54 protein-coding genes, 2 tRNA genes and 1 pseudogene (1 of these 57 only partly in view) are annotated in these 57,671 nt (G+C 59.9%); 34 read left to right on the top strand and 23 right to left on the bottom strand.

Annotated elements, in window-relative coordinates:
* Positions 1-477: the 5' end (the start) of a 1-deoxy-D-xylulose-5-phosphate synthase gene (locus bcor_RS05035; protein WP_148303969.1), read on the bottom strand. 1,419 nt of this gene lie to the left of the window's left edge; 477 of the gene's 1,896 nt are visible here — the first part of the coding sequence; it begins with the start codon at positions 475-477; its stop codon lies off the left edge, out of view.
* 256 nt (positions 478-733) lie between these two features.
* Here bcor_RS05035 and purE point away from each other — a divergent pair, with 256 nt between their 5' ends.
* The 3 genes from purE (at position 734) to bcor_RS05020 (ending at position 2,880) form a co-directional block, all read left to right on the top strand.
* Positions 734-1,240, top strand: coding sequence for a 5-(carboxyamino)imidazole ribonucleotide mutase (purE, locus tag bcor_RS05030; protein ID WP_033497775.1), 507 nt, complete (start codon positions 734-736; stop codon positions 1,238-1,240).
* On the top strand, positions 1,224-2,405 hold the full coding sequence (gene purK, locus bcor_RS05025; protein WP_033490469.1) for a 5-(carboxyamino)imidazole ribonucleotide synthase: 1,182 nt from the start codon (positions 1,224-1,226) through the stop codon (positions 2,403-2,405). Before purE ends, purK begins: the two co-directional genes overlap by 17 nt.
* A gap of 67 nt (positions 2,406-2,472) precedes the next feature.
* A complete protein-coding gene (locus bcor_RS05020) occupies positions 2,473-2,880 on the top strand; it encodes a Fur family transcriptional regulator (RefSeq protein WP_033490467.1) in 408 nt (135 codons plus the stop codon).
* A gap of 15 nt (positions 2,881-2,895) precedes the next feature.
* On the opposite strand, the gene bcor_RS05015 is transcribed toward bcor_RS05020, so the two are convergent.
* On the bottom strand, positions 2,896-5,568 hold the full coding sequence (locus bcor_RS05015; protein WP_238548543.1) for a bifunctional lysylphosphatidylglycerol flippase/synthetase MprF: 2,673 nt from the start codon (positions 5,566-5,568) through the stop codon (positions 2,896-2,898).
* Positions 5,547-6,983, bottom strand: a complete 1,437-nt coding sequence (locus bcor_RS05010) for an alpha/beta hydrolase (protein ID WP_081870363.1) — start codon at positions 6,981-6,983, stop codon at positions 5,547-5,549. Before bcor_RS05010 ends, bcor_RS05015 begins: the two co-directional genes overlap by 22 nt.
* 327 nt (positions 6,984-7,310) lie before the next feature.
* Between bcor_RS05010 and bcor_RS05005 the strand changes: the two genes are divergently transcribed.
* Together bcor_RS05005 and bcor_RS05000 are read left to right on the top strand one after the other, a co-directional pair.
* On the top strand, positions 7,311-8,219 hold the full coding sequence (locus bcor_RS05005; RefSeq protein WP_033497777.1) for a metal ABC transporter solute-binding protein, Zn/Mn family: 909 nt from the start codon (positions 7,311-7,313) through the stop codon (positions 8,217-8,219).
* Between the two features lie 217 nt (positions 8,220-8,436).
* Positions 8,437-10,643 (top strand): annotated as a pseudogene (locus bcor_RS05000) (sulfatase-like hydrolase/transferase).
* A 79-nt stretch (positions 10,644-10,722) separates the two neighbouring features.
* Here the strand turns inward: bcor_RS05000 and purD are convergent.
* The 6 genes from purD to purT form a co-directional block, all read right to left on the bottom strand.
* Entirely contained in the window at positions 10,723-11,997 is a 1,275-nt protein-coding gene (gene purD, locus bcor_RS04995) for a phosphoribosylamine--glycine ligase (RefSeq protein ID WP_033497781.1), read from the bottom strand.
* Between the two features lie 29 nt (positions 11,998-12,026).
* Positions 12,027-13,067, bottom strand: a complete 1,041-nt coding sequence (purM, locus tag bcor_RS04990) for a phosphoribosylformylglycinamidine cyclo-ligase (protein WP_033497783.1) — start codon at positions 13,065-13,067, stop codon at positions 12,027-12,029.
* On the bottom strand, positions 13,051-14,619 hold the full coding sequence (purF, locus tag bcor_RS04985) for an amidophosphoribosyltransferase (RefSeq protein ID WP_081870362.1): 1,569 nt from the start codon (positions 14,617-14,619) through the stop codon (positions 13,051-13,053). Before purF ends, purM begins: the two co-directional genes overlap by 17 nt.
* 53 nt (positions 14,620-14,672) lie before the next feature.
* Positions 14,673-18,491: a phosphoribosylformylglycinamidine synthase gene (locus tag bcor_RS04980; RefSeq protein ID WP_033497785.1), complete on the bottom strand. Its 3,819-nt coding sequence runs from the start codon at positions 18,489-18,491 to the stop codon at positions 14,673-14,675.
* Between the two features lie 84 nt (positions 18,492-18,575).
* A complete protein-coding gene (gene purC / locus bcor_RS04975) occupies positions 18,576-19,325 on the bottom strand; it encodes a phosphoribosylaminoimidazolesuccinocarboxamide synthase (RefSeq protein WP_033497787.1) in 750 nt (249 codons plus the stop codon).
* A 166-nt stretch (positions 19,326-19,491) separates the two neighbouring features.
* The gene (purT, locus tag bcor_RS04970) at positions 19,492-20,784 is read right to left on the bottom strand and encodes a formate-dependent phosphoribosylglycinamide formyltransferase (RefSeq protein WP_081870361.1); all 1,293 of its coding nucleotides are present in this window, start codon (positions 20,782-20,784) and stop codon (positions 19,492-19,494) included.
* A gap of 188 nt (positions 20,785-20,972) precedes the next feature.
* Between purT and bcor_RS04965 the strand changes: the two genes are divergently transcribed.
* From bcor_RS04965 to bcor_RS04950, 4 genes are read left to right on the top strand one after another with little or no spacing between them, the layout of a single operon-like run.
* Positions 20,973-22,025: a methionine ABC transporter ATP-binding protein gene (locus bcor_RS04965; protein ID WP_202961030.1), complete on the top strand. Its 1,053-nt coding sequence runs from the start codon at positions 20,973-20,975 to the stop codon at positions 22,023-22,025.
* Positions 22,022-22,702: a methionine ABC transporter permease gene (locus tag bcor_RS04960; protein WP_033497789.1), complete on the top strand. Its 681-nt coding sequence runs from the start codon at positions 22,022-22,024 to the stop codon at positions 22,700-22,702. The genes bcor_RS04965 and bcor_RS04960 overlap by 4 nt, the downstream gene beginning before the upstream one ends.
* A 24-nt stretch (positions 22,703-22,726) precedes the next feature.
* Positions 22,727-23,605 (top strand): MetQ/NlpA family ABC transporter substrate-binding protein, encoded by an 879-nt coding sequence (locus bcor_RS04955; protein WP_033497791.1) that lies wholly within the window; start codon positions 22,727-22,729, stop codon positions 23,603-23,605.
* Positions 23,606-23,650: 45 nt separating this feature from the next.
* Complete coding sequence (locus tag bcor_RS04950) at positions 23,651-24,514, top strand: MetQ/NlpA family ABC transporter substrate-binding protein (protein WP_033497793.1); 864 nt, start codon at positions 23,651-23,653, stop codon at positions 24,512-24,514.
* A gap of 88 nt (positions 24,515-24,602) precedes the next feature.
* Here the strand turns inward: bcor_RS04950 and bcor_RS04945 are convergent.
* The 10 genes from bcor_RS04945 to bcor_RS04895 form a co-directional block, all read right to left on the bottom strand.
* Positions 24,603-24,678 (bottom strand) — tRNA-Gly (locus bcor_RS04945).
* Between the two features lie 131 nt (positions 24,679-24,809).
* Positions 24,810-25,835 carry a threonine aldolase family protein gene (locus bcor_RS04940; protein ID WP_033497795.1) on the bottom strand — a complete coding sequence of 342 codons (1,026 nt, stop codon included), beginning with the start codon at positions 25,833-25,835 and terminating at the stop codon, positions 24,810-24,812.
* 296 nt (positions 25,836-26,131) lie between these two features.
* Positions 26,132-26,722 (bottom strand): hypothetical protein, encoded by a 591-nt coding sequence (locus bcor_RS07525; RefSeq protein WP_148303968.1) that lies wholly within the window; start codon positions 26,720-26,722, stop codon positions 26,132-26,134.
* Positions 26,719-26,874 carry a hypothetical protein gene (locus bcor_RS07555; RefSeq protein ID WP_158332634.1) on the bottom strand — a complete coding sequence of 52 codons (156 nt, stop codon included), beginning with the start codon at positions 26,872-26,874 and terminating at the stop codon, positions 26,719-26,721. The genes bcor_RS07525 and bcor_RS07555 overlap by 4 nt, the downstream gene beginning before the upstream one ends.
* A gap of 1,020 nt (positions 26,875-27,894) precedes the next feature.
* Positions 27,895-28,146: a hypothetical protein gene (locus tag bcor_RS04930; RefSeq protein WP_033497799.1), complete on the bottom strand. Its 252-nt coding sequence runs from the start codon at positions 28,144-28,146 to the stop codon at positions 27,895-27,897.
* A gap of 1,692 nt (positions 28,147-29,838) precedes the next feature.
* The gene (locus bcor_RS07420) at positions 29,839-31,869 is read right to left on the bottom strand and encodes a S8 family peptidase (RefSeq protein WP_158332633.1); all 2,031 of its coding nucleotides are present in this window, start codon (positions 31,867-31,869) and stop codon (positions 29,839-29,841) included.
* Positions 31,870-32,054: 185 nt separating this feature from the next.
* On the bottom strand, positions 32,055-33,158 hold the full coding sequence (locus bcor_RS07415; RefSeq protein ID WP_081870359.1) for an AAA family ATPase: 1,104 nt from the start codon (positions 33,156-33,158) through the stop codon (positions 32,055-32,057).
* A gap of 515 nt (positions 33,159-33,673) precedes the next feature.
* Entirely contained in the window at positions 33,674-33,946 is a 273-nt protein-coding gene (locus bcor_RS04905; protein ID WP_033497807.1) for a hypothetical protein, read from the bottom strand.
* A 218-nt stretch (positions 33,947-34,164) separates the two neighbouring features.
* Positions 34,165-34,617, bottom strand: a complete 453-nt coding sequence (locus bcor_RS04900) for a hypothetical protein (protein ID WP_238548540.1) — start codon at positions 34,615-34,617, stop codon at positions 34,165-34,167.
* The gene (locus bcor_RS04895) at positions 34,607-34,993 is read right to left on the bottom strand and encodes a helix-turn-helix domain-containing protein (protein ID WP_033497809.1); all 387 of its coding nucleotides are present in this window, start codon (positions 34,991-34,993) and stop codon (positions 34,607-34,609) included. The genes bcor_RS04900 and bcor_RS04895 overlap by 11 nt, the downstream gene beginning before the upstream one ends.
* A 177-nt stretch (positions 34,994-35,170) precedes the next feature.
* Between bcor_RS04895 and bcor_RS04890 the strand changes: the two genes are divergently transcribed.
* The 25 genes from bcor_RS04890 (at position 35,171) to bcor_RS07670 (ending at position 54,988) form a co-directional block, all read left to right on the top strand.
* Positions 35,171-35,362, top strand: coding sequence for a hypothetical protein (locus bcor_RS04890; RefSeq protein WP_232340120.1), 192 nt, complete (start codon positions 35,171-35,173; stop codon positions 35,360-35,362).
* A gap of 530 nt (positions 35,363-35,892) precedes the next feature.
* Positions 35,893-36,219 (top strand): hypothetical protein, encoded by a 327-nt coding sequence (locus tag bcor_RS07515; protein WP_148303967.1) that lies wholly within the window; start codon positions 35,893-35,895, stop codon positions 36,217-36,219.
* Positions 36,220-36,325: 106 nt separating this feature from the next.
* Positions 36,326-37,162 carry a PD-(D/E)XK nuclease family protein gene (locus tag bcor_RS04880; protein ID WP_038459208.1) on the top strand — a complete coding sequence of 279 codons (837 nt, stop codon included), beginning with the start codon at positions 36,326-36,328 and terminating at the stop codon, positions 37,160-37,162.
* Complete coding sequence (locus bcor_RS04875) at positions 37,159-37,833, top strand: hypothetical protein (RefSeq protein ID WP_033497962.1); 675 nt, start codon at positions 37,159-37,161, stop codon at positions 37,831-37,833. The genes bcor_RS04880 and bcor_RS04875 overlap by 4 nt, the downstream gene beginning before the upstream one ends.
* A 144-nt stretch (positions 37,834-37,977) precedes the next feature.
* Positions 37,978-38,259 carry a hypothetical protein gene (locus bcor_RS04870; RefSeq protein ID WP_033497964.1) on the top strand — a complete coding sequence of 94 codons (282 nt, stop codon included), beginning with the start codon at positions 37,978-37,980 and terminating at the stop codon, positions 38,257-38,259.
* A 210-nt stretch (positions 38,260-38,469) separates the two neighbouring features.
* Positions 38,470-39,024, top strand: coding sequence for a single-stranded DNA-binding protein (ssb, locus tag bcor_RS04865; protein WP_033497966.1), 555 nt, complete (start codon positions 38,470-38,472; stop codon positions 39,022-39,024).
* 643 nt (positions 39,025-39,667) lie between these two features.
* Positions 39,668-40,528 carry a hypothetical protein gene (locus bcor_RS07280; RefSeq protein WP_051875691.1) on the top strand — a complete coding sequence of 287 codons (861 nt, stop codon included), beginning with the start codon at positions 39,668-39,670 and terminating at the stop codon, positions 40,526-40,528.
* On the top strand, positions 40,522-40,779 hold the full coding sequence (locus bcor_RS04850; RefSeq protein WP_051875690.1) for a hypothetical protein: 258 nt from the start codon (positions 40,522-40,524) through the stop codon (positions 40,777-40,779). Before bcor_RS07280 ends, bcor_RS04850 begins: the two co-directional genes overlap by 7 nt.
* A gap of 4 nt (positions 40,780-40,783) precedes the next feature.
* Positions 40,784-41,029 (top strand): hypothetical protein, encoded by a 246-nt coding sequence (locus tag bcor_RS04845; RefSeq protein WP_038459204.1) that lies wholly within the window; start codon positions 40,784-40,786, stop codon positions 41,027-41,029.
* A gap of 122 nt (positions 41,030-41,151) precedes the next feature.
* Positions 41,152-41,316: a hypothetical protein gene (locus bcor_RS07550; protein ID WP_158332632.1), complete on the top strand. Its 165-nt coding sequence runs from the start codon at positions 41,152-41,154 to the stop codon at positions 41,314-41,316.
* On the top strand, positions 41,313-42,071 hold the full coding sequence (locus bcor_RS04840) for a hypothetical protein (protein ID WP_033497970.1): 759 nt from the start codon (positions 41,313-41,315) through the stop codon (positions 42,069-42,071). The genes bcor_RS07550 and bcor_RS04840 overlap by 4 nt, the downstream gene beginning before the upstream one ends.
* 543 nt (positions 42,072-42,614) lie before the next feature.
* On the top strand, positions 42,615-42,755 hold the full coding sequence (locus bcor_RS07545) for a hypothetical protein (RefSeq protein ID WP_158332631.1): 141 nt from the start codon (positions 42,615-42,617) through the stop codon (positions 42,753-42,755).
* Between the two features lie 154 nt (positions 42,756-42,909).
* The gene (locus tag bcor_RS04825; protein WP_051875689.1) at positions 42,910-43,533 is read left to right on the top strand and encodes a hypothetical protein; all 624 of its coding nucleotides are present in this window, start codon (positions 42,910-42,912) and stop codon (positions 43,531-43,533) included.
* Between the two features lie 24 nt (positions 43,534-43,557).
* The gene (locus bcor_RS04820; protein ID WP_148303966.1) at positions 43,558-43,941 is read left to right on the top strand and encodes a hypothetical protein; all 384 of its coding nucleotides are present in this window, start codon (positions 43,558-43,560) and stop codon (positions 43,939-43,941) included.
* A gap of 14 nt (positions 43,942-43,955) precedes the next feature.
* Positions 43,956-44,306 carry a hypothetical protein gene (locus bcor_RS07275; RefSeq protein WP_051875688.1) on the top strand — a complete coding sequence of 117 codons (351 nt, stop codon included), beginning with the start codon at positions 43,956-43,958 and terminating at the stop codon, positions 44,304-44,306.
* Between the two features lie 22 nt (positions 44,307-44,328).
* The gene (locus bcor_RS04810; RefSeq protein ID WP_033497976.1) at positions 44,329-47,838 is read left to right on the top strand and encodes a phage tail protein; all 3,510 of its coding nucleotides are present in this window, start codon (positions 44,329-44,331) and stop codon (positions 47,836-47,838) included.
* Entirely contained in the window at positions 47,835-48,710 is an 876-nt protein-coding gene (locus tag bcor_RS04805) for a phage tail family protein (RefSeq protein ID WP_148303965.1), read from the top strand. The genes bcor_RS04810 and bcor_RS04805 overlap by 4 nt, the downstream gene beginning before the upstream one ends.
* Positions 48,711-48,743: 33 nt before the next feature.
* Entirely contained in the window at positions 48,744-49,607 is an 864-nt protein-coding gene (locus bcor_RS04800) for a hypothetical protein (protein WP_051875687.1), read from the top strand.
* Positions 49,604-50,812: a hypothetical protein gene (locus tag bcor_RS04795; RefSeq protein WP_033497980.1), complete on the top strand. Its 1,209-nt coding sequence runs from the start codon at positions 49,604-49,606 to the stop codon at positions 50,810-50,812. The genes bcor_RS04800 and bcor_RS04795 overlap by 4 nt, the downstream gene beginning before the upstream one ends.
* A 42-nt stretch (positions 50,813-50,854) precedes the next feature.
* Complete coding sequence (locus tag bcor_RS04790) at positions 50,855-52,348, top strand: hypothetical protein (protein ID WP_033497982.1); 1,494 nt, start codon at positions 50,855-50,857, stop codon at positions 52,346-52,348.
* The gene (locus bcor_RS04785; RefSeq protein WP_051875686.1) at positions 52,345-52,662 is read left to right on the top strand and encodes a DUF2170 family protein; all 318 of its coding nucleotides are present in this window, start codon (positions 52,345-52,347) and stop codon (positions 52,660-52,662) included. Before bcor_RS04790 ends, bcor_RS04785 begins: the two co-directional genes overlap by 4 nt.
* A gap of 70 nt (positions 52,663-52,732) precedes the next feature.
* Positions 52,733-52,894 (top strand): hypothetical protein, encoded by a 162-nt coding sequence (locus bcor_RS07540; protein ID WP_156149488.1) that lies wholly within the window; start codon positions 52,733-52,735, stop codon positions 52,892-52,894.
* A 70-nt stretch (positions 52,895-52,964) separates the two neighbouring features.
* Positions 52,965-53,939: a peptidoglycan recognition protein family protein gene (locus tag bcor_RS07270; protein WP_051875685.1), complete on the top strand. Its 975-nt coding sequence runs from the start codon at positions 52,965-52,967 to the stop codon at positions 53,937-53,939.
* 16 nt (positions 53,940-53,955) lie between these two features.
* Positions 53,956-54,240 carry a holin gene (locus tag bcor_RS04775; protein ID WP_202961029.1) on the top strand — a complete coding sequence of 95 codons (285 nt, stop codon included), beginning with the start codon at positions 53,956-53,958 and terminating at the stop codon, positions 54,238-54,240.
* Positions 54,241-54,346: 106 nt separating this feature from the next.
* Positions 54,347-54,988, top strand: a complete 642-nt coding sequence (locus tag bcor_RS07670; protein ID WP_238548539.1) for an endolysin-like domain-containing protein — start codon at positions 54,347-54,349, stop codon at positions 54,986-54,988.
* A gap of 118 nt (positions 54,989-55,106) precedes the next feature.
* On the opposite strand, the gene bcor_RS04765 is transcribed toward bcor_RS07670, so the two are convergent.
* From bcor_RS04765 to bcor_RS04750, 4 genes are all read right to left on the bottom strand, one after another.
* On the bottom strand, positions 55,107-56,336 hold the full coding sequence (locus tag bcor_RS04765; protein ID WP_033497983.1) for an AbiH family protein: 1,230 nt from the start codon (positions 56,334-56,336) through the stop codon (positions 55,107-55,109).
* A 132-nt stretch (positions 56,337-56,468) separates the two neighbouring features.
* Positions 56,469-56,753: a hypothetical protein gene (locus bcor_RS04760; RefSeq protein WP_033497985.1), complete on the bottom strand. Its 285-nt coding sequence runs from the start codon at positions 56,751-56,753 to the stop codon at positions 56,469-56,471.
* Positions 56,754-56,879: 126 nt separating this feature from the next.
* Positions 56,880-56,955, bottom strand: a tRNA-His gene (locus bcor_RS04755).
* 159 nt (positions 56,956-57,114) lie between these two features.
* A complete protein-coding gene (locus tag bcor_RS04750) occupies positions 57,115-57,627 on the bottom strand; it encodes a DNA-deoxyinosine glycosylase (protein WP_081870357.1) in 513 nt (170 codons plus the stop codon).
* Positions 57,628-57,671 lie beyond the last annotated feature (44 nt).

Here is a 57,671-nt window from a genome sequence, read left to right as displayed (position 1 = left end):
GTTCAGGCCTTCAAAGGCCGGGCCGCTGCTCAGAGCGCCGTCGCCTATGAGGGCGATGACGTTTCCCGTGCCTCCCGCAAGGTCTCGGGTCTTGGCCAGGCCACAGGCCAGGGAGATGGAGGTTCCGGTGTGTCCAAGAACGAAGTCGTCGTATTCGCTTTCCTCCGGGGATGTGAAGCCGGAGACGCTGCCAAAGTGCTCAGGGTTGGTAAAGGCCTGCTTCCGACCGGTCAGGATCTTGTGGGTGTAGGCCTGGTGGGAGACGTCGAAGACCAGATGATCATGGGGCAGGTCAAAGACCCTGTGCAGGGCGATGGTGGCCTCCACGACGGCCAGATTGGATCCGAGGTGCCCCCCGTATCGTCTGCAGTAATCGATCAACAGGGTACGGATTTCCTGGGCCAGGCGGTCCAGCTCATCCCCGGTCAGGTTTTTCAGGTCCTGAGGGGAGTCGATTCCATCGAGAAGTGTACCCATGCCTGTCAGCTTTCCCATCCTTCCGGTCCGTAGACCACGACCAACACGATGCGGCAACGATTCTATCGGCTGGGTGATGCGATGTCTTCCAGAACCCCATATGTTCACGATGCCCGGCCCTAACATCCATCAGACTGACACGATTCGCATGGCAGGAGTTCCGGTTGGTCGATGAACTGGGTGATTCGGCCTGTTTTTCAACGGGAATCTCTCCGGGGATGGGTACTATCGAAACTGCCGAGCGAGGGAGATCCGAATGGTTGATACAGACGACGATAAGGCCCTGGTTGCAGTGGTGATGGGGTCATCCAGCGATTGGGAGACGATGCGGGAGGCCTGCGCGGTTCTGGACAGGTTCCAGGTCCCCTACATGAAGCAGGTCATTTCGGCTCACCGGACGCCGGGACTCATGGCCGACTTCGCCCATGAGGCTCGGTCCAAAGGCATCAGGGTCGTCATCGCCGGAGCGGGGGGTGCCGCCCACCTGCCTGGTATGTTGGCTGCCCAAACCACCCTGCCGGTCATTGGGGTACCCGTTCAGTCACGTGCTCTGAGTGGCGTGGATTCCCTTCTCTCCATTGTTCAGATGCCCTCCGGGATTCCTGTGGCCACCACCGCCATCGGCAAGGCGGGAGCCACCAATGCCGGCCTGCTGGCCGTCAGTATCCTGTCCACAACGGACCAGGGTTTGGCGGCGGACCTGGCGGATTATCGCGAAGGACTCGCCAAGAAGGTGGAGGAGTCGAATGCCGAGCTTGTCTGAGGAAACGGCGGGGCGTATCGATCATTTGGAACCCGGCGCGGTCATCGGCATCGTCGGGGGTGGTCAACTGGGGCGGATGATGGCTCTGAGCGCCAGGTATCGCGGATTCCGCATCGGCGTGCTGGACCCTATGCCCGACTGTCCGGTGGGGCAGGTGGCTGATTTTCAGATCACGGCCGACTATGACGATCGGGATGCAATCCGTCGGCTGGCGGAGCGTAGTGATGTCCTGACCTACGAGTTCGAGAATGTTGACGCCGAGGCCCTGGACGGGGTCCGGGACCAGGTGGCCATTCCCCAGGGGACCGAGCTTTTGCGGGTCACCCAGGACAGGGTCCACGAAAAGACCTTCGTCAACCGGCACGGGTTTGCAACAGCGCCCTGGAGACAGGTCGATGGGATGGACGACCTGGAGAAGGCCTTGGATGAGTTGGGTTACCCGACCGTGCTCAAGACGCGCACTGGTGGCTATGACGGCCACGGGCAGATGGTCCTGCGGTCGGCGGACGACCTGTGGCAGGTGGCCGAGCGGACCAGACAGGACACAGCAAGGGGGGTGGGGTTCCCGCCCTCTATTTTGGAGGGGTTCGTCGATTTCTCCTTTGAGGCCTCGGTCCTGGTGACCGGCAACGGAAGCCAATATGTGACCTTCCCGATGGTTCGCAATGACCACCGACACAACATCCTGCACATGACCCTGGCACCGGCCGGGGCCGGCCGGGAGATCGAGGAGGAGGCCGGACGACTGGCCCTGAGGCTGGCTGAAGGATTCAGGCTGGCCGGCACTCTGGCCATAGAACTCTTCGTGATGCCGGACGGAGGCCTGGTGGTCAACGAGATGGCCCCCCGTCCCCACAATTCCGGTCACTACACCATCGAGGCCTGCTCCCTGGATCAGTTCGATGCCCACATCCGAGGTATCGCCGGATGGCCCCTGGCTCAGCCACGTCTGCTCAGTCCTGCCGTTATGGTCAATATCCTGGGGCAGCATGTAAGGCCGGTCCTGGGGCAGCTTACAGATCATCCTGAGTGGAACCTGCACGACTATGGCAAGGCCGAGGTGCGGACCGACCGGAAGATGGGGCATCTGACCGTCCTCACCGATGATCCCCGGGCCACGGCTCGGGACCTGGAAGCCTCCGGCTGCTGGGATGACCTGCGCTGAGCCGAAACCACTTACCCCTTTAGTCGGGGTGCTGTAGGGTGGAATGGCTTAAGGAGGGCTCTGAACGATGACCACCAGTGCTTCCAGGAAGACCAGGCAGAAGGACGCCGTCTGGCAGGCCCTGCGCGCGCAGGATGATTTCGTTTCGGCCCAGGACCTGTATACGGTCCTGAACGATTCAGGGAGCCATATCGGTCTGGCCACTGTATATCGGCAACTCAGTGCCCTTCACCTTTCGGGGAACCTTGACTGTATAGAACACGGCGGAGTGCGTCTGTACCGGATCTGTGCAGCGCAACGCCGCCATCACCATCATCTGGTCTGTGAATCATGTGGAAGGACCGTCGAGATCACTCCCCCAGATGGGGGGTGGCTCGACTCGGTGGCGCAGGCATACGGGTTCACGGTCTCGTCCCATACCCTTGAGGTCTATGGCCTCTGCGGCGATTGTCAGGCGGCCCCGGTCGAGCAGTGAATCGGTGGTCTGGCCTCAGGCGGCCGGGTGGTCCGGTTGGTCGTTTTCCCTGTCGGTTTCTCCGGGTTGCCCGGTATCCGGCTCCTTGCTTCCGGCCCTCTCTTTGGAGGAGCTGCTGGGCATGATGGACTTCAAGGCATCCAGTGCCTGGGATGCCTTGAGATCGGGCAGATAGGCCTGGAGTACCGACAGCCCGATCTGTGCCAGCTGGGCGGGATCGGGGTAGCAGATGTAGACAGGATGCTCAGCCGGTTGGAACTTCTTCTTGAAGAAGAAGAGTGAGTGGAACCCGTAGGCAGGCTCCATCAAATCGGCCACCATGCCCAGAACGTGCTGGAGGAACTCGGTGTTGCCTGGTGCCTCGTCCTGGTCGGGGTCCATTCCGGCCAGTGGTGCAGCCGAGAGGCTCATGAATTCGACGGTGCCCTGGTCGCGCAGCCTTTCGGCCATGCGGGCTATGAGGAACTCCATGATTCCGTTGGGGCTGTCGGTCCGGTGCCGCATGAAATCCAAGGTCCATCCGATGATCTGCCCCTGCCGGTAGGTGGGCATCCAGCTGGTCACCCCGAGGACCGTTCCCTCGGCGTCGATCGCATAGAGGATGGCCATGCGGGGGTCTCGGAGCTCGTCCAGACCGCCCAGGGTGAACTTCATCTCGGGCAAGGCCTTGAGCTCTGCCCACTGTTCGGATATATCCACGATCTGGGACTGGACATCCCAGGGTGCGTCGTTGAAGGTGGTCAGCACGTCGGTGATATTGTCCCGCTTGGCCTTGTTGATGGCGGTGCGGATATCCTGCCATTTCTTTCCTCGGGTCTGCCACTGGCTGGGGGTGACGACCATCTCCGAGCCCACTTTCAGGGTGGACCAGCCCCGGAGGGCCAGCTGGTCCCGCTGGGGCTTGTGGACGCTGTAGAAGACCGGGGACCAGGAGTGCTCGGAGCAGTACCGGGAGAAGTCATCCAGATCCGTCATGAATTCGTCCGGGTCGCCGAAGGGGCCGGTGGTGGTCAGGGCGATGCCGTGCATGACCCGGTAGGCGATTGCCGACCGGCCGGTGGGTGAGAACCAGTAGTTGTTGCCTTCCCAGGTGGTCATGAACGACATGCTTTCACCGCCGGTCTGGACCAGGGCGCCGGCCCGTAGGCGCTCGCTCTCATTCTGGATGACGGAGGAACGCATCCAGGCCAGGAGGACCACCAGGAAGACCATCCAGAAGATGAATCCGACCGCATCGCTGACCACCAGGCTGGTCAGCGTCCGGGGAACCATGAAGGGGCGGAACCGTCCGGCAATGCCGTTGGGGAGGTAGAGCTCAGGCAGTTCAGACATGACCGTGTTCAGGGTTGCCCTGGGCCGGAAGGACCAGGGGCTCGCCGTGGCGAAGGCGATGTACCCGACTGCCGTGGTCACGAATCCCACCAGGATCGCCACCCAGCCGATGCGGATACGGGAGGGTATGGTGCGCACCAGGAAGACATGCATGTTGCGGATGATGAAGAGGCAGAAAACCAGTGGGGGAAGGGCGATGACCAGGAGGGACGGGACGGCTCCGTGCCTGATGGCCTGGGGCAATCCGTCGCCGATGGTCATGGGGAAGACCAGATAGTAGAGCAGGGCGAGCACCACGGTCAGACCATTCAAAGCCAGGCTTGCGGCGGCCGCCACCCGCCGACCGTGGTAGATGCCCCAGGAAATGGCCAGCATGACCAGGGTCGGCATAAGCAGGGTCAGCAGGGCTCCACCGATGGTGTGGTTTGGCGTGAATCCATACTGGGCATAGCAGCTGGCCTGGTTGTCCCTGGACAGGCAGCGTGCCAGGCTGGTGCTGGTGGCATGGTTCGGACTCAGGAACATGCCCAGGGGGGTGAAGAACCCCGCCCTGACCTTGGATGAGACGGTTACCAGGGGGCCGAGCGCGAGGACCGTGGAAATGGCTCCGAGGAGGTGTCTGGTCTCATAGGCTCCGCTCTTGCCTGGCAGGTCGGCATCCTTGAGGGGGCCGTGCCAGATGTGGCCGACCATGTGGCCGATCAGGGCCGCGGCCAGGGTGCAGTAAACGCCTGGATTGCCGGTGTAGAGGACCAGGAGGATAAGGGCCGTGTATCCGATCAGCCCGATTCTTCTGCGCCAGAGGAAATCGCTGAAGGGGATGGAGGCCATCAGGGCGCCGATGACCAGTGCTATCGGATTCAAGGTCATGGGGATGCGGAGGAACCAGGACCAATGGTCTTCCAGGGCATTGATGCCCGCGCATATCAGTAGGCCAACCACAGCCCCGCCCACGGCGCTGATCAAGGAGGCCATGATTGTTCTGCGCCTGCCCAGGCGGGTTTCCGCAATGCAGAGCACGACCAGAACCAGGAGGGAATCGACAATCAGCTGCCCGGGATTGCTGGTGATGAAGAGGGTGATGAGGAGTCGTGCGAATTGGAGGGGGAGCCCTGGCGCATGGGACCCGGGCGGGGGCGCCAGGTGCTGGCGGGCAATCAGGTCGGCCAGGGGGGTTCCCATACGGGTGGAACGGGGTATGCCCAGGAACCATATGATCAGCCATGAAAAGAGATTGACGGCCACCAGGACCAGGGTGAAAGTCAGGGCAAGAACATGTCGCTTCATCCACCTGATTGCATCCTGGGCCAGAACGGCCCGGGCGGACTTCTCCATCATGTTCGGGCCTTGCTGCATTGTTTCCATGTTCGCTTCGATTCCTGTTCCTGCCGATGGTCTGTGGTGATTACTGCAACTGCAGTCTGGTGATATTGGGGATGGTCTTCGATGGCTCGGTCCATGGGGCCCATCCCCATACGTTCTCCCAGCCATTCCAAACCGGGGCTCCAGGCGGTCCTGACCGTATGCCAGTCGTGGCCCGATCCTTGGGCCACGACCGCCTCAACCGTCATTCCAGCGGATTTGGCGGCCTTGGCGATGGTCATCATGCTCTGCCGGGAGTGGGGGTCCTGGGAGCCGGCGGCCGTGAAGAGGGTCTGCTTGGACGGCGCTTTGGCGGCGATGGCCTTGGTCGGGACCTGGGCCAGGAACCTGGAACGGTCGCCGCCGAAGTAGTCCCGGATCATCTGTTCCTGCTTGCCCTGGGTGGGTTCCAGCTCCCCGTCGGCGGGAAGGATGTTCCCGTAGATTTCGGGGTGGCGTGGTCCGAGCTGGGTGGAGCAGGTGCCGCCCTGGGAGAATCCGCCGATGGTCCACATGGAAGGCTGGTTGGCGACTGGCAGGTGTTCCCTGATCCAGTTCGGTACGTCTCGGCTCATGTAGGTTTCCGCATTTCCGTAAACGGGGGAGTCCACGCAGAGGCTGTTGTGGGTGGAGGATCCGTTCTGGTCGGGGGAGACGACGATGGGTGCCAGTCCGTTGTGACGGGCGGCGTAAGAATCCATGAGCGATGGGATGCCCGCGGCGGTGAAGAGACGGTCGGGGCTGCCGGGCTGACCTGCCAGGAGGACGAAGACGGGCAGTGCGGGTGGTTTGGGACTCAAGGCAGCCGGTGGCAGATAGACATCGGCGGGGCGGGCGTGGAAGCTGGACTCTCTGCCGACGATTCTGACTGTATATGCCTGCCCCCGGGCTGGATGCGGTGGTGTCTCCCCCCTGGAGGCCAGGCCCTGCCAGTCCGCAACCGACATAACCGGCTGTTTGGGGGAGGACTCTTTCAGTTCCTGGTAGATGGGCACGCTGAAGATGGATCCGATGGTTGTGTATTCCCCGTATATGATGTCGATGCGCAAGGCTGCGGACAGAACCGTGAAAAGGATGGTCAGGGCGGCCAGGGCCCGTTTCCATCCATGATTGTGCATCAGGGCCATGGTCGCGAATCCGGCCGCAAGGCAGCCCAGACCAACGGTCAGGATGACCATCCAGCCCAGGGATACCCCGAAGACCATGAAGACATCGGAGACAAGCCAGGCCAGGAGGAGTCCAGTAGCGCCGCTGATGAGACCAACGGCCACTTGACGGAGCAGGTCCTTGGGGCGGCGGTCCAGGAGCGCCATGACAATCAGGGCCACCAGCGTCAAAGCGGTCAGGGTGAACAGGGTGGTGGGCAGTCCCCCTGATGTCAGACGAATCCGAGACAACCACTTGAGCATGGGTTCCTTCCAATCAAATCATCGTCCCGTTCGGTGTGTGGACCGTCCTGAACGGGGTGGAATTCCGTCTCTGCTGATGACTGTTTTACTCCTATTTGCCCCGCATTACGTTCCCCTGGCGCAAACTTCAATGCTATCCAGTTCTCTTCACGGGTAGCGCTACTCCGAACCTGGCCGAATCCTGTGGTGATACAGGCCGGGCCGTCGGCGTGTCGGCCCGGGGCACCGGGACTGTCCACAGGGTGGAGGATGCTACTCTTATTGATAATCAATCTCAGTAAAGTTATCCGGATGTAACAGGTCCGGAGAAGGAGCCCGTGAGCAACCATGCCCAAACGCAGTCTTCTCTCATCCCTCCCATCCATTGTGGCTGCCCTGGTCTGCCTGGCCCTTCTGGTTTCCACGGCAGCCTGTGGTGCCTCCGAGCAGGGTGGGCAGGGTTCCGGGCCGATTTCCGTGGTCACCAGCATCAACCAGTGGTCCTCCCTAGTCACACAGCTGGGCGGGGACCAGGTCGAGGTGAAGACCATCCTGAAGAACACCTCCACCGATGCCCACGACTATGAACCCACCACGGCCGATATCGCCATGATCAACAAGGCCGACCTGGTCATCGTCAACGGGGCCGGGCTGGATGGATGGGCCACCAAGGCCGCCAAGACCAATGGGACGGAGCTCGTTGACCTGGCGGCCCGATCAGGGCACCGGACGGGCGACAATCCGCATATCTGGTTCTCCTCCCAGGCCCGGTCCGATGCGGCCAAGGCCGTCACCCAGGCTTACAAGAAGCTGCGGCCCCAGGAATCCAAGCAGTTCGACAGCCTCAATAAGGCCTGGAACCGGAAACAGACCGAGCTCAAGGAGCGTATCGCCAAGGTGGGGGAGGAGACCAGGGGGAAGCGGTTCGCGGCCACCGAATCCGTGGCCAACTACCTGACCGAGGACCTGGGCATGGAGGATCTGACCCCGCAAGGGTACCTGAGGGCGGCGGCCAACGAGAGCGAGCCGTCTCCGGACGATATCCGTCAGTTCCAGGAACTTCTCAGAGAGTCCAAGGTGGACCTTCTGGTCTTCAATTCCCAGGAGTCCAACAGCATCACCGACCAGATCATGGGGGCGTCCATGGCCTCCAAGATTCCCGTTGTCCGGGTCAGCGAGCAGATGCCGTCCGAGTATCAGACCCTGGAGGATTGGATCGACGCCCTGATTGAGGAGTTTGCCACCGCCGCCGATTGAGTCCGGTGGTGCCCGACATGCCACCCTGGCCTCGCTGCCTGCGTGGAGGGGCCCCGGTGGAGGCGCGACGAACCGGCGCGGATCCGGAAAGGGGTTCGGGTGAAGCCTCTTTTGCCTGCGGATTGTCTCATCGGCTGTGAAGAATTGCCTGGTATGGTGTTTCCGATGATTCCATCATTGTGCAGATTGTGAATTGTATTGAGGTCAGGAGTTTCCCGTGAGTCAAACAGATGCCAGCTCTGAGTCCGTCCAGGATTCTCAGACCCGGCAGGAGCGCCCGCAATCAAGGTTGGATGCCTTGAAGGACCGTTTCTCCCCCAAGGCATGGGTCTATGCCTTGGTTTTCATATGCATGGACTTCATGACGGTGGGCATCCTGCAGTGGGGTGTCTCCCTGGACAGCTCCCGGGTGGAGCTCTCCAATCCCCTGATCGGGTTCTGGGGATTCATCTCGGCCATGTGGACCGATTGCCGTTTCGTGCTCATCCTCAACATGCTTGCCATCGGTCTGGTCTATGCCGCTCTGATTTTCCTGACCAACCGGTTCTGGGTCTCCTCCGGCATCATCGTGACCGTGGCTGCCGTCATTGCCGTCATCGAGCGACTCAAGGTCCAGTCCAGGTACGAGGTCATTCTTCCATCCGATCTGAATTTCCTCCATGCCGATGCCGGTAACCTGGTCTCCTTCATACCCTCCGGTGCCCTGATCAAGATTCTGGCCGGTCTGGTGGTGTTGGCCCTGCTGGTTCTGATCTGCTGGCTTCTTACCCACATGGACGCCGGGCGCGGTCGTTGGGTCCGTACCGGCAACAAGCCTCTGGGGGCATCGGTCCGCGTTGTCGGTGTTCTGGTTCCGACACTGGTGATTGCGATCTTCATGTCAACGGTCGGCACCTACGGCAGCCCTGCTTATCATGTCTCCCAGTGGATGGGCGACAAACCCTCCATGTGGGATTCGGTCTATGACGCCCAGCGCAACGGTGTCTTCGTCTCCTTCTCCCGGCAGCTCAAGCCCAAGGTCATGGAAATGCCTGCCGGATACAGCAAGGACACGATGGAGTCCGTGGCCAAGCGGTACAGGTCGGAAGCCGAGAAGATCAACCAGGACAGGTCGGCCTATACCGATGAGTCCACCCTGGTCTACATCCTCTCCGAGTCGTATTCGGACCCGACCAGGGTGCCCGGAGTCCTTCTGAATGAGGACCCCATGCCCAACATCCGCCAGATCAAGCGGGAGACGACCAGCGGCCTCATGCTCTCCTCCGGCTACGGCGGCGGTACGGCCAACCTGGAGTTCCAGGCCATGACCGGCCTGAGCATGGCCAACTTCGACCCCTCGCTGACCTCGCCTTATCAGCAGGTGATTCCCCACCTGCAGTGGATACCGACCGTCAACCGTGCCTGGGCCAAGCCTTCGCAGTCCCAGGCCTTCCACCCCTATGAGTCCTCCATGTACTCAAGGGCGGATAACTACAAGAAGTTCGGATTCTCGCATTTCTACTCCCTGACCGGCCCTGACTACATCGCCCACCAGGAGAGAATCGGCCGCAGCCAGTACGCCTCGGACAAGGCCTCCTATGACAGCGCCTTGGAGAAAATGGGCGATGATCAGGGCAATCAGTTCATCGAGATCATCACGATGCAGAATCACATGCCCTATAGCGACTGGTACGACGACAACCAGTTCTCGGTCTCCACGGATGACCCGTCAAGGCCTTTGGGTGATGACGAGATGAATTCGATCAGAACCTACGCCAAGGGGGTCAGTCTGTCCGACCAGGCCACCAAGGACTTCCTGGATGCTCTGGACAGGCAGGAAAAACCCGTAACCGTGGTCTTCTACGGTGACCATCTCCCCGGAATCTACGGCACGGCAAGCTGGGACAAGAACAACTCCCTGGCCCTCCACCTGACGGACTACTTCATCTGGTCCAACAAGGCCTCGGCCTCCTCTGGGCGACAGATACCGAACAGCCAGTACTCGTCGCCGAACTTCTTCCAGGCCCAGACGGCCGAGCACATGGACACCAAGGTATCGCCCTATACGGCCTTCCTGACCTGCCTGCATCAGCGGATCTCGGCCCTGGAACCGCCGGTGGCCAACCAGATTCAGGGATGGGACAGGATTCCCGAGGGGCAGACCAACTACCTGGATGACCAGGGCAATCCCATGGATGCCAGGGAGTTCGATAAGAGAACCAAGCAGTTGATGGAGGATTACCGCGGCTGATTCAGTACGACATAATGGCCGGGGAGCAGTACCTGAAGGAAACGGACTTCATGTCCACGCCCACCAGGGCATCGGATGCCAAGGCCGCGCGGAAAAAGGCCCAGGCCCAGGCCGCGAAGAAGACCAAGGCCACCAAGGCCGGGCAGCAGGTGGATGAAGACCAGGAGGGGAAGGACACCTCTTCCGGACAGTAGAATCAGGCTCCGGGAATACAGCAGGACCCGCCAACCCTCACGGGGAGGCGGGTCCTTGTTGTTCCTCGGGTACAGGACCTCAGAGCGCTTCCAATCCCCTATGCCCTATATCATGACGGTAGAAGAGGCCGGATGTGTCCAGGCCATCCAGGAGACCGTAGATTCTCTCCTGAGCCTGACGGAGGTCAGGGCCGCTTGCCCGGATTACGGCGGTTCTGCCGGAGGCGGCGGTCAGCCCGCCCTGGATGGACCCATCAACCCCGGCGTAATAGGCCTGAAGGTCTTCCTGCGGCTCAACCAAGGGTACCGGGGCACCCTTGTCGGGATGTCCGGGATACCCGTCGGCTGCCAGGACCACGCAGATTTCACTCACATCCCGGCGCCAGGTGAAGGTCGGTTCCCCTCCGTCCATCAGTGTCCTGATGCCGAGGGCCAGGTCGCTGGTGAGGAGGGGGAGCACGACCTCGGTCTCGGGGTCCCCCATCCTGGCGTTGAACTCGACCACCTTGGGGCCCTGGTCCGTGACCATCAGTCCCGTATAGAGGATGCCGGTGAAGGGTGCGCCCTCTTCGACCATCGCCTTGACCGTGGGCTTGACGATGGTCTCCAAGGCCATGTCGGCCAGGTCGTCACCGAACTGGGGAAGGGGGCTGTATGCACCCATTCCTCCCGTGTTGGGCCCCTTGTCATTGTCATAGGCAGGCTTATGGTCCTGAGCGAGGGGCATGGGCCAGACCTGCTCGCCCCGGACGAAGCACATCAGGGAGCATTCCTGGCCGCTCATGTAATCCTCGATGACCACCCTGGCCCCGGCCTGACCGAAACGCCTGTCGACGAACACCTGCTCCAGGGCATCCAGGGCCTGATCCAGGGTCATGGCCACGGTCACCCCCTTGCCGGCAGCCAGTCCGTCGGCCTTGACCACAATCGGTGCGCCATGCTCCCGTACGTACTGTTGTGCCGGTTCCAGGCTATCGAAAGTGGCATAGGCGGCGGTGGGAATCCCATGGCGCCTCATCAGGGCCTTGGCGAAGTCCTTGGATCCTTCAATCTGCGCGGCAGCCCGGGTGGGGCCGAAAGCGCGTATACCGGCCTCGGTCAGGTGGTCGACCAGGCCTTCGATCAGGGGCTGTTCGGGGCCAACGAAGACCCAATCGATGGAGTGCTGATGGATATAATCCACTACTGCCGCCGAGTCCGTCGTGTCCAGGTCGGCCAGATGGATGCCATCCAGGGCCATACCTGGATTGCCCGGGGCGCAGAAGACCTCGTTCACGGCCCGCCCGGCCAGGAGTGTGACCGCTATGGCATGTTCCCTGGCTCCCGAACCGATGACCAGAATCCTATCCGACATTCTCCGTCTCCTTTTCCGATTCCGACGATTCAGTCGCCTCGGGTCAGAACGACCCGCTCGCCCCGGTCCTCGACCACTTGGCCAATCAGGTAAAAGTCCTCGTGTTCCTGATTCAGGGCCGTCTGCAGGGCATCAAGCTTGTCCGGATCGACCACCAGGACCATGCCGATACCCATGTTGAAGATGTTGTACATCTCCATATGGTCCACCTGGCCGTAGCGTTCGATCATGTCGAAGATGGGCGGCACCGTCCAGGAATCGACCCTGAACTCGGCCGCCATACCTGCGGGCAGAATCCGGGGGACCTTCTCCACGAATCCGCCGCCGGTGATGTGGGCGACGCCATGAAGGAGGCCCTGCTCGAAAAGAGGTTTCAGTGCCGATACATAGATTCTGGTGGGTGTGAGGAGCTCCTCCGCCAGGGTCGGACCGCCCAGTTCCTCGGGTCGATCGCCCGGATTCAGACCACCCTGCTCGAAGAGCGCCTTGCGAATCAGGGAGAACCCGTTCGAGTGGGCGCCGGAGGAGGGCAGTCCCACCAGCACATCTCCTGGCCGGATGGCGCTGCCGTCAATGATTCGTTCCTTCTCGACCACACCCACCGTGAACCCGGCCAGGTCGTACTCGTCGGGCTGATACATGTCGGGCATCTCGGCGGTTTCGCCGCCTACCAGGGCGGCTCCGGCCTGCACGCACCCATCGGCGACGCCCTTGACCACCTGCTCCAGAAGGGCCGGGTCGTTGCGCCCGCAGGCGATGTAGTCCAGGAAGAAGAGCGGTTCGGCACCCTGGGCGATGATGTCATTGACGCACATGGCCACGCAATCGATTCCGATGGTGTCGTGCTTCCCCGCCGCCTTGGCCACCATGAGTTTGGTTCCGACCCCATCGGTGCCTGAGACCAGGACCGGTTGCCGGTATCCGAGGGAGGAGAGGTCGAAGAGGCCGCCGAATCCGCCAATCTGGCCGGCACCGGGCCTTGCCGTGCGGGCGGTATGGGCCTTAATTCGCTCAATCAGCTCATACCCGGCTTCGACCTTGACGCCTGCCTGCTCATATGCTCCTGGCATGGTTCTGCTCTCCTGTCTTTCCGGAAGGATTGGTGGTCATGGACGTCTGACGTATGGGCCGGCGGTTTCTGTCCACTGGCATGGTCAGCCCATAGGACCCCTTGGTTCCTGACAGCCCCTCCCTGTCCTGGGCGGTAAGGGAGGAGAGGAAGGAATCCTCGTAGTCGTCCAGGTCGGTCGGGTAGTCCCCGTTGAAGTAGGCCACGCAGAGTCCCTGATATGGACCCTCCTCATGCAGGCCTATGGACTCCACCAGCCCGTCCAGGCTCAGGTAGGCCAGAGAGTCCGCACCGATGAAGTCCCTGATTTCGTCAATCGACTTCTTGGCGGCGATCAGCTCGGAAGTGCGTTGTATGTCGATGCCGTAATAGCAGGGGTATCTCAGGGGAGGGGAGGCGATACGCATGTGGACTTCACTGGCCCCGGCCTCGCGCAGGAGCTGGACGATTCGGTGTGAGGTGGTTCCCCGGACGATGGAATCATCGATGACGACCACCCGTTTGCCGGCCACGACGCCGCGGACGGCTGCCAGCTTCATGCGTACACCCTGCTCCCGCAGTTCCTGGCTGGGCTGGATGAAGGTCCGGGCCACGTACTGGTTCTTGATCAACCCCATCTCATTCGGCAATCCCGAGGCCTCGGCGTACCCTGAGGCTGCAGAGAGGGACGAGTTGGGCACCCCGATGACCATGTCGGCGTCAACCGGGGATTCCAGGGCCAGTCTGGCCCCCATCCTCTTCCTGGCCGAGTGGACGTTGACCCCGTATATGTTGGAGTCCGGTCGGGCAAAGTAGATGAACTCCATGGAGCAGATGGCCAGTTGCGTGTGGTCGGTGTACGACTCGATACGGTAGCCCGAATCATCAACGCGGACGATTTCGCCGGGTCGGATGTCCCGGATGAGTCTGGCACCGACCACGTCGAGGGCGCAGGTTTCGGAAGCCAGGACATAGGCCCCGTTACTCAGCTGCCCCAGGGAGAGGGGGCGGAATCCGTTGGGATCCAGGGCCCCAATCATGCAGTCCCCGGTCATGAGGAGGTAGGCGAAGCCACCATGCACCTGGGCCAGGGCCTCTTTCAGGGCGGCCATGAAGTCGGAGTGGTGTGAGCGACGAATCAGGTGCATGAGCACCTCGGTGTCGGAGTTGGAACGGAAGATGGCCCCCTCGTCCTCCAGCTGCCTCTTGAGGCTCTGGCAGTTGGTCAGGTTCCCGTTGTGGGCCAGGGCCAGGTCCCCATCGCGGAACCGGAAGACGAAGGGTTGGATGTTGTCTATGGATGCGGACCCGGCGGTGGCGTAGCGCACATGTCCGATTGCCCTGTTCCCGGTCAGTTCGGAGATGCTGGCCTCGTCGGGGAAGACCTGGGTCAGGAGACCCAGGCCACGACGCCCTATCAGGTGACCCTGGTCGTTTGAGACGATGCCTGCTCCCTCCTGTCCGCGGTGCTGGAGTGCATGCAGGCCGAAGTAGGTCAACCTGGCTGCATCCGGGTGGTTCCAGACCCCGAAGATCCCGCACTCCTCGTGGACGTTTTCAAGTTCCAAGGACATGGGCTGTCTTCCTTCCTGAATCGGCCATATGTGCCGGGATTGATGTGTGTGGCCTAGTCGGCAAAGTAGGTCACCCCCGAGCGGAAGAGTGGTTGGAAGCACCTGTCCGGGATGTTCCTGTACAGGTCGGGGCCGCTGCGCTCCGTGTGGCCCATCTTTCCGAGGACTCTGCCGTCCGGACTGGTGATGCCCTCGATGGAGAGGCACGACCCGTTGGGGTTGATGTCCAGATCCATGGAGGGGTGTCCGTCGGCATCCACGTACTGGGCCGCCACCTGGTCCTGCTTTATCAGGTTGTGCAGGGTCGACTGGTCGGACACGAACCTTCCTTCGCCATGGCTGATGGCCATGGTATGGATGTCTCCCACCCTGCAGGCCGAGAGCCAGGGGGAGCGATTGGAACTGATTCGCGTGTTGACCAGCTTGCTCTGGTGGCGTCCGATGGTGTTGTAGGTCAGGGTGGGGGCCGTTGATTCTGCGGCGACGATATCGCCGTAGGGGACCAGTCCCAGCTTGATCAGGGCCTGGAAGCCGTTGCAGATGCCCAGCATAAGGCCGTCCCGGTTCTTCAGAAGGTCACGGACTGCATCGGCCACCCGGTCGGAGCGGAAGAAGGAGGCAATGAACTTGGCCGACCCGTCCGGCTCGTCGCCGCCGGAGAATCCGCCGGGAAGCATGACGATCTGGCTGGATCCGATGGCATCGGCCAGGGCCCGGCTGCTGGTGGAAACGTCTTCGGGGGTCAGGTTCCTGATGACCAGAGTCTCCACCTCGGCACCGGCCTCGATGAAGGCCTTGCGGGAATCGTACTCACAGTTGGTGCCGGGGAAGACCGGGATGACGACCCGGGGTTTTGCCCGGCTGCCCAAGGCGGGCCCGGTGGTGATGTCCTGGTCTTTGCCAACTGCCGGTTGCGCCACAGCGGCCTCGTGGGAGGCTCTATAAGGTCCAGTCTGGCCTATGACCTCCACCTTTTCGCCCCTGCCTCGATAGGGGAAGACGTCCTCCAGGCCTTCCGCCCAGATCTCTTCCAGTCCATCCAGGTCAAGATCATCATGCCCCAGAACCAGGTGATACTCCTCCTCGACCGTTCCCATCCTGGTCAGGGATGTGCCGGCAGGGCAGTCGGGCATCGGGGTGTTCCGGTCGAGCTCGAAGATGAAGCTGCCATATGCCGGGCGGAAGAGACGGTCTGCCTCCACGGAGGGGTCAAGGGTCAGTCCCAGCCGGTTGCCCAGGCACATTTCGAAGATGGACTGGGCCAGGCACCCGTATCCGGGCGTGGACGCAGCCCGGACCAGTCCACTGCCGGACAGGTCTTCCATCAGGTCCATCGCGGCCTTGAGACCGTTGGCCGAGGGAAGGAGTTCCTGGTCGGATGCGTCGGGGGTCAGGAGGTAGACCGGGTTGCCGGTCTGCTTGAACTCAGGTGAGACGACTGATTGGGCCTTTCCCAGGCTGACCGCAAAGCTGATCAGGGTTGGTGGAACGTCCAGGTCCTCAAAACTGCCGGACATGGAGTCCTTGCCCCCTATGGCTCCGACACCCAGGTCAAGCTGGGCCTGGAGTGCCCCCAGGACCCCGGCCACCGGCAGACCCCAGCGGTCGGGGTCCTGACCCGGCTTGGGGTAGTACTCCTGAAGACTCAGATAGGCCCTTGAACGGCTGAATCCGGATGCCACCAGTTTGGACAGGCTCTCCGCGACGGCCAGGTAGGCGCCTGCGTAGGGGTTGCACTGGCTGATATAGGGGTTGAACCCCCAGGCCATGGCGGAGGCGGTCGATGTGGATCCGTCCACCGGCAGCTTGGAGACCATGGCCTGCGCCGGGGTCAGCTGCCGGGCGCCGCCGAAGGGCATGAGGACCGTGGAGGCGCCGATGGTGGAATCGAAACGCTCGGCCAGCCCCTTGTTGGAGCATACGTTGATATCGGCCAGGAGCTCCTGGTAGCGGGACTCCAGCGACCCCGGGTGGTCCCAGGGGGTGCGGTAGTCGCACCCGGCGGGGACATGGGCGCTCGCCTGATGCGGGGCACCGTTGGATCCCAGGAACTCCCTGGGGATGTCGACGATGGTCTTGGACCGCCAGGTCATATGCAGGCTGGGTTCCTCGGTCACCTCGGCGATGACGGTGGCTTCAAGGTTCTCCTCTTCGGCATACCCGATGAAGGTCTGGGCATCCCGGGCCGACACGGCCACAGCCATCCGTTCCTGACTTTCGGAGATGGCGATTTCCGTGCCATCAAGCCCCTGGTACTTCAGCGGAACCCGGTCCAGGTTTATCTTGAGGCCGTCCGCGAGCTCTCCCACGGCCACTGCCACGCCGCCCGCTCCGAAATCGTTGCAGCGCTTGATGAGGCGGCAGGCGTCCTTACGGCGGAAGAGACGTTGCAGCTTGCGCTCCTCAGGGGCGTTGCCCTTCTGCACCTCGGTTCCGCACTCGTCGAGGCTCTCGGTGTTCTGCGACTTCGAAGCGCCTGTTGCTCCACCTATCCCGTCGCGCCCGGTCCGACCGCCGACCAGAATGATCAGGTCGCCGGGGGCTGGTTCCTCACGGATGACATGGTCGGCAGGGGTGGCCGCCACGACTGCGCCGACCTCCATGCGCTTGGCCTGGTATCCGGGATGATAGAGCTCGTGGACCTGCCCGGTGGCCAGACCGATCTGGTTTCCGTAGGACGAATACCCGTCGGCCGCTGATTGGACGATGCGGCGCTGGGGCAGCTTGCCGGCCAGGGTCTGCTCCAAGGGTGTTCTGGGATCGGCCGCTCCCGTCACCCGCATGGCCTGGTAGACGTAGCTGCGTCCCGACAGGGGGTCACGGATGGCGCCACCGATGCAGGTTGCCGCCCCTCCGAAGGGCTCGATTTCCGTGGGATGGTTGTGGGTCTCGTTCTTGAAGAGGAACAGCCAATCCTGGTCCTCCCCGTCCACGTCGACGGTGGTGCGAACGGTGCAGGCGTTGACCTCTTCGGACTCGTCCAGTCCCCGCAGAATCCCCTCCTTCTTCAGATATCGGGCACCGATGGTGCCCATATCCATCAGGCAGAGACGGCGGTCTTGGCGGTCCAGGTCCTTTCTGAGGGACAGATACCTGTCGAAGGCCTGGCGGACTACCTTGTCGTCGATTTCGATATTGGTCAGGTCGGTGCCGAACGTGGTGTGGCGGCAGTGATCGGACCAATATGTGTCGATTACTTTCAGCTCGGTCAGGGTCGGGTCCCTGTCCTCTTGCCGGTAGTGGTCCTGACAGAAGCGGATATCGTCCAGATCCATCGCCAGGTCCTGACTGGTCATCAGATCGTGCAGGGCCTGCTCGTCAAGGTCTCGGAAACCGGTCAGGACGGGCACCTCTTTCGGGCTGCCCGGATTCATCTGTAGGGTTTCGGGCTTCTCCAGGCCGGTCAATCGGGATTCGACAGGGTTGATGACGTAATCCTGGATGGTCGACACCTGGTCATCGCTGAGTTCGCCCATAAGCACATAGACGGTTGCGGTAGCCACGGTGGGCCGCTGCCCCTGTCCAATCAGCTGGACGCACTGGGCCGCCGAATCGGCGCGTTGGTCGAACTGGCCCGGCAGGGCTGCAACGGCAAAGACCCTGGAAGGATCGCCGTGGGCGTCCCTTCCAGGGTCTTTTGCCGCCAGTGCCTGGTCCAGGGTTCGGGAGACCCGGTCGGTCTGAGGCTGGCTGAATACCGTAGGCAGGCTTTCCTTGAAGAGTTCGGTATCGATACCCTCCAGGTCGTACCTGTTGATCAGGCGGACGGATTGCAGTTGGTGGATGCCCAGGACGGTATGGATCTGTTCGGTCAGCTGGCGGGCTGCCACATCGAAGCCGGGCTGTTTTTCTGTATAGACACGGAAGACCAAGGAAGGTGCCTTTCTGAGTGCTGGCGTTTGGAATCAGAAGGGATGATGGAGGAGAAGGTGGTCCAGGTTCGGCACAGACCGGCCTCAGTCCTGCCTGGTCTCTTCGGCCTGATCCAGGCGGGTCAGACCGTCCAGAATGGTCTGATAGGCAGGAATGATGCTTCCCAGGTCCCTGCGGAAGATGTCCTTGTCCAGGTGGGTGATGCCCTCATCCCGGTTCCGGGTCGACCACAGGCGGCAGGTGTCGGGGGTGATTTCGTCGGCCAGGAGGATGACCCCCTGGGAGGAGCGGCCCATTTCGATTTTGAAGTCCACCAATTCAACCTCGATGGCCTTGAAGATGGCGGTCAGGGCCTGGTTGATTTCACGGGTCTTGGCGGCGATGATGTCCAGGTCCTGCGCGGAGGCCAGGTCCAGGGCCAGAATGTCCTCCCGGTTGATGAAGGGGTCGTTCAAGGCATCGGACTTGTAGAAGAACTCAAGGACCGGCTGCTTGAGGACGGTCCCCTCTTCGACCCCGTACCGTTCCGCGAAGGAACCTGCGGCCTTGTTCCGCATGACAATCTCCAGGGGGAACATGGTCATGTGTCGGTTGAGTTGTTCGGTGTCGGAAATCCGACGGATGAAATGGCTGGGAATCCCCCTCCGGGCAAGGAGATTGAAGACCACCGAAGTGATTTGGTTGTTGAGATGGGCCTTGCCTGCGATGTTCTCTTTCTTGGCCCCGTTACCTGCCGTCGCCTGGTCTGTGTATTCGACCCAGAGCACATCTGGATTATCCGTCTCGTAGAGCTTCTTAGCTTTGCCTTGGTAGAGCATTCCCAACTTTTCCATGGTTCGCCTTCCTGAGCCGTGCTCGCGAATTGGAAATAACCGGACTGCGGACGAGGCCAGAATACCAAGGCCGAGTTACAAATCCCGGGACTCGTCAGGAGCGGCGTGGCGGTACGAGGAGTCTTAAATCCTGTTTTGCCGTTCGCTCCGGCCCCCGGATTTGTGCTCAGCCTTTACCCACCCGGGCATGAAGTCCTTGGACCATCTGGTCGGTCTTCCGTCTGGCCTCATCCTGATCGGGTCCCAGGGCCAGGGCAACGGCCATCCGTCGTTGACCATGGACTTCGGGCTTGGAGAAGATGCGCAAATCGGTGCCGGGCTCGGACAGGACCCGGGGGACTCCAGTGAAGGTGACCTCTCCCTCGCCCCGGGTGAGCACGGCCTGACTGGCGGCGCTCCATCCCGGAGGCAGGACGAGTCCCAGATCCCCTTGACGGACCGGGATGCCCAGGATGGCCCGGGCATGGAGGTCGAACTCCGAAAGCCGCTGGGAGATCATCGTGACCATGCCCGTATCATGCGGTCTTGGTGACACCTCGTTGAAGAGGACACGGCCGTCTTTGAGGACAAAGATCTCCACCCCGTACACCCCCCAGCCGGTTTCTCCCTGTTCCCGGGCCAGGTTGGTCATGGCCAGGACCAGCCTTCGTGCTATGGAGGTTGCCCCCTCCAATATGGCCTGGTCCAGACCTGCGGGCTGCCAGGACTGTCGGTAATCCCCGTCCTCCTGACACTGTCCGATGGGCTCGCAGGTGGCGATTCCGGCACTGGAGGAGACGGTCAGGACGGTCAGCTCGTGGGCCAGGGGGGCCAGGGCTTCGACAATCACCCTGCAGGGTCGGCCCTCATGGACACCCGCCCGGGCATCAGTCTGGGCCACCCGCCAGGCCTCATCCAGGTCCTGCCAGGTGCGCACCATGGTCTGCCCGTGCCCGGATGAACTCATGACGGGTTTGACAATGCAGGGCAGCCCCACCTGCTCGGCTCCCAGGCGGAGCTGGTCGGGATTCTGGGCGAATCGATAGGGGGTCGTATCCAGGCCTACGGTGTCATGGGCGAAGGTTCGAAGGGCCTCCCTGTCCATGCACATGGCGGCCAGTCCGGAAGACGGAACAACCTGGATGCCCTGCTTGGCGGCCCATTCCAGTTGGTCGGTGGCGATGGCCTCTACCTCGGGCACAATCAGGTCCGGTCGGATTTCAGTAATCAGGGCACGCAGGGCCTCAGGGTCGGTCATGGGCAGAACCTTGGAAGACTGGGCCACCTGGGCCGCCGGTGCGCCCTGGTAGGAATCGACGGCGCAGACCCACGCCCCCAGCCGAATCAGGCTGATGCAGATTTCCCTCCCCAGTTCACCTGATCCGAGCAGGAGAACCCTGGTGGGTTGACTGCCCAGTGGGTTACCCAGGGGGCGGTCGGTGGCGGATGGCGGTCCGGCGGACATGACGGAATTGGTCATGGTCTCATTCTGCCACCGGGTGCCCGCAGGAGGGTTCACTTGGCCCGGATGTCACACGGGTGGACCGCCTCCCGCCCCGCCCTTCCGCCCAGCAATAAGCGCTCATAAATAAGACCTATAAGGAATGGCTTGGTTCCTTGCCTTGGCGGTCGTTACCATGACACTCAGTCGACATGGAAGGCGGGAAGGTGAACGATCAGACACCGGCGGTGGAGATTCGTGATCTCACCAAGACATATCGCAGTGACGATGAAGAGGACAAGACGGCCCTGGCTGATGTCTCCTTGAGTATCGAGGAGGGGGACATCTTCGGCATCATCGGCCTGAGCGGAGCCGGAAAGTCCACTCTTGTTCGGTGCATCAATGGCCTGGAGGGGTACGACTCGGGCAGTGTCAGGGTGCGGGGACGGGAGGTGCGCGACCTGAATCCGGCCGATCTGCGCTCCCTTCGGCAGCGCACCGGGATGATCTTCCAGCACTTCAATCTGATGCCCTCCCGCACCGTGGCAGGCAATGTGGAGCTTCCCCTTCTTGGGGGCGGTATGCGGAAACCTGAGCGGGCATCCAGGGTGGCCGAACTTCTGGACCTGGTCGGATTGTCGGACCTGGCAGACCACTACCCCGCAGAGCTCTCGGGTGGTCAGCAGCAGCGTGTGGCCATCGCCAGGGCACTGGCCAACGAGCCGGACATCCTGCTCAGCGATGAGGCCACCAGCGCCTTGGACCCCAACACCACCAAGTCCATCCTCCAGCTTCTGCGTGACCTCCATGACAGCCTGGGCATCACGGTGGTCCTGATTACCCACGAAATGTCCGTCATCAGGCAGATATGCAACAAGATCGCAGTCATTGACCACGGCACGATCGTGGAGCAGGGGAGGGTCTTCGATGTCTTCGCCGACCCCCAGGCCCAGCTGACCAGGTCATTCGTGGACACCACCTCCAATCTTGACAAGATCACCGACCTCCTGGCCCAGGATTCGCCCTTGGTGGCCCTGGATCCGGGGCAGGTCATCCTGCGCATGTCCTATGTCTCCAAGGAGATATCAGAGGCCTTGGTTTCGCATATCTCCCGCGCCTTCGACCTGGATGTCAACATCATCTTCGGTGATATCGATGTGGTCGAGGGCTCTCCACTAGGGGGCCTGGTGGTCAAGGTCGCCGGGACGGAGGGGCACATCGAGGACGCCCTGGCGTACCTGAAGGGTCGCAATATCGGAATCGAGGTTCTCAAGTCATGACATCGTTGCTTACCGACTGGTTCCCCAATGTGATGAGCCGGCTTCCCGAGTTCTTCGACAGCCTGGTCCAGACCCTGGTCATGGTCGGGGTATCCGGAGTCATCTCCTTCGTCCTGTCCCTGATTATCGGTGTGGGCCTGATTGTGACCCGCCGCAACGGCATCAGACGCAACGGTCTGGTCTTCAATGTCCTCGACAAACTGATCGATTTGTTCAGATCCATCCCCTTCATCATCCTGGCGGCCGCCCTGGTGCCGTTGACCAGGCTGTTGATGGGGACGGCCATCGGGCCCAAGGGTGCCATCTTCCCCCTGGTTGTGGGAATCACCCCCTTCTTTTCCAGACAGATAGAGTCCGCCCTGGCGGGTCTGGATCCGGGATACATCGAGGCCGCGGAATCCATGGGCATGTCCACCTGGCAGATTATCTGGCACGTGTATCTTCGTGAAAGCATCCCGGCCATCATCCGGGTGACCACAATCACCATCGTCAGTCTGGTGGGGGAGACGGCCACCGTGGGTATCGTGGGCGGAGGCGGGCTGGGGGACTTCGCCATCCGGCTGGGCTACCAGCGGTACATGTATGACGTGACCATGGCCACAATCATCGTTCTGGTCATTTTCATCGCCCTGATTGAACTCTTCGGCCGGCTCCTGGCCGAGGTCATCGAGCACTGAGCGCCGGGTGGAGGGTCGAGCAGAGTGGTACAAACCAAACATGCGGGTCGGAAAAGCCGGGCAAAGAAGGAGCTGGCGGTCCTGAGCCTGGTCATGATACTTCTCCTGGCGGCAGTCGTGGGGGTCGACCTCCACCTGGATCGCGCCGGTGCCGGGGCCCAGACGGTCACCATAGGGGTCATCGGCAGTTCCGATGATCAGATATGGAAGGCGGTCCAGCAGGAGCTGGACCGCCGGAACGAACATATCAGGATTAGGCTGAAGCCCTTCCAGGATGCCATCTACGTCAACCAGGCCACGGCCAACCGGGAGGTGGACCTCAATGCAGCCCAGCACTATGCCTATCTGGAGGATGACGCCAGAACGAACCACTACAAGCTCTCGGTCATCGGGGACACCTACATTTCTCCGATGAACCTCTACTCACGGAGGTACTCCAAGCCCTCCCAATTCCAGGATGGCGACAAGGTGGCCATCCCCAACAACGCCACCAACATGGGTCGCGCATTGAAGGTCCTGGCAGATGCCAAACTGATTGGTCTGCGCGACCCCAAGGCCACCAACCCCCTGCCTGAGGATGTGGTTGAGAACCCCAAGCATCTCCGGTTGGAGCAGGTGGATCCGGCGGGGATCCTCAACCTCCTGCCCGATTATGCCGGTGGGGTGACCAATGCCAATTTCGTCGTTGATGCGGGCATGAGTGTGCACGATGCCATCCACGAGGTCCCATACGACCTGCAGAATCCGGCCAATAAGCCTTATATCAACATCATCGTTACAACCAGTGATCAGAAGGACAATCCGACCTATGCCAAGGTGGTCAAGGCCTACCACTCCAAGCTGGTGGCCGACACAATCACCAGGGTGTACAAGGGGGCCTGTGTGCCGGCCTTCAAGGTTTGACAGGCGGGAACGGGGCGGCGCGCAGTCCGGGAAGAGGGGAAGAAGATGGCAAACAGAAGAACCAGGGCCAAGAGGGAACTGGCTGTCGTGTCCGTGCTCATGGTAGTTGTGGCCATCCTGATGGGCGTTGCATACGTCCGTATCAACCGGCCGACCCAGGGGGAGCGGGAAATCAGCATCGGTGTCGTGGGCAATGCAGACGAGGAGATATGGAAGGCAGTCCAGCATGAGCTTGATGCCCGCAACACCGGAATCCGGGTGAGGCTGAAGTCCTTCCAGTACGGGCGATACGCCAACCAGGCCTTGGCGAATAAGGAGACGGATCTCAACGCCTTCCAGCACTATGCCTTCATGGAGCAGGAGTCCAGGAAGAACGGGTACCACTTCGCTGCTGTAGGCGACACTTACATCTCCCCGCTCAACCTCTATTCCAAGCGTTACGCCAGCGTCGACCAGATCAAACCGGGTGAGCGTCTGGCCATCCCCAATGATCCGATAGACCTGGGGCGGGCCTTGAAGGTCCTGGACAGTGCCGGGCTGATTACGTTGCGTGACCCCAAGGCCACCACACCGGTACCGGAAGATGTTGTGGGCAATCCGCGGGGTCTGGTCCTGGACCAGGTGGATCCGACCGGCATCGTGAACCTGCTGCCCGACTATGCCGCTGGAATCACCAACACCAACTTCATCATCGATGCCGGCATGAAGGTTGACGATGCCATCTACCAGGTGCCGGGCGGTCTCAAATCACCTGCCAACCACCCCTATGTCAACATCATCGTGGCCAGGGCCGCCGACAAGGAACGTCCGGACTTGAAGACCCTGGTTTCCGCCTATCACAGCAAGTATGTGGCCGACGCCATCAACCGGTATTACAAGGGGGCCGCCGTCCCTGCCTTCTCATACTGATAGGTGGCGATGGGCCCGGAGCCGGTACAGGGGACTTCCGGGTCCAACTGCGCCAGGGAGAATATGTCAAAAAGGAAGGAGTGGGGAGTGGAGCGGGCAACGGGACTCGGACCCGCGGTCTCGACCTTGGCAAGGTCGCGCTTTACCAACTAAGCTATGCCCGCACTGATGACGGTTCCGCTGGAACGACGACATCGACAGCCCGGCAATCCCGGGCGGTGCTGTACCAGTATACCGATGGGTGGGACGAAGTCGGGGTCGTGTCGTCGTATGTTCCAAGCCTGACCAGGTTCAATCAGAGCAGGTCAATCAGGGCCTTGGTGTCCTCGATTGATGTGGCCCAGGATGTGGCGAACCTGATGATTGTGTGGTCGGCATCGCTGCGCTCCCAGAAGTCAAAGGCCACATGCTCGGCCAGCTCCTCCATCTTCCTGTTGTCCAGGCGTACGAAGGTCTGATTGGTGGGGGAGTCCATATAGATTTGATAGCCCTTCTCCCTCAAGGCATCCTTGATCATCGTGGCGGTGTCGATGGCATTGCGGCTTATCCGCTTGTACAGGTCATCGGTGAAGAGGGCATCAAACTGTATGCCGAGCAGCCTTCCCTTGGCCAGGAGGGCCCCACGCCGCTTGATCATCGTGCTCATGTGCTCAGGGGCGTCACCCTTGGGGAAGACCACGGCCTCACCGCAGAGGGCGCCCACCTTGGTTCCACCGATATAGAAGATGTCGCAGAGAGCGGCGATGTCGTCCAGGTCCACATCCGTCCCCGGTGCCACCAGGCCGTATCCCAACCGGGCGCCATCCAGATAGAGGGGGATCTCATACCGGTGGCAGATATCAGAGAGCTGCTCAAGTTCCTGCCGGGTGTAGAGCGTGCCGTATTCGGTGGGGTGGGATATGTACACCATGCCGGGGAAGACCATCTGCTCGTGGTTGCCGTCGGCGTAGAACCCTTCAAGGTATGAATCCAGGGTGTCAGGGCGAATCTTCCCCCGGTCTCCCTCGACCGTAAGGACCTTGTGGTCGACTGCCTCGATGGCCCCCGCTTCGTGGACGTTCACGTGTCCGGTATCCGCGGCGACAAGGCCCTGCCAAGGCTTGAGGATGCAGGAGACGATGGTCTGATTGGTCTGTGTGCCACCCGCCATGAAGAAGACCTGGGCCTGGGGGCAGGAGCAGTCTTCGGCTATTTTGCGTGCTGCCGAGCTGCAATACCGGTCCCTGCCGTATCCGGGGAGCTGCTCCATGTTGGTGTCGATCAGCCGCTGAAGGACTGCGGGATGGGCGCCTTCGGAATAGTCGTTGACGAATGAGAGCATGGCTGTCCTTTCTGTCCGGTCTTCATTCCGGGTTTTGCCGGTGACACGTGTGCCAATCTCTATCAGCATATGGCTTAGGGCTCCCATGTGGTGCAGGTGGGAGATGTGGCTGGACGGGTGCGGATGTGGCGAATGGGTGGGGCATGAGAATCAATGCCCCACCCATTTATCTCAGCATCTGGTGCGGGCGAGGATGCAAAAGATGCAGATGGCGCAGATGATGCACCTTTTGCATTCACGCCCTATGCTGTCGGGATGGCTTTTGGGGATGCACAGCCGGTCTCATTCCCCGTCGGTCATTGTTTCGGAGGCAACATCTCCTGTTGATCAGCATCCTCCTTGGGCTGAGGTTTCGGGGCCTTGGAAGAAGGGTTGTGGCGGTAGATCAAGGCGAAGGCGGCGATGGTTTCGACCACGGTGGCAAGAATCCAGGTGATGATGACCGGGTTCTGGTACTTCTGGACCGACCCCATCCTGGTAAAGATGAAAACGTCCATGATGAATGTCTGGAGGACCAGGAGGACCGCCGTTATCACAACCGTCGCAGTGTGCCGGTCGGCTCCGGATCCTGGTTCCGGTGCCTGGTCGGGGGATTGGAGGCTGGCGTAAGAAAGCAACCAGATGCCGATTCCGAAGAGGACCGCAGCCAAGGGGATGGAGAAGAAGATGGGTAGGGTGCTCAGGCTGAGTCCCAAGGCGGCTACCAGGAAAGCGGCTGCTAGGCCGAGGTAGAAGGAACCGAGATTCTTGGTCCTGCCGCGCTTGCCGGTGGTCCCGGTACCTGCCTGCTTCTTGTCGCTGTGCGGATCATCTGGTCGGTTTGTTCGTGGCGAATCATCCTTGACGCGACGTGCCTTGTCGACCTCGGCTGCATCTGCTCGACTCATATCGGGCTTGGGTCTCTCGCGACCGGGAACAGCGGGACCTTCGCTGCCTGCTCCGTCTTTGGCTTCCGGTTTCCGATCGGGTCCTTCCGTGTCAGGTTTATCCTCACCGGAATCGGTTTCCGCTGCTGATGTCCTTTCTTGCTCATCTTCATCGGGTGCGGATTCTGTGGCTCCGGGTTCATCTGTGCTCACCGTGCCTGATTCGCTTGAGGAGGAGTGGTCTTCGTCGGTCCTGGTTGTTTCGGTCTTTTTCCTTCCGGCCTTGTGGGCATCGGACCGGCTGGAGGCGTGGCTAACATCTTCTGCATTTTCCGGGTTTTGCTGTTGGTCCTCGCCCGGTTCCGGCAACAGCGGCTCATCTGGCGCTGTAGATGTGGCTTCGTCCATCTTGCCCGCGTCCGTGGGCCTCGGTTGCCCTGTATCGTCACTGTGAATCCTGTACCGATCCTGATGCCGACCGTTTCTTCTGTTCTGCTTACTGTTCATTTCAACTCCCACCTGTAAGCGCCCAGAAGGTCCGGGGAAGAAGAAGTCCGCCCGAATCTCGAGGGCTATATGACTGCCTTTTCTGTCAGTGTATGCAGCTGCGAATGGCAAAGCGGGTATTGAAGTGAAGAATGCAACCGAGTGTTTGTTGTGCCGTGGTCGGCCGGTTTTTCAAGGCCTGAGTCAGGCTTGATTGCGCTCTGTCGAAACCGTGAATCAGCGGTCGGCAGTAGGGGGGGGGGTGACTTTACGACGGCACCAACGACTAGGGCGACATGTACTGATGTTCATATCGAGGTGATTGAGAACTTATGGGCGAGTCCTATATACTCAGTCGCACGATTATCTTGGGCCGGTCAGTCATACGGGAGCGTGCGGCGAGATCAGCTCCATCTATGTCAGGGACCCGGACAGGAACCTCGTTGAGCTCTCAGTTTACGAAAATCAGGAATCATAAGCGCACAGAGTCGACTCCTGTATTCCTGATGGGTAATTGTGCCAGCTAATTATCGGAGAATTGCAAATATCATGGGAGTTGCAACACCGAGTCGAGTCGGCTGTTTGTCACTGTACCGGCATGCCGATCGTATCGAACCTCGTCGTTGCGGTTGTCTTGACAGGATCCATGCGAAAAAGAGGAGGCCCCGACGGAGCGAGGCCAGGTTTATGCAGTCGGCAGGGAGATATCACATACCCAGGCCGTGCTGCAGCGTGTCTGATGCTGTCTGCACCTGCTGGGAAACCACGGAAACGGGGGCTTCCGCCTTGGTGCGGTGAGAAAGTCCGCTGCCCACATTGGCGGCTACCATAGCGGCAAGCGCTGCTATGAGGATACTGGGCCACTTTGCCTTTTTATCCGGTTTCTTCTCTTCCTTCTTGGGCTCAGGAAGCGGATTCGGCGCCTTCGAGGGCCTCTGGTCCTGTTCGGGGTTGGTCATGATATCCCTTTCTTTTGCCTACACTGACGAAGCAAGCCTAACAAAAGCTTTTGTGTGGGGTGAAGAGGTCCCTGTTCTGCGCGCAGCAATAGTGCAGGATAACGAGCAGGAACCGGGTAGGTGTCTCGTAGTCGCTGACCAGACCCGATTGCGGGCTTGTTATACCTGCATTGGATACCTCGACAGGAATTATGACAGGAGGTTTCAACGCGAATGCAGATCCGGTATCGATTATTGCAGGTGGATGGCGGGTGACAGATATCGGATTGCGATATCTTGAAGGAATATCGCATTTCTGATTAGAAATAGAAGATTTGCTGATGGGGTGGCGGCTTCTGCTCGAACGTGTGACCTACTGAACTACAATTATGAGAAACGAGTTTCGACTATGATAGTTGAAGAGGAAAAGGCGAAACAAAGCAAAAATAGGTCTGCTGCATGTCTGTAGCACAACCTTAGCCACGTAAAGGCCTGGCATACAAAAGGGCATACAAGAGCCTTGGCAGGAGGCCGGGACGCCACAAATTAAGGCGACGGGAGTGGCCAAGTTGTACAAGTACTGGGCCACGTACACGGTCAAGGATGCGGGCAGCGGCACAAGGGAGAAGCCCGTCCAGTGTTAGAAGGTCCTGTTCGACCCGGGCACGACTCCTCGGGTCAACGTATATGCAGGACTCTCACGGTGAAGACCAGCGAGGCGGTCAAGACAACGAGAGCCGGAAGGGCAAGGAAGTGCAGTGAGTTCAGCGTAGCCGAGTTTCGCCCCATGCTCGATGTGGCCTCTTACATGCCCATGGAGGAGGCCACATCTGGTTGTAGAGGTTATACCGCAGGGGAGGGGATACTCAGCGTGACCTGGGACAGCCTGAATATGTGCAGCAGCATGTACACGGTTGATTGGAAGCTGCAGACTGCTACAAGGCCCACAGGTGCGGCGAGCCTTCCGGCGGGTCGTGTCCGTGCGGCAGGCGCCAATTCGCTCTGTGCTCTGGCGCCACATAGGTGACCCCCGACGATTACGACATGCGTCCTCTGTACAATGCTGACGCTTTGCCCCGCCCTAAGTCCAGGATCGGCAGGATTGCATTCGTCGTGCTCCTGCTGATGGAAGCCATACAACGGTATGAGCTGGTCACTAAAGACATGGACAATCTCCGCGGGTTCATATTCCACCGACACGGCGGCGGCCCATACCGAAGAAGGCAGATATGGGCCGCTCGTCCCAGGCATGACCATGCACTACCGTACCGCAGGACTCGACGAACGCAAACAAGCTATGTTTAAACTCGATAGTGAGCTCGATATCGAAGAAGCCAGTACTTGAACGCAATGACGAAGCACTATTTTAGTGTCTCGCATGGAGAGAGGATATCTGGTCTTATTTTCCGCGCTGCCATACTCATTTATTTGAGTCAATCTTTGCGAGGGTCGGTCATCCGATGCTTGGTGTAGATAAAATTATGGGAAAGAGGGTTTCTTAGGACCTTTGAGATTAGACACACGTTGTAGGTTGTAGACGTTTCCGTCGCAGACATGACGAAGGTCAAAAAGGAAATAAATATGCTGTGATGCCAGCTCATAGGGGCAATTTATGGCGGTTTAATAGGTAAACACGTTCTCATAAGTTAACGACTCCTTTTATGTGGCGTGCGATTAGCTTATGAGAACGCGGCTTTCTAGCACCTTCTATCATCAATTTTCGATATCGCTGACATCGATTGTGGGCTTCAGCTCAATGAGCTGTTGATACTCATTGAGTATCAACTCAGATAAGTTTGATATCTTAGGTGCTTTTAGCGTGATTATTAAGGAGTATGGTATCGGTTCCGCATTTTTGGCTACTCCGCCACTCTTCCGAGAAATATAATGAACGTCAAACACAGGATTGCTCAAACTTGTTCCAAGTTTTCGGATGCTCGAATGACGTACCGTCTCCCATTTGCCTTGATCCTTGCGCTGTTGCTCCTCGGTTGGGTATAGAGTCGATGTATCTCTTGATGTAAAAAATGCTTGGGAAGAGGGATGAGTGCCCGTCCCAGTAAGTGATGTTTTTGGCCTAAAGGTAGGGGTAAGGCCTGCCCGCGTATACACATCCGGCGATTGTGGATCAACCGGACAACTAAAAGCGAACGTTGCCGATATTTCGACCTTCTCGGATATTTGAGACACCTGTTGAGGTATTGGTATCCGTGCCCGTAGGTATTTTCCAGGGTTTAAATGACCCTGGTACACAATCGTGGCTTCACCATTATTTGTCGTCACAATGTTCTCAACATTAGAAGATATGCGTCCCCATCCCGTCTCGTCTTTGTCTTTTGTCTCATGGGGTTCCGCTGTATGGATTAGTAACGCCTTGGTTGTCAGTGGCAAGAGCGAACCTTCCCCGGCCTCATAAACTTGCACGGCCTTACGAAGAGCAAGAGGTGCAGCAAAACTTGTTCCCATTATGCTGCCAACGTGAGGAGATCTGCCTGGAGTCAGCACATGGAATTCATGCCCCTTTACGCCACCAAAAGCCACTACGTCTGGTTTCACTATTCCCGGGCTTCTCCCAGGACCGATTGCAGAATAAGGGGCACGATCCCACTCATCTTCTTCAGAAGTTGCCGCCCCAACACTCATAGCATTGACGCAATCGCTTGGAATCATAATACGAGCATTGCCTGAATTTTGATCCCTTTCACCATTGTTACCTACTGCAACAGTGACAAGACACTCTCCCGTTACGAGCAGCGAATCAAGTACGGCAGTCCAAGCGCTGACGTCGTCGTCTTCAATTGGGAGTTCAGGCCCTAAACTGAGATTCGCGAAATCATAGGCCCCTGTCTCTAACTCTGATTTTATATTTGCGAGTGCTTTATATAGACTTAGAGGGTCATCCTCTTTACAAGAACTATCTATAACCCTGGCCACTGATATCTGTGTGTGAAGTGGTTCGGGAACTCCTCTTATGTTTCCGAAGAGCAACGCAGAACATACCGCTAATCCATGGGAAGCAAAATCATCTACATTATCCGCATCGGGATTGGATAGACTGTACCGCTCAACCCAATCATTAATTGGGCAGTCGTCGGGAAGTCCACCGTCGAGAACAATGATTGCAGGCCCTCTATTGTTGCTTTTTTGGAATAGTGGCAGTTGTACGGAAGTAGGGAAAGAACGCAGTGTATCCCCCATTGGCTCCATCCGTAACTTCGGCATCGGTCTTATTGCACGGATAGTGGAGTACTTGGCTAGCTGTTCTACTCCTTTTTTTGCTCCATGTACGGGGTAGAACACCAAGTTATTCGCTTCGAAGATTAACTTATCTTTAATCTCAACTTCAAGTTCTCCTGCAAGAGTATGCAATCCTTGAGTATTATTAGGCGCATAGGTGCGATCGAACTTGTGAAGCACGAGTTCATACCAATCATCATTGCCTACTGCCGTGTGAATCTTATCGACTGCATCAAAGGAGCGAATCTCTTCAATACGTATAACGCTAGCCAGAGCTTCGCTTTTGTCCACGGTGGCCTTTTTTTGCAAATCTGTAAGGAGATCGACAAAAGAATGGCGTTTCCCTGCAATGAGGAGAGATGTAGAAATGTGTGATTCATCAGGGCGGTCCTGCGTAACAATACGACAAGGTCGGCTACCAAGAAGTCGCATACTAAATGAGTCAAAAAGATCTGTGGGCTGATAGGATTTCGCGATGTACTTTGGATGAAGGATGAATTGTGCCACGTGTATTTCATCTGGAGCATATAGCTGATTGGTGCTAAAGGAGTTAATTAATCCTTGGAGTTCAGGGAGTAGCCGTTCACGTGAGTCCTCGTAAGAATATACCGGTTTAGATTCTCCTCCACCTTGTGGGATTTTTACGATCTCTGTGAGACGTTCGCCTCTGCCTATTAGATAATGCCGTACCATTATCTGCCTTCCTCCTCAGATTTACTTTGATTTCTGTACTTCCGTATGGTCTCTTTGCTAACCCCCGTGGCTGCTGCAATGGCGCGCTGCGAAAGATCCGTTCCAACAGCTAGTTTTGTTGCCAACTGTATACGATTGCGATGAGACATCGATGCTACATGTGCCGAGACATAATCAACAATTGCCATTTCCATAGACTTTCCTGTGATAATTGACTGTTTCCTAATAGATGACAGTGATAATCTTGCTTCGCTGTAGGATTTTCCAGACAGAACTATACACAGCATTTCCAAGTATGTATCGTTCATACTATTTTTCCATAAGGCAGTATCTGCTTTAAGTGTTTCGTATAAGTCTTTTTGAGTCGGCATCGGAAAGTCGACTTTGAGTTCGAATCTCCTCCATACAGCCGGGTCGATCAGCTCCGGATTATTTGTTGCCGCTAAAACTATTCCCTGAGGATTCCACATATCAAGCAACTGGAGCAGCACTGTAACTAACCGTTTCATCTCTCCTATATCGTGAACGTCCGATCTAGTTTTGGCCACCGCATCTATTTCGTCTAGGAACAATATTGAAGGTTCAGCGGATGCTTGGCGGAAAACTGTCTGCAAATTTATGCCGGTCTCTCCTAATTTGCTCGATACGGACGCAACAAGGTCAAGTCTGTATAAAGGAAAATTCAACTCATGCGCAAGCCACTTGGCGGCCATTGTTTTTCCTACTCCGGGGGCACCAGTAAAAATTGCAGAAGAGACAGGCGACAATCCTACTTTCAACAATTCCTTTGCTTGTTTTCGTTCTACTATGATTTCGTTTAATTGCGATTCAATCACGCTATTTAGATGTGGCTTTTCATTTGAGGATGCGTCTTGTATAGCCATGGACGAATAATTTGGAAACTCGCGTGGAGGTATAACTCTTTGAGTAGGAGAACTAGTATGCAGGAGTTGTGAAAGTTGATTTGAGAACTCTGGTTGAGTATGACGATATCGCTTGATCAATCTAGTAAGGTACATTCGTAAATCGTCTTGTTTGTTCTCCAGTCCCAGACGAGATAACTGCACCATTTCTTTAAGGAACTTGCTTTTTTCTTCCGGCATCCTTATAGAATAGCATGATAGCAAAGGAAAACGTTAAAAAGAGACGGAAGACTTTGCGCTTGTGGTATAAAGAATCTTCTCCTGCTCGGAATGTGTCAGCATGAAGTTCGGAAAAGTTAGGGGTAGAAGCCGATATTCGCAAAACGCAATTGTGTGCTAGCGAGAAGACCCTGCCGAAGTGGGGCAGATAAACGCCTTCTACTTGAGCAGGTCCCAGAGGCTGAACGTGGTCTTTCTCTGTTCTTGACCCAGCCCATGTCCTTCTTCCCGTATCCGGGTATGAGGGCTTTCTTCGCCCGCTTTTCCGTTTGCATGTGGTGTGGGCCTTTAACGAGCGCCGGGGGCTGGGGGCATGTCGTATTTCATTGGAGCGGGTACCTCCGTCCATCCGCTTTGCCCATTTGCGGGTAGTGCAGGGTTCCATCCAATGAGGGTATGTCGAATATGACTTTGCCCTGTGCTTTTGCTGACGGGTTCAACGAGTCTGGCAGTTTGTCTGTTTGCGTCATGGGGGATTATGCGGCCATGGGTCCAAGCATCCCGTTCCACTGTATGCCGTCTTTCTGGATGAGCTGCCGCCGGTATGTGGTGCCGACATCCAATGGGCCGTATTTGGCGGGATTGTATTTCTCGGTTCTTGTGGCGGTTATGTCAAATTCGACGAAATGGTCGTGCTCCGGCTGTCGAGGTTCGTGGTCTGAGCAGGTCGGGTCGGGGATGATTTTGGCCACCGTCCAGATGGCCACGTCCTTGCCGTCTTCACCGGTGATGCCGGTCTCGTCGTCCACCTGCTTGACGATGTTTCACTTACTGTTTAACTTGGCGAATCTGCGGGATCGCTGCCGGTTTGTCCTTCATATTGGTCGTGGTCTCGGCAGTGCCGCAGACTGACAACGTCAGTACGGGCGCTAATGCGGCTGCGACAGTGGGTTCATGATGGCTTCTTGTCCTCTGTGACTGTAAGCAGGCCATCAGTCGTTTTGTATGGCGAGTATGGCTGATTCGATTAACGTGTTGCGTTGTAGCGCGAGTGGTTTGTGTCGAGTATCCGTTGGTAGTCCTGAATAATCTGGAGGGTCACGTCAAGTTCGCAGGCAATTTGGTAAGAGTCCCCCTCGTAGATGGTTTCGGCGGTCTGGTACTCGATTGGATCCACGAGCTTGAGTGCGGTCTCTCGACGTGCTCGGTTCTCTATGCGCGACCCGTACACGCCTGAGCGGGTGGTGTCGGCATGCTGCCAATGGATGAGTTCATGGACGAGTGTGCAGCGCTTCTGGCAGTAAGTAAGCCTACGGTCGATGAGGATGGTTCTGGTGGCTTCATCGTAGAAGCCGGTCATGCCTTCCGGCAGGAGTGCGCTGCTGATGGTGACGTCCAGGGTGTCGGTGTAGCAGCGCATCTGCCCGTATGTCATCGTCGACGTCAGGCCGTCCAGGAGCCTCGGGCCCTTATCTGCCATCGCCGCCTTCTGCTTCCTTCTCCTTGTTCGGGTCGTTCATGGCCGCCAACGCCTGGTCGTCTGCCTTGACCTTGCCGAGCACGTAGGCCACCTTCTCCTCCTCGGGGAGCCAGGAGAGATCCATGTCGGTTCTTTTGGTTGCATCGGCTCTTTCGGCCGCGTCGCTGAGGATAAGGAATGGGTCGACTCCCATGGCTCTGGCCAGCGCATCGATGTCCTCGGTGGTGAAGCTGGTATCCCCGCGCATCTTTCTGAAGAACGTGGATCGTCTGATTCCGGAACGTTGGATGAGTTCCTGAGTCGTCATGCCCACTTCCTGCCTGGTGGACTCAATCGTTTTGATCGCCTGGTCAGTGAATGCGTCTATCTCTTTCATGTTCCTCATAGTAGTCAATTTTGGCACTTTTTGCAATAAGTACCGTTCTTGGTTGACAGATAGTCCCAAATATGGCACTATCAGGATGTGCCAAAAATGAGACTCAAGCAATCCTCCACTCGGGTGATCCGGGCAGTGAGGGCGGAAGCGGCCCGTTGCGGATATAGCGGTAAGGACGTGGCAAAGGCACTGGGCAGGGACCCGAAATACGTATACGAGCGGTTCAGGTTTCAAAAGCCATTTTCGACCGAGGATCTGAATCAGGTGGCTGAATGGCTGGGTATCACCTTTAACGACTTGATCAAATCAGCTGAGTTCGATGCTGCCATGCGTAAGCAAGATTTGTCTGACAGCAGTCTGGTGGCGTGAGGTGGATTGGCTAAGGCTAGGTGAAGGACTGCTCGAACTTGTCGTTTCGTCTCACCCGGAGGGACCTGTCGCAACCCCGATGGAAGAGATGATCATGCTTCGAGTCCTATCGTCATCGCCTCTGATTCTTGCCCAAGTAAGAAGAATGCCGCAGCTGCCACTGCGGCGATGACAAAGAAAGTAGGTAAGCAATCAATGTCGGATTTCAGTGTATCAACCGCTCCGACGCGAAGGGGTAATCCTGAGACGTCGTTTGCGGCTGCGGCTGAGGTGAGGACTGGTCATATGCAGGCTCTTACCCTGCAGGCTTTGTCTCGCCTGTGTTCTGAAAGACCGGGGCCTTTCACGCAGTGGGAGGTTGAGGCTGAGGTGGAGCAGCAGTTGGGGCGCAGGCTGGCGGACAGCACGGTTCGTAGTCGTCTTCCAGAGCTCGTGCGTAAGGGCCTGGTCTTGTGCGCGGACCGTGAGGGCATCAGTCCCAGCGGGCACGCCTGCTCCCGGTACCGTCTCTCGGATGTGGGGATGGCGGTATGAGCAGGGCATTGCTGTGTGAGGAGGAGGCCCGTGAGTATGTGGGCGGGATACCGGAGCGTACGTTCAAAACGCTCTGCGGTGACCATGTGATTCGTCTGGGGAAACGGAACTATTGCAGACCGTCCGATCTTGACGAGGCGGACAGGGTGCTTGATGATGCGGCGGACAAGGTGGAGCGGTTGTCGCGGTGGGTGTTGGTCGCGAATTCGCGTGAATGCTGTCAATGCTGTGAATGCCGGTCGTCGTCATCGTCACCGCACGTTGAGGAGCAGGCGCAAGTCAAGGGAATCAAACAAAACAATCGTGAAGGAAACAGGAAATGAGTGTTCTATTTGACCGCTTGGACCCGGGGGAAATAACGGGCATGCATGTCCGCGCCAGGTTTGACAGCGACACCGTGATTGAAGGCCGAATTGAAGGGGACAACTGATGGGGTTTGAGATTAAGGAGATGGCGGATCGGGAGTACTTCGCTGACCCGGCGTTGGATCAGTCTGCGTTGAAGCGATTCATGGTGTCGCCGTTGTCGTATGTGGATTATCTCGATCATGGTCTGGATGTGTCCGGTGATGCTCTGGATTTCGGCAAGGCGGCGCATGCGCGGGTGCTGGGCACTGGTGCGGAGGTCGTCGACAGGCCGAATCTGCGTACGAAGGCGGGCAAGGCCCTGATGGAGGAGCTGCGCGCTTCGGACGCGGTGGTTGTCTCCTCCGGTGACAGGGAGCGTCTGCGGAAGATGGGGGCTGTTTCGGCCCCGTATTTCAGGTCGCTTCCCGGCAGGCCGGAGATGGTGGTGGTCGCGGACGACCCGGGGAGTGGGCTGCGGTTGAAGGGCAAGTTCGACTGGCTGCCTGACGGTCCGGACGAGGACGGGGTGCTGCGTATCCGTGATTACAAGACTACGAGCGCGGACCCGAGGGAGTTCCCCGGCGAGGCGGCCCGTTTCGGCTACCACATCCAGGCGGCCTTCTACATGATGCTGTACCGGCTGACCGGTTTCCAGGGCCTGCTCGGGTTCGAGTTCGTGGTGCAGGAGAAGAAGCGTCCTTACGACTACATGGTGTGGCGGATGGACGAGGATGGCCCGGAGACCGTGCTGGCCGGTGAGCGTATCGCGCAGGCGTTGGATGAGCTGGCCGGGTTCAGGCGTGACAGTCCGGACGACTGGAAGCAGCGCATGGGGGAGTACGGGCTGGACAAGACTCCCCGCACGGTGGGGTTCCCCGGCTGGCGGATCGACAGAGAGTACGAGGAGATGGAAGTATGAGCGGTCAGGAAAACAAGACAAAGCAGGAGCAGGCTGAGCAGGAGCTGACGGTGTGGGAGCGCCTGCAGAAGGCGCGCATGGAGATGAAACCGGAACAGTCCGGCCAGCTGACCATCAGCGGCAACCGGATCAGGTACTCGACGATCGACGACCTGTACAAGGCTGTCACCGACGCCCTGGCGAAGCAGGACCTGTGGCTGTCCACGCACCTGGCGAATAACGCGGTGCGCGTCCGGGTCGTGGACGTGAAGACGGGCCAGGCCGAGGATCTGCTCGACTACCCCTGCGTGTTGACGGGGAAGGATGTGAAGAAGGACGCGGGCACTTGGACCAGCTGCAAGCGGTACGCGATCACGAGTGCCTTCAACCTGGCTTCGGGTGACGAGGGCGGCTCGGAGCAGGCGGCGGCCCGGGAGGAGGAGCGCCAGCAGCGGGGGTTCGTGAGCAGGCAGCGGTTCGCTTCGGCCCCGGAGTCGTCCCTGACGCGTATCCGCGCGGCCTTGGTGGCGGCGGGGGTGAACGTGCCAGCCGAGCAGAAGGAGACGGTGAGCCGCCTGATCGGCAGGCAGATCACGGGCAACCTGGGCTCCGCGAATCTGACGCCCGCCGAGGCGGACAGGATACTTGATGAACTCGGCAAGGTGGGTGATTCCGATGATGCCTCTCGTTGATTTCCTCTGGCTGTGCGCCGCCGGTTTCTGCGGCGCGGTGTGCGTGTTCGCTTCCTGCTGGACGCTCGCACACCCTCAGCTTGGTCTGCTTGACCTGGCCGCCCTGGCAGGGTTCGGCTGGTGCATGGAAAGGGGTGAGCGCTCATGAGCAAGCTCAAGGTGCATGGCTATACGGTGCACGTCCCCGAGGACGGGTGGCGGTTCGACTGCGATGTGCCCAACTGCATCAGATTTATCTCCATCTACAGGGACGGGCACGTAATCGACGGCACCCGTTTTCGCTCCGAATTGCACCAGCTGGTGTGCGGAGTCGACGACGCGGAAACCGCTTTCGACCTGGGAATCGTCAAGTACGGCTGGCAGAGGGGAGATGTGTTGGACCGGCTCTACTGCTGCCCGGAGCATCGAGAGGATGCCGACTCATGACGCTATCAACCAGGGCCGGCTGTCCTTGTTCGACTTGTTCCCGGCTCACCCAGGGCGAGTGCTGCAAGTGCTGGTCTCCGTCGTGTGCCAAGACCATCTGGCATGGCTATACATGCAACTGGGAAGCCGAGCGTTCACATCCTGTCACTCGCCGTTACCGGAGCGAGGACAACCCGATTGTAATCGACGACTTCAAGAAGGAGGCCTGACGTGGCCGGAGACGCCATCATTACCATCATCGGCAACCTGACGGCGGCCCCTAAGATTCGGTCGACGTCGAACGGGGGCAGAGTGGCGAATGTCACCATCGTCTCCACGCCCAGGCAGTTCAACAGGACGTCGGGTCAGTGGGAGGACGGGGATGCTCTGTTCATGCGTTGCTCGGCATGGGATACGCAGCACCAGCCCCTGGCCTCGAACATGCAGGCGAGCCTGACCAAGGGCATGAGGGTGATTGCCCAGGGCCGTCTGGTGCAGCGCTCCTACCAGGACCGCAATGGCAACAACCGTATGTTCGTGGAGCTGTGCCTGGACGAGATTGGCCCGGCCCTGACTCGGAGCACCGCCCAGGTGACTCGGAACAATAATAGTGGCGGCAATTCGGGCGGCGGTGCTGGGTTCGGCGAGCAGTTCTCGTGGGGTGGGGGAGCGTCCCCGATTCCCGCGTCATCGGCCTCGTGCGCACCGGGACCGGCAGGTGGACAAACAGGTGCGCCGGAACAGGACCCGTGGGTAGGGGGCGGCAATGACGAACCTGAGTTTTGATCCGTTCGCCGGGGTTGAGACGCCGCCCGAGCCTGACCGCGTGTGCCCCGAGTGCGGTGGCGCGGTCGGCATGGTGGGCCGCTGCTTGGGCTGCGGGTGGCCGTCCTGGGAGGCGTACGCATAAGCAGACGGAAGAAAGGACAAGGGTACGAGGTTCGAGACCGCCGTCTTGCGGTACCTGCGTGACCGTATAAGCGACCCCGAGGGCATGATCCGCCGGAAGACCCTACAACAGGAATGCCGACCGGTTCTCACTGGCCGACCACAGAATGGTGGTCTTCCGCCTTTCCGGAAGGCGAGGAGGCTATGGCGCACCGCCTGGCGCGGAGCAAGGGCTATGAGGTCGAGGTCCGCCCTCAGGCACGGGGGTGCCAGCCTGCCGAGGACGAGCAGAACTGCATGCGACTTTCCAGGGGACGGGGTCCTGTTCCCCGGGTACGTGCGCCGTATCGAGGTTCCCAGGGACTGGCGGCTCGGGATGCTGACCATGCTCGGCTATGCGGGACGGCGCGGGGCCGACATCATGCGAGTATGCCGGTGCGATTGAGGGCAGATCGGCACCAAGGCCGGGCGGAACCTGACGGGCGGACAGTCCAAGTTATGCGGATGCCAATGAGGAAGGAAGAAAGAAAGGAGGGCTGTCATGGCCGGTAGACGCGGTTACGCGAAGCTGAAGAACGACTTCTACCTGAACGGGAAGGTCAAGGAGCTACGTGTCGTCTGCCCATCTGCGGTGGGGGCGTTCGTGTTCGCCATCGCCTACTGCTCGGACAATCTGACAGACGGTCGCATCCCCGATCGTGACCTTCGTTATGTGCTCGGGGTCACCGATGAGGAGATCAACGCGCTGTGCAAGGTCGAGTTGTTGGAGCCGGACGGCAACAGTGGGTACGTGATCCATGACTACACGGAGCACAACAGCAGGCGTGACCAGGTGGAGAAAAGCAGGGAAAGGAACGCAGAAAACTATCGAAAGCGCAGATTCAACAGAGATTCAACAGCGACTCATCGTGATGAATCCGAGTTGAACCGGACTAAACACAAAAACACCAGAACACAAGAACATTTACCCGACAATAAATCCCCCAACCCCCCAACGGGGGCCGACGCCGACCGGCAGCCCGTCAGGGAGCCGTCGTCGGATGAGGCGGCCCAGTTCCGACAGTTCTGGTCGCTCTACCCGAACCACGACTACCCTGATGCCGCCGTCCGCGAGTTCAAACGCGTCCTGCGCCGGACCGGGACGGAACGCGTGAACCTCGTCGCCCTGCTTCAGGGAGCCCAGATGCTCCGGGACGAACAACGGGACCCCCGGTACATTCCCGCCGCATCCAAATGGCTCCACGATGGCGGCTGGAAGAACAAGCCCAAACCGCGGGCCAGGCAGCCGGACCGGCAGGCGAGCAGGGCTCAGCAGAACCAGGATGCGAACGCCGCCCTCATAGCCCGGTATGTGCAAGAGGAAATTCCGCAGATCCCGAGAAAGGAGATACCCGCATGCTAACCCTCGCTGAAAGCACCCTCGTGCTTGCCAAGATCCGGGCGCACCACGGCAACGCACCCATCACCGACCTGGAGGCGCGCACCTTTCATGAGGAGCTTCGGGCCGACGCGAACCTGGCCGATGCGATGGAATCCGTCAGACGTTTCTACGCGAACAACGAGACGGGCCGGTGGATGCTCAGCGGGGACGTCAACGCAGGCATCCGCCGCATCCAAGGCCCTCGAATACCCGACGCGGTACGAATCCCATGAGTTCATGGAGCAGGACGGCATCGGCATCAGCAGTCCCCGGTCAATCCCATACAGGCGGACCCTTATAGCCCAGACTCGCCAGGGGGCCCCAATCGAGGAGGCTCGCGTCAAGGCCATGAAAGCCGCCCAGCTGGTCATTGAACCGCCCAAGCCAGAACCAAAACCCCGCCTAACGGGCCACTTTATCGGCGGTGGGGTTGAGCGGCTTGGTGCCGAAGACCTCAGCAGCATGATAGGAGGCACAAAGTGAGCAACCATACGAACCGCAAAAAAGAACCCTCTGAGTGTCCGGCAAAACCCGGGTGCGGGTGGGATGAGGAACGGACGAGTAAGGGATGTAAAAGCACGTACGGGGACTATCCGGGAGGAAGTTTGAGCTACGCATCCCATCAAACCAAATCCCTGGCCGGTATCCACGAAACGGCCTCCGACCATGACATCACCCGCAGGTACAGGTACAGGCAAGCCGTCATCAATGCCATGCACGTCACCATCTCCTGGGAGTCGAACATCAAGAAGGAAGGACCCAAGTTTTGACCAGAAACCAATGTCCGATATGCGAGGGACTGCCGCGCGGACCCCTGTGCAAAGCCCACCGGCAGGAACTTGCCAAGACAATCCATGAGCTCAGGCTCGGCATGTACGAGCTGAAGCGTATGGAACGTCGCGAGGTGCGCCATAAGCCGCACGGTGAGAGAGCCGTCAGGTCCGTGTTCTCGCCAACCCTCATAGACATGACCGCCGCCAGCCTGTACGACTATGCGGAGGAAATCATCCAGGACGTGGCAGGCGACATCGGCCTATGGGCCGGCGAGGCCCTGCAGCTCCTCACCAAGCTGGCCGGCAGGATGGGCAGGCTGGCGAACGCGCCTAACAGCGGACGTGACTACCGCGACCTCACTCGCACCAACCGGAAGGTCCAACTGCATATAACACCGCCGGAGGAGCGCATCATCCACGGACACTGCCTCAGCCCTACCTGTGGGGCCGAGCTGTCCGGACTGCCCGACGACACCATGTCCACCTGCAGCAAGTGCGGAAATGCGTGGGTGGTGGCCGAAGTCAGACGGGTACGCCGTGAGCGTATGGAGGGACAGTACATCATCGGGCAACCCAAGGTGGCCGCGCAGTGGGTCTGCCGGGAGACAGGGTTGGAGATCAAAAGGGGCGACGTGAGCAATTGGCGGAGTAGGGGACTGCTTCATCCTGTGGAGACCGAAACCAGGGGCGTTTGGCAGTGGGCAAAACCCGAGCTGCTGGAGTGCGCCGAGGGAATGCGCCTGGCGACTTGACAAACTGTCGTTTGAGTGCGATAGTTAAATATAGTTGATTTAACTGTAAGGGTCGGGCGATTGTGTCCGGCCTTTACTTTTTGTTTCCTTGCGCCTGGGATTCCGGTATCCGAGCGGGCTATCTTCGTGATGAAGTAACGTGCCTCACCGCTCCCTTTATCATGAGCAGCACCTCTTCAAACCGGTTACAAAGGGCTATTACTGCTGGAGTCAACCAATCGCTCGAGTGCCCCAAGGAACATCGCGAGGTTGTCGCCGCCCGTTTGCCCCACTGGAAGCAAGACGCGAGCATCAAGCTGTGCAAAGCCCATGACGACCCAGAGACCGGGGCGGCAGGACAGCCTACGCATGACCACCTGACCACATCATTCCGCTATGGGTACATCCCCTGGGTCCCCACGCTGTTCGAACTCCTGAATAACGGCTGGCGGCTGAGCGACGCCGAATGCCAGCCAGCCTCATAAAACTTGCCCGCAGGCTTTCCTACCTTTCCCCTGTGGGCATCATTCTTGCCCGGCCGTGCCACAATTCCAATACTCGGACGTGAGCCGGGCAACTTCAACCGCGCGGGCCCTCTTGGATGAGCTGCGTGAACAGACCACCAGGAACGCAACCAGTCAGGATGTCGTCGATGAAACCCGGTCGCCCATCGCCGCCGTCGTGGATGACTCCTGCTTCGGCTGATACCTGGTGGTCGACGACCTGGACGTGTTGGCCCGGATGATGATCGTCGAATACTCCGTTGTGGGCGAGCCTGTATAGCCCGCACGCCAAACCAACCCAAATGTGGGGGTCTCCGCCGTGGAGGCCCCTTTTGTGATTCCCAAGGAGGATCAACATGGCACAGAACCAGACCGGCCCCGACAGTCAGGGCAACGACCTCATACGCGTCGGTGTACCCATCGGCGGGTATATCGCGTTCGCCCCGTACGCATCGGAGAACGTCATAGCCGATGACAAGCTTGGCAAGGTCCCGCTGGAGCTACCTGAAGGGTACCGCAAGCTTGGTCTCATCAAGGCGGACGGTGCACCGCAGAAGGGGCTCGAAGCGGGCGAGGCGACCGACCTCTGGCAGGAGGGTTACAGCATCCCCGGTGACGGCAAACGCAGCATCCAGGCCAGCCTCGCGGAGAACAACACCGCCGTGATGAAGCTGACCGAAGGCAAGGAACCTGACCAGAACGGCATCGTCTACGTGGATTCCGGCCTTCCTGCGGCAAAGGTCATCCTTCTGGCCGTCACCAAGTTCCGCAACGGCGATGAGGAACGACTCCATGGTGTAGCCCAGGTCACGGCCATGGAGATGGACCAGGAGACCACCGGAGAGCCGCGCGGCAAGAGTGTGACCCTCGAATGGCGGCCCGACCCCTTGTTCAAGGACAAGCCCTATAAGCAGTTCGGCCCCCAGCCGCCCATCGAATCGTCGGCCCCTGAAGCCAGGCAGACCGGCTCATCCAAGTAGTCAGAAAGAAAGCAAAGGAGAACAATGCAAATGAACCCCATCGACGAGCAGACACAGGCTGATTATGACTTCGACAATTTCGACGAGGACAAGATCATCGACGCTCTGCGAGATGAGCTGAGCGTCAAGTACATCATCCTGGAGAAGGGCAAGGCCTTCGTCGCCAAGTTCCATGACGGGAAGGTGGTCGAAGTGCCCCTGCTCTTCTCGGTGCAGGAGGTCGAAAAGCTCAGCTCCCTGGAGGAGCAGGGGGCGGTCGCGCAGCTGCGTGAACTGCTGGATGCCATGTGTGAGGACGAGAAGACGGCTCAGTTGGTTCTGGAGCATTCGTTCGCCGAGGTGCAGGACTTCGCGACGAAGTACTTCCGTGTCGTTGAGAAGATGTCCGGGGCCTCACTCCCGGAATAGCTTTCGTCGCCAGGGTGTACCACGAACACCCGGACACTCTGACGGCGACACTGAGGGGCTGCTACGGGATTGGAACCGGGCAGAAAGAGCCGGGTCTGCTGGGTGAGGCGGTGCGTCTCACCCGGCATGCCATGGCCGACACGTCCACGCCTCTGGGTGCGGAAGTGGCCGGGTGGGCCTACCCGGTCGGCATGAACGACCTGTTCCTGCTTGCGGCGTCCATCAAGGATCGGAAGACCTTTGAGAAGGCGACCCCGTGGGCGGTCCAGGCGGACATCGAGGAGAAGGCCCGATACGAGGTCAGCCCGGAGGAACGGGAGCAGGCCCTCCGCGAACTCGACGCGGAAATCAAGTTCACTAGCTAGCGGCACACGCCAAGGAGACGCCATGACAGCCATCGTCGGCCAGGGGGCCATACACATCTTCCCGGTGATGACCGGTTTCAAAGCATCCGTCTCCAAAGGCGTGAAGTTTGCCGGCGAGGCCGGTGCCAAGGCCCTGGCCGACGCGTTCAAGGGCTGCGGCACAGGCATAGGGCGCACCCTCGGTAAGGAGCTCCAGTCCAGCATGGACAGGCTGACCCGGGACCTGTCCAGCACTGGTATTGACAAGCTTCGCGCGGATACGGCGGCGGGCGTCAAGCAGCTGGAAGCAGCCCAGTCCTCCCTATCCGCTGCCACGAGGACCGCAACAGAAACGACTGAGCATCAGACCGGCGTCCTGGGACAGCTCACGGCCCAGATCGACTCGTTGATCGGCAAGACCGGTAGCCTGGGCAGTGCTTTGAAGACCAGCTACTCCCTCGCATCCTCCGGGATTAGCGCAACACCTTTCATTTCATCCATCTCCTCCAGCCTGTCACTCCTAACCGGGGCCATCGCCAAGGCCCTACAGGACCTTTCCCTGGAGCTGACGAAGAGCGTAGCAGAAGTCGGGCAGGGGGTGTGGGCCGAACTCACCCGTGTAGGGACCCTCGTCGGGTCGTGGGCCACGAACCTGGTTTCGACGGTCGGGGCCGGTCTGTCGGCGCTGGCCTACTCTGTCGCAGGGTTCTTTCAACCGGTGGTCTCGTCGGTGTCCTCCGCAGTCGGCAGTATTGGCGCGGTTCTCTCCACGTTCGCAGGACCTGTGATCTCGGCCTTCGGGAACGTCTCGTACCAGGTCCTTGCCCTGTTCCAATCCACGGGGCAGAAGATTTCATCAATGTCCTCCACTGTTGCGGACGGTGTGGGGCGGGCGCTCCTGTCAACCGTGTCCATCGCAGAATCCGTCTCTTCCCAGGTGTCCGCCATCGCCTCACGGGCGGCTTCCGCTGTCTCCTCTGCATTCTCAACTCTCTCCTCGCAGACCTCAGCCGCGGCGGCATCCATCATGGCACCCTTGTCGGTGGTCGGGCAGAAGGCGGGAGAGTTTCTGTCCCCGGCTGTCAGCGCGGCAGGACGGGACATGACGGCTGTCGAGGGGCACGTATCCAACTTTGCGTCCTCCGCGGGAACGATGTTCCTCAATATGGGTTCCGCCATCAGCACCCCGTTCCAGGGTCTGGGGACCAGGTTCAAATCGGCTCTGTCCCCCATGATGCCAGCTGTCACACAGCTGGCATCGTCCCTCGGCGGCGCGCTCGGAGCCGCCGTCGGCAAGATCAAGGGTGGATTTTCCGAGATCCCCCCAACGGCCAAGGCGGCGTTTTCGCTCGTCATGGAGGTCGGGAAGGTGGTCGCCGAAGGCCTTGGCAAGGCGTTCGCCGTCGCCTTCTCGGGTATTGGCAAGATACTCGGTTCTCTGGCAAGCATGGTTACCTCTGCCTTGTCGGGCATAGGTAGGGGCATCGCGTCCGCCGTCAGCAGTGTGGGACAGACCGTCAAAAGCTTCGCCACCGGAGCTGTGGCCGCAGGGGCCGACAGCATAGGCGCGCTCATTAGCGATGGCTTCAGTCATATGAAAGGCATCGATGATCTCCAGGCGGCATGGAGCCGTATAGGCCAGAACCTGCAATCGGGCCTGCTCCCCAGACTTGCACCGTTGCTCAATGCCATTACCCAGGCCCTCGCACCAATCGAGGAGAAAGCCTCGGCCATAGGGGCCGCTTTGGGAGACAAGATCGGCCCGGTAGTGGACTGGCTGACCGACAGGTTCCGCGGATTCGGCGAGAACTCCGACGCACTCACCGGCAAGCTTGCATCACTCAAGCCGATCCTGGGGCCGCTCACGGCGGCATTCGTGGCCCTCGGCTCCGAAGGGCTCGCAGGCCTGCTCACGCGGGTGCCGGTAGTCGGCGGCATGCTCGGCGGCCTCAATGGACCGTTGAAGATTCTCAGCGGGCCGGTCGGCGTACTGACCGCAGCCGTCATCGGACTGGCCGCGACAGGCGGTGACATGACGGCGTTTAGTGGACAGGTATCCAGGATGGCGGACGGCATCGCTTCGGGAATACCCAAGGCGGCGGAGTCGTTCGCTGGGATGGTGCCCGCCATCGTGCGCGCACTGGGCACGGCACTACCGGCGCTCTTGGATGCCGGAACCAGTCTCGTCAACGGTCTGATTTCAGGGGTCATGAGGTCTTGGCCAACACTGGCGCAGTCGTTCGGCGAGATTCTCGACAGCCTCGTGTCGGGACTGACACAGAGCCTCCCCGACATGGTCACCGCCGCCACTGACCTGATAAGTATGCTCGCGCAGGGACTGGTGGACGCGCTGCCCGCCATCACCACGGCGGCCATGACCATCGTCAAGACCCTCGCCAAGGCCATTGCGGACAATATGCCCGCCATCATCACTGCGGCGACTACACTCATCAAGGGCCTGGTCGATGGATTCACCACAAGTCTCCCGCAGCTTATAGAGGCGGCCCTGACCATCGTCAAGAGCCTGGCCCGGGGAATTGTGGACAACCTGCCCTCTCTGATTGAGTCAGCGCTCAAGCTCATACAAGGCCTGATCGAGGGAATCGACCAGGCACTGCCGCAGCTGGTGGACGCGGCCTTGGACATCATCGCCGCCGTGGCCCAGGGGCTGATCGACAACCTTCCCCTGATCCTCGAAGTCGCCGTGCAATTCGTGGAAGCCTTGGTGAGAGGAATTGTCGACAATCTCGACAAGATCATCGAAGCCGCCTGTCAGATACTCGAAAATCTGGTAACGGGACTTATCAACAACATGCCAGAGATAACAGAAGCTGGACTCAAAATAATCTGGGCGCTCGCTGTTGGACTTATCAAAGCCATCGCTTACATCCTCGATGCGGTTGTCAAGATAGTCGAGGCCATATGGAACGGCATTGTCAACGCGGACTGGGGCGAGGTGGGCAGGAAGATCATCAACGGCCTGGTTGATGCCGCGCTCGCCCTCGGCGAGTGGTGCGGTCAGATGTTCGGCAATGTCAAGGACTGGATCCTGGGCGCGTTCAGCGGTGCGGGTTCCTGGCTGAGCGACATCGGCAGGAATGCCATCGAGGGTCTGTGGCGGGGCATGGAGAATGCCAAGCAGTGGCTCAAGGACAGGATTGCGTCCGTGGCCGATTGGATACCCAAATGGATCAAGGACCGTCTAGGTATCCACTCGCCCTCCCGGGTGATGGCGAAGCAGGTGGGTCCCTTCATCCCCGCAGGCATCGCAAAGGGTGTCGAAGATGGCGCTCCTGCGCTCTATGACTCGGTGACCCAGATGGCTGACATGGCCGCACGTAAGGCCAGGTCTACGGTCGCCGCCATGCGGATTGGTGCCAGCGTCTCGGCGGATGGTCCGTCCTCCCAGGGCGGACACCCAGGCAAGGGGTCTCCTGCTTTCGCGCAGGAGGTCAACATCACCAACTATGGGGTGAGCAACCCCTTCGTCGAAGGCACCATCCTCGGTCGCCAGCTGGCGGCTGCGGCGATGCAGACGGTAAGGAGTCAATGATGGCTGACGCGTATCTCTACGACGGTGACCGTACGGTGCGATTCCATGGGGGCCGGTCCCGGCCCCCGGATGGGCGCGGCGTGATGATCGCCAAGGAAGGCATCGAGGGGTGGCTGTCCACTCCTCCGATCAAGACCGAGCTGGTGGAACGAGCATGGGGCAACGGCGCACACGATGTCCCCGCGGACGGTATCTCGTATTCCGCGCGCACCGTTACCATCCACATCGACCTTGTAGGCACCCTCCGTTCCGAGCTGCAGGCCCTGGCGCGGCAGGTGAACTCCATGAGCGGTCGAATGCTACGACTGCGAGTGGCTGACGAGGGCGAGGACACGTATGTCGAGTGCTATCTGCGCTCGGAGTACGGGTCGGACTGGAGCCGTCAGCTGCTTTCAGGCACGCTCACCTTTGTGTGTCCGAGACCTGAACGTCTGGCTTGGGAGGCGCAAACTGGACAGATCGTCGCCCCTGAGGCCACCCCTGGCGGGCTGTCGTACGGCGATGGGGGGCGTGGACTTGCGTACCCGCTGGATTACGGGGTGCAGTCTGCCGACCAGAGCAGGCTTCTGTTGCGCAACGCGGGCACCACCTGCGCCTACCCGGTGCTGACGGCCAACGGTGACTGGCCCGATGGTCTCCTGTTCATGTGGGGCAAGGGCGGCGGCCTTGAGTGGAGGGGGCGCGTGAGCCCAGGTGTGCCTCTGGTTCTGGACTGCCGTTCGCAGACCGCCATGATGGGCGGTGTGGATGTCAGCAGGGGACTGGTGCGGCGCGGTTTCCCCCAAATCGAGCCGGGCGGTGACATCATGCTTCGTCTGCTGAGTGCAGGCGGCGGCTGGGTGGACGTGCTTACGTGCGACACCTACATCTGACAGGCAAGCGAAATACATATAGAGGAGGTTCTTATGGTGACGGCTTTGGGTGTTGCCCAGGACGTGGATGGCAACGGACTTGATGCGTTGACGCACCGCCGCATCCTGGCGGCGCACTACGAAAATACGGGCGTGGTCGAAGGGCTGGAGGTGTCCGGCGACTCCGGACTCCGGTACAAGGCGGCTTCCGGGGTGGCTGTATGTTCCGACGGCCTGGCGGACGGGTTTGTGGAGGCGTACTGGCCTGGCGGGCCGACTGAGGAGGCTGTGTCGGCGGGAGACAGCGCCTACCCACGCATCGATACCGTCTACCTTTTAGCGGACACCAAGGCTGGCGGCCAGGTGAGCCTGCACGTGGCCGAAGGGACACCGTCCGCATCAACCCCGATGCCTGACCTGCCGTCAGGTGCGTTGCCGCTACGGTCCTTCGTCATGCCAGCGGGTGCGGCCTCCACGATGTCGGCCACATATGCGCAGAGCATGGAGTACGCCATCCCCTACGGAGGGTCGCTGGGCAGGCTGGGCTACGCACAGCGGACGGACACGGACGGCCTGCAGTGGGCCAGCATGGAGCAACACCAGTTGTCCCTGACGACAAGCCGGCTTTCCACGGATCGCCTGGTGGACGTGGTGTGGGCCTACAGGGCGTCCACGTCGGGCGGGATAGGTTCGTTCGTTGCGAACCTGTACGTCGACGATCAGCCGGTCAGTGACGGCAAGGACGAATGCGCGGTGTTTGAACCCTGGGCGCGCCAGTCGTGCCGCTGGCGGGTGGCGTTGGCGGGCGGGGACACGCACAAGGTGCATGTCGCCATCAAGCCTGCTGTCAGCAGGCCGCGCTGGTGGTGGAGGGGGTTCCGGTCGCTCGAAGTGACCGATGTGGGGGTATCCAGGTGAGCTGGAGACACTACATCTGCGACGCCCGCGATGGACGGATCGTATGCCCCATCGACATCCCCAGCTTCCAGTGGGAGTCCAGTGGGCGGCAGCAGAGCTTCAACACGTCGACCAGGGAGATGGGTGACCGGTCGGCCAGTAACCTCACCGTCCCCTGGACGGCGGTCCCGGCTGACGACCCCATCGGGCGGAACCGGATGCTGGACTCGACCAGGCGGGCCCTGTGCGTGTGCTGGAAGGATGACGACACGGATGACCGGATAGGCGATCCCGTCCTATGGGGAGTCATCGGGGCCCGCCAGGACAGACAGTCCGATACCAGCTTCCCTCTTGAGTCACCTTTGGACATGCTGTCCGAGCGCATCGCGGTACGCGAGGGGACGTTCAAGGACGGATACAGCACCGACACGGTAAGTTACAACAGGCTCTCGTACCGGGCCATCATGAGTGACATCGGGCTGCTGGCTACGAGCCGCAAACAGGGCGGTGAACTCCCCATCGACTGGCCGTACGCGAACGAGAAGGGAACCAGGGAGAAAAGCTCGCTCCACGCATGGAACGTCCAGAACAACAAAGCAGACAAGCTCCTGACTGACATAGCCAATCTCGTCAACGGTCCCGATTTCGCCTTCGAACCCTATCTATCGGACCAGCAGCACATCCGGGTCAGGTTCGTGGCAGGCTCGGACGCCGACCTCGGACTTTATGCCGGAGCAACCCCCGTCGAACTGACCTACTATCCAGGCACGGGCCATCTTAATGACCTCCAGGTGTCCCACGCCGCCCCGATTCAGAGGTGGTACGCCAGCGGTGCGGGAACCGATGAGGCGACGATAACCGCATATGCGGAGGACATGGCCGAGGTCGTAAGCCGCATGGACCCACAGATACTGCGTGAAAGCGCATACTCGGACACCGACACGGAGAACGTGGACGTGCTCAAGGACCATGTGCGGTCACGCCTTGCGGCGAACAAGCGCAAACTCATCCAGATATCGGCGGACATCGACTTCTCTGACACCGCCGCAGGCGGGATCCGTTGCTCGCCCGCAACTCTGCGCCCGGGAATGCCGACCACACTCCACATTGGTGGCTTCCCGAGTCTGCTGGACGGCGACTACCCCGGAACGATCATGAAGATCTCGGGCAATCAGACCACAAAGGCACGAATCACCTTCGATGTCATGGACAACCCGATCCAGTAAGGAACAGGAATGGTATACCACCCAAACCTCACACTCAGCCCAATGGAACAGGTGCTGGCCGCTACCACCGACGCGCTCACCTCCTCGTCCCATCAGCAGACGAGCCTCTCGGCGAGCACCGCCTGGCATAACGTTGATGGTTCGCGGACCTTGGTAGGCCCCGCAGCGGGGAGCGAGGGCATCGTGCAGTGGGTGGGGGACACGACCGCCCCGGGGGTTCCGTCCGGTATCGATGTGGAATCGGCGGCGGGCATGGTGCTGGTGTCCTGGGACGGCACCCTTGAGGGCGGCGTTCCCGCCGATTTCGACCATGTGCAGGTCCTGGTGGATAACGTGGAGGCGGGCAGAATGACGGCCCGTGGCACGCTGGCCCTGGGCCCATACGAGGTCGGGTCTTCGCATTCGGTTTCCGCTGTGGCATGGGATGACGCGCACGGTGAGGACGGTAGTCCCGCCCCCAACGGCAGCGAACCCACCGCGCCCGTACAAGTCGTCGTGTCGGGTGCCGACATCGACCCGGAGCGTCTGGGCATCGAACGCACCAGGAGCGAGACGCCGCCTCAAGGCGAGGGCAAGAACCGCGGTGATCTGTGGATGCAGTACGGGACGGGGGATAAGCCGGCCCTTGTGGCCGAGTGGTGGTGGGACGGGTCCGAGTGGGAGCCGATTCCGGTCGCCATGTACTTGGACCAACTGTCCGCACGCGATGTGCAGGTGGATGCGGCGGTCATCGGCCTGCTGTGCGCGGGTATCATCCGGTCGGGCTCGTTCACCACGGCTGATGGGCTGGTGGGCTTCGACAAGTCGGGCTTCTGGGCCAAAGACGAGGACGGTAACACTCTGTTCAAGGCGACCGGGGATGGCGTGCATGCGGTCGGTGGGTTGCAGACTGCTTCGAGCGGGGACCGTGTACAGCTGAGCCAGACACTGATCCAAGGCACCAAGACGGGCGGGCTGCAAGGCATCGGCGACGACAAGACGCACCCGTACTGGCTGATATGGGGGACCCATTCGGACGAGTTCGACCGTCTGTCGATGGGCACCAGCCCGCAGCAGCCCCAGTTCACGGCTGTAGCGAGCCGCGAAGGCGACTCAGCCTCGATGGTGGCGGGCAGAGTGGACCTCGCCGGGGGCAGCATCAACATGTATACGTCCAGAGTGACGGTGAATGAACTGCCTGCCGGGTTCAAGGACTACAACCCTTCCTCCTACCTGGGCTGGTCTGCGGACTACGAGGACTATAACGGCGCTACCCGCCTGTACAAAAGGGCCGGGGTGTACTTCCTGGAACTGAACATCAAGGTGAGGACAGGGGTCGTTCCCTCACAGAAGACCATCCCCGTGGTGCGCCTGGACCCGTCGATCATGCCCGACCACAGCCTGGACGTGCTGGCCTACGGCACCTCGTACGCCATGGGCCGCTTCCATGTGTTCGGACCAGGGGAGAGCCAGCCGCAAGGCACCATCAGCATCGGTACCGCGAATACGACCGCCAACTTCTTCAGTGGCCAGATGTTCTGGGCGGAGGCACGATGAATGAAGTGCTGATCGATCTGGTGGAGAACCTGGTGTCTCCCATGCTGATACCCGTCCTGACCGGTGTCTGCGGCTGGCTGCTGAACGGGCACCGCAAGGAGGAGGAGCGGGACCGTGCCGTGGAGGCCGGGCTACGCACACTCCTACGTGCCGAACTGCTGGAGATCCATGCCAGGTACGTTCCCTTGGGCAGTATCCCGCTGGTGGCCATGGAGGAGGTGGAGCGCATCTACCAGGCGTACCACAGCCTGGGCGGCAATGGGACGGGCACGAAGATCTATGAGGAGATTAAGGTCCTGTCAACCGTGGGCTGACCAGTCCCTTCCTCCATGCATGCCACTCCGTCCGGGTGGCTTTTCTTTTATCCCTTTGAGAGGAGGTCGTATGCGGCTGCCGAGATTGAAGACCGTCGCTCTGTTCTGCCTGACCTTGCTGGCCGTGGTCGCGGTCGGTGCGGTGGTGGTGGCGGCGGTCAGGCTGACGTTGTCGTGGTGTGTGGGACGGCTCCTGGCGTTCTGCCTGGCGCTCATGTTGCTTACCGCCTGACCGCGTTCACGCGGTTCCGTTTTTGTTCGTGCCGCCCGCCTGGGTGGCGTTTTCCTGCGAGGAGGTATCCATGTCCTACCAGGACATTACCCAGTACAATGCCGCCTGTTTCACGCCCGGCAGGCCGTATGGCATCACATCCATCACGATCCACTGGTGGGGCGACCCGAGCGACGGCCCCACTTTCGATGGCGTCATCCGTACGTTCACGTCCGGTGCGCGCGGCACGTCCGCCCACTATGTGGTCGAGGACGGGCGTGTGGCCTGTCTCGTTGCCCCGGGTGACCGCGCCTGGGCGTGCGGGGACGGCGTGGGCGTCGGGTCGGGCGGCAACGACACGAGCATCTCGATAGAGTGCAACCCCCGCCAGAGCGACGGGGATTACCGGACGGTCGCCGAACTGGTGCGGGACCTGCGCGCCGTGTACGGGGACCTGCCCCTGTACCCGCACAGTCGCTGGTTCAATACCCGGTGCCCCGGCACCTATGACCTGTCCAGAATCGACCGGATTGCCCGGGGCCTGCCCGACACCGGACATGCGCCGCCAGCCACCGCCCCTGCGGGTACTGCCAAGGTCCGGCCCGGCCTCGCCGCCCATGTCCATTACCGGCTGCGCCGGCAGGGCGGCGACTGGCTCGACGAGGTGACCGACTACGGGCCGGGCGACGAGGGGTTCGCTGGCCTGCCCTGCTCTGCCCACGACCTGCTGACCGTGCGCGTGGATGAGGGCAACCTGCGCTACCGGGTCCACATGCTGGGCGGCGACTGGCTCGACTGGGTGGACCGCTCCGACATCAACGACACCGTGAACGGGTGCGCGGGGGTGTCGGGACAGGTGATTGACGCAGTGCAGCTGCACTACACGACACCGGCAGGGCGCACCCTCGCCCAGGCCTGGTACCGCAGTCAGACCGCCGCCCGTCAGGGATGGCTGCCCACTGTGTGCGACGACGGCACCAGCTATGGCGGGGATGCCTTCGCGGGCATGTTCGGCGAACCTCTGGACCGCCTCCAGATCGCCATCAGTGACGGCAACCCCTTCTGACTGAGAGGAGATACTCATGACCGACCCTGAGACCATGCCCCGGCACGCCACTCCTTGCCCGCCCCGGTCGCAGTCAGGCCTCGCCAACTGGGCCAAGGCCGCCGCCGTACGCGCGGTCAAGACCGCAGCCCAGGCGGCCTTGGCGGCTGTACCCGCCAGCGCCGCGACCATCGGCACGGTGGACTGGTCCCTGGTGGCCGGCACCGCTGCCCTGTCCGCGATGATGAGTCTTTTGACCAGCATCGCCGGCCTACCCGAGGTGGATTCCGGTGCCAGTGTCCGGCAGATGGCCGGCAGATAGATTGTGCCCTCGGTCGTCCGGCCGGGGGCGGAAACAATAGGAGGATAAATGAAATCAATGAATGGAGGTGATCCTGGTGGCGAGTGTCTCAAAGTTCATTGAGCGCATGAGATATTGGTGCGTGCAGGCCAACATGGGCTATTCGCAGTCCGACCGGTGGCATTTCGATCCCGCCGCCGGTAACTGTGACTGCTCTAGCCTGGTCATTCACTGTCTGCGTGAGGCCGGTTTCGACACCGGTTCAGCCAATACGACCAGGAATTTGAGTGCGAACCTCACCGCTCGCGGCTGGGCGAGGGTGTCAAACGACGGGAATCCCTATCCGGGTGACATCCTGCTCAACGATGCCAACCATGTGGCCGTGTACATCGGCGGGGGCCTAATCGCCCAGGCTTCCGTCAGCGAGACCGGCGGTATCGCCGGTGCCCCCGGCGACCAGACCGGTGGTGAAACCAATGTGAACAATTACTATAACTTCCCGTGGAACTGCTACCTGCGGTGGACGGGGAACAACGATTTACAAGGAGAAATTGATATGCCAGTGAAGACTGATCCGATCAACTGGGACGGCATGAACACGACCGTGGAGTACGCTCTGCAGGACATCAAGCACAAACTGGATGCCTTGGGCAATGCCCAGAACATCAGCGATAAGATCTGGTTCGGGCCCGGCAACGGTGTCCTTGAGGAGACCCCGCTGTATGCGCTGCGGGAGATTCGAAACAGCGTCAATTCCAAACTCAAGTAGCCTGACTCTCCCGGCGTTCTGTTACACGATGGGGGTCGGGTAGCTGTACGTGCACCCTCGCTCCGGGAGACCGGAGCGAGGGTGTTTTCTGCGTTTAGGAAGCGCTGAAAGAGGGTAATCAGCGTTCAATGGGGGCCTGTTTGATGGTCAGCCGGCCTTCCAAGAGCAGTTTGTGCAGCAGGTTCCTGCCGTGGTCTTTATTGTCGAGGGTGGCACCGTAGGTGGTGATGAGACGATTGACCTTCTCGAACATCTCCTCCTGCACGGAACCTGCTTGGACCATTTCATTCCTGCGGTCCTGGTTGTAGTAGAAGATTAGGTGTGTATCGCTCTCGTAGAGGTTTACCGCATCGAAGATGGCCTGGAAATACGAATAGTCGGCATCGCCCAGCGAATGCCCGAAGAACTTGACCATCCTTGTTGCGCTGTCTGGGGACCCGGCGACGTAGGGGCGGACCAGTAATTGGTGCGATTTGCTACTCAGCCCCATAAGACGGTAGGTCTTGGTGAATTTGACCGTGCTGGCGTAGTAGGGTTGGGTCGGGTCCAGGTCCTTACCGTCCATGCCGAAGATGATGTTACCTGTTTTTGCCAGCCCATGGACGTTCAGCATGGAAGGTTCGCCATATCCGGATGGTAGTACTGGACATGTGTAGTTAAAGTTGAGCACGCTAGTTGATTCGAGGAGTGCACTGATTGTATAGTCCGTTGTAGATGCTTGCACACTGGTCTGCAGCTGGTCGATTGCTAGGGCCAGTAGTAGCCTTTCAGCCACATCATGGTAATCGGCACATTCTCTCTTTTGTTCCACGAGATATATGGCAAACGCCCGCTCAAAACGATGCAACTCCTCCCGAAGGATGGACAGAACCGAGGCTGGATTCCATTTCGAAGGTTTGAGCTGGTACACCGCTCGTGCAAAGAAGTACACTGCTCTCTCAGCTTGAGTTCGTTTACGGCCTGGCAAATTCGATTTTCCTATGGGACGTATCTGCTGCATGTGATTTGCGCAGGGGGAATCCTCGGTCGTTGCTCCGTAGTCCACCCACGCTCTAAGGCACTCCTCGACGTCGTACCATGTTCGCTCCTGCTCATCTTCGCTTAGGATGTAATCCCACGCGGTCAGACCCTTGTTCCAGAACAGGTACGCGTGGTGATTACCATCCGGCAGCTTGCCGTTTGGTCCTTCCGGTCCCTGGTACGGCTGCCCGCGTTTCGACTGCCACTCCCTATCTGCTTCCAGCATCAGGGTTTCCCTCGGTTTCATGAAATCGGCGAAAGCTGACTTCAGGCCGCATTGAAGGTCGAACCCGTTGCCGAGAACCAGTAACTGATCTTGCTTGCCCACTACTGACTCCTTCATCTTCAATGGCGTCGTTGCCGTTTCAACCGTGCGTCCTGCATGGAGAGCATACCCTCTGCTCGGGAACTCAAGGCTATCGCGGGGGCCTGGGATGTCTTTTGCGTCGTTGACGGAGGCTCAGAGGGCTGGCGCCGTATCACCCCAGATATGGTGTACTCCCCTGATGACGTTTCGCAGATACCCGGCAGCCGCCCCGATTACATCCCCGCCCCTCCCGGCAGGTGAGAAAACCTCACGGTCCTCCTGCATAGGTGCCTCGATCGGATCACCGACCAGGAACACCAGCCGGGCCTGACCGGATTGGATTGCGAAAGCCTGGCCGAGCTGCACCGGCAGGTGAAGGCGGATATCGCCTCCATCAGGTACGGGCCAGGAGAGCGAAGCAAGTGCTTTGGAGTGCAAGTACAAAATTGGTCGCTAGTTTTCCTGCCGCCTATGGCGCACGATTGGCACACAAGAACGGTATGGATGGTGCCCCGCTACATATGGTAAAACCCCTGCTTCCCTGTTGGGAGTAGGGGTTTGAGGTGGGGTGGCTAACGCGGCTCGAACGCGCGACCTCCTGAACCACAATCAGGTGCTCTACCGACTGAGCTATAGCCACCATGGAACGAACACGTCACACGAGTCCGTACAACAAACGATAACTATACACGATATCCGGATTTGGCACGCCGGGATTCCGATCTAAGTCCAGGCATCCAGAGGGGGAAACGGTCGACGCTATGAATTGCCGCCGTAATCATAGTGATTCGGATCAATCTCAAGCCTCTAAGGCAGCTTTTATCGGGACGTAATCCGCAATGAGGTCGTCCAGGCTTTTGGCCGCGTTGGCTGGGCTGGTCGAGGGAAGATTCACCATGGGTATATCGGGCCCGATGGCATCGAGAGCCGGCTTGCAGTGGCGGGTGTAGAGCTGCCCCGCCTTCCGTCCTGTGGTGAATACAGTACGGATGGGGGCCGCAGTCAGGATGCTGCTGATATCGGTGGGGACCACGTTGGTGATGCTGGCGTCGCTGGCTCCATGGATGTCACATTCCTGGATGACGTCCCAGAGGGCTATATGATGCTCGAGCGCAAACCGCCGGCGTACGTCGGGGTCCGGTTCAGGTACAGGGCTGTCGAAGAGGGCGGCCAGTACCGGCCAGAAACGGTTGCGTGGGAACATGTAGTAAAAGCCGGCCTTGCGGGACATGAGGCTGGGCATGGAACCGAGAATCAGCACCTGAGATCGTGAATCCCACACCGGGCCGAAACCATGGGTCACATGTTGCATTGATGCCGCCTCATGATGGGCGGTCGATGATGAACCCTGTTTGC

Origin of the sequence: Bifidobacterium coryneforme, assembly GCF_000737865.1 — a bacterium.
In the GTDB taxonomy this organism is placed as follows: domain Bacteria; phylum Actinomycetota; class Actinomycetes; order Actinomycetales; family Bifidobacteriaceae; genus Bombiscardovia; species Bombiscardovia coryneformis.
The sequence above is the reverse complement of the archived record's forward strand: the minus strand, read 5'-3'. Positions and strand labels throughout refer to the sequence as shown.

Coding starts and splice junctions, on each gene's coding strand:
- purE (WP_033497775.1), top strand. CDS start 734: ATGGTTGATACAGACGACGATAAGGCCCTGGTTGCAGTGGTGATGGGG.
- purK (WP_033490469.1), top strand. CDS start 1,224: ATGCCGAGCTTGTCTGAGGAAACGGCGGGGCGTATCGATCATTTGGAA.
- bcor_RS05020 (WP_033490467.1), top strand. CDS start 2,473: ATGACCACCAGTGCTTCCAGGAAGACCAGGCAGAAGGACGCCGTCTGG.
- bcor_RS05015 (WP_238548543.1), bottom strand. CDS start 5,568: ATGCAGCAAGGCCCGAACATGATGGAGAAGTCCGCCCGGGCCGTTCTG.
- bcor_RS05010 (WP_081870363.1), bottom strand. CDS start 6,983: ATGCTCAAGTGGTTGTCTCGGATTCGTCTGACATCAGGGGGACTGCCC.
- bcor_RS05005 (WP_033497777.1), top strand. CDS start 7,311: ATGCCCAAACGCAGTCTTCTCTCATCCCTCCCATCCATTGTGGCTGCC.
- purD (WP_033497781.1), bottom strand. CDS start 11,997: ATGTCGGATAGGATTCTGGTCATCGGTTCGGGAGCCAGGGAACATGCC.
- purM (WP_033497783.1), bottom strand. CDS start 13,067: ATGCCAGGAGCATATGAGCAGGCAGGCGTCAAGGTCGAAGCCGGGTAT.
- purF (WP_081870362.1), bottom strand. CDS start 14,619: ATGTCCTTGGAACTTGAAAACGTCCACGAGGAGTGCGGGATCTTCGGG.
- purC (WP_033497787.1), bottom strand. CDS start 19,325: ATGGAAAAGTTGGGAATGCTCTACCAAGGCAAAGCTAAGAAGCTCTAC.
- purT (WP_081870361.1), bottom strand. CDS start 20,784: ATGACCAATTCCGTCATGTCCGCCGGACCGCCATCCGCCACCGACCGC.
- bcor_RS04960 (WP_033497789.1), top strand. CDS start 22,022: ATGACATCGTTGCTTACCGACTGGTTCCCCAATGTGATGAGCCGGCTT.
- bcor_RS04950 (WP_033497793.1), top strand. CDS start 23,651: ATGGCAAACAGAAGAACCAGGGCCAAGAGGGAACTGGCTGTCGTGTCC.
- bcor_RS04940 (WP_033497795.1), bottom strand. CDS start 25,835: ATGCTCTCATTCGTCAACGACTATTCCGAAGGCGCCCATCCCGCAGTC.
- bcor_RS07525 (WP_148303968.1), bottom strand. CDS start 26,722: ATGAGTCGAGCAGATGCAGCCGAGGTCGACAAGGCACGTCGCGTCAAG.
- bcor_RS07555 (WP_158332634.1), bottom strand. CDS start 26,874: ATGAAGATGAGCAAGAAAGGACATCAGCAGCGGAAACCGATTCCGGTG.
- bcor_RS04930 (WP_033497799.1), bottom strand. CDS start 28,146: ATGACCAACCCCGAACAGGACCAGAGGCCCTCGAAGGCGCCGAATCCG.
- bcor_RS07415 (WP_081870359.1), bottom strand. CDS start 33,158: ATGCCGGAAGAAAAAAGCAAGTTCCTTAAAGAAATGGTGCAGTTATCT.
- bcor_RS04900 (WP_238548540.1), bottom strand. CDS start 34,617: ATGGCAGATAAGGGCCCGAGGCTCCTGGACGGCCTGACGTCGACGATG.
- bcor_RS04895 (WP_033497809.1), bottom strand. CDS start 34,993: ATGAAAGAGATAGACGCATTCACTGACCAGGCGATCAAAACGATTGAG.
- bcor_RS07515 (WP_148303967.1), top strand. CDS start 35,893: ATGAGCAGGGCATTGCTGTGTGAGGAGGAGGCCCGTGAGTATGTGGGC.
- bcor_RS04880 (WP_038459208.1), top strand. CDS start 36,326: ATGGGGTTTGAGATTAAGGAGATGGCGGATCGGGAGTACTTCGCTGAC.
- bcor_RS04875 (WP_033497962.1), top strand. CDS start 37,159: ATGAGCGGTCAGGAAAACAAGACAAAGCAGGAGCAGGCTGAGCAGGAG.
- bcor_RS04870 (WP_033497964.1), top strand. CDS start 37,978: ATGAGCAAGCTCAAGGTGCATGGCTATACGGTGCACGTCCCCGAGGAC.
- bcor_RS07280 (WP_051875691.1), top strand. CDS start 39,668: ATGGCCGGTAGACGCGGTTACGCGAAGCTGAAGAACGACTTCTACCTG.
- bcor_RS04850 (WP_051875690.1), top strand. CDS start 40,522: ATGCTAACCCTCGCTGAAAGCACCCTCGTGCTTGCCAAGATCCGGGCG.
- bcor_RS04845 (WP_038459204.1), top strand. CDS start 40,784: ATGGAGCAGGACGGCATCGGCATCAGCAGTCCCCGGTCAATCCCATAC.
- bcor_RS04825 (WP_051875689.1), top strand. CDS start 42,910: ATGGCACAGAACCAGACCGGCCCCGACAGTCAGGGCAACGACCTCATA.
- bcor_RS04820 (WP_148303966.1), top strand. CDS start 43,558: ATGCAAATGAACCCCATCGACGAGCAGACACAGGCTGATTATGACTTC.
- bcor_RS04810 (WP_033497976.1), top strand. CDS start 44,329: ATGACAGCCATCGTCGGCCAGGGGGCCATACACATCTTCCCGGTGATG.
- bcor_RS04805 (WP_148303965.1), top strand. CDS start 47,835: ATGATGGCTGACGCGTATCTCTACGACGGTGACCGTACGGTGCGATTC.
- bcor_RS04800 (WP_051875687.1), top strand. CDS start 48,744: ATGGTGACGGCTTTGGGTGTTGCCCAGGACGTGGATGGCAACGGACTT.
- bcor_RS04790 (WP_033497982.1), top strand. CDS start 50,855: ATGGAACAGGTGCTGGCCGCTACCACCGACGCGCTCACCTCCTCGTCC.
- bcor_RS04785 (WP_051875686.1), top strand. CDS start 52,345: ATGAATGAAGTGCTGATCGATCTGGTGGAGAACCTGGTGTCTCCCATG.
- bcor_RS07540 (WP_156149488.1), top strand. CDS start 52,733: ATGCGGCTGCCGAGATTGAAGACCGTCGCTCTGTTCTGCCTGACCTTG.
- bcor_RS07270 (WP_051875685.1), top strand. CDS start 52,965: ATGTCCTACCAGGACATTACCCAGTACAATGCCGCCTGTTTCACGCCC.
- bcor_RS04775 (WP_202961029.1), top strand. CDS start 53,956: ATGACCGACCCTGAGACCATGCCCCGGCACGCCACTCCTTGCCCGCCC.
- bcor_RS07670 (WP_238548539.1), top strand. CDS start 54,347: ATGAGATATTGGTGCGTGCAGGCCAACATGGGCTATTCGCAGTCCGAC.
- bcor_RS04750 (WP_081870357.1), bottom strand. CDS start 57,627: ATGCAACATGTGACCCATGGTTTCGGCCCGGTGTGGGATTCACGATCT.